A 52,981-nucleotide genomic window follows, 5' to 3' on the forward strand; every position below is an offset into this window, starting at 1 on the left:
ACTGGATGCGCTCCATGTTCATTTTCACGCGCTCTTCGCTGTCTTTCGGCAGCAGCGGGTTGTAGGTGCCCAGTTTCTCGATGAAACGGCCATCGCGGGGCATACGGCTGTCAGCCGCAACAATGCGATAGAAGGGACGTTTTTTCGAGCCGCCGCGGGCGAGACGAATTTTCATTGCCATGGTGGTATCTCCTTTGAATGGCGTATCCGGCGTGGTGCCGGTTTAGTTCTGATGTTTCTTATGGTGTCGGATGACTTCCTGAATGATGAAGTTCAGGAAAGCCTTGGCGAAATCGGGATCCAGATCGGCCTCTTTCGCCAGGTCTTCTAACCGTGCGATCTGCGCGGCCTCGCGCGAGGGATCGGACGGGGGAAGGTCGTGTGCGGCCTTGAGTTTGCCCACAGCCTGCGTGTGCTTGAATCGCTCGCCCAGCGTGTAGACAAGGATCGCATCCAGCCGGTCGATGCTTTCGCGGTGGTCCTTCAACAGCGCGGCGGCCTGGGTCACGGGGTTGGTCATTGGCCGGTCCTTTCGGTGGTCAAGTCGATCTGCGGGTGGCGCCAGATCTGGGCGTGTTTTCCCAGAAGCTCGGCATTCTCAAGCTCGAGCGTTGCGCCAATACGCTTTGCTAACGCGCGCGAGCGATCGTTTGCATGGGCGATGTACGAAATCACCCCATTCAGACCCTGATGCCGGGCTGCATAGTCACGTGCGGCGGCGGCGGCCTCGGACCCCAGACCCCTGCCTTCGGCTTCTTCCATCAGCGTCCAGCCGAGTTCGGGTTCAGCCCAGCCGGGAACGTAGATCATACCAGCCCAGCCGACAAACGCTCCGCTGGTCTTTTCGGTCAGGTGCCACAGGCCATAGCCGCGCAGCGCCCAATGACCCAACCGGTTTGACAATGAGCTCCAGCTTTCAAGGGCGTCTTTAGGTCCGCCCACCATATGGCTGCGTTCGGTGGCGAAGAACGCGGTCATCGCGGGCAGATCGTCCAGATGCGGCGCGCGCAGGATCAGGCGGTCGGTTACGACGGTGGGGATCGTGAACGAGGTCATGCGTAGGCCTCCATCCCGCCATTCACCAAATCGCTTGGCGCCGGGTGCCGCCAGACGTGCATCGTTCCGAATGCGGGGTGTTCGTAGGTGTAATCGAACCGGGCGCCCAGCCGTTCAGCAACGGCTTTGCTGCCCAGATTGTCCGGATCAATTAGCGATATTGCGGTTTCCCAGCCCAGCACGTCATAAGCGTGAGCACGCGCTGCCAGTGCAGCCTCGGTCGCATAGCCTTTGCCGGTTGCGTGGTTCATAAGGGTCCAGCCGATTTCCGGCTCGGGCCAGCTGTGCGGGAACCAGAGACCTACACGCCCGACATACGTTCCGGTGTCTTTCTCTTCGACCCCCCAGAACCCATAGCCACGCATCGCCCAATGCCCCAGCAGCATGGCAATCGCGCGCCATGTCTCATCGGGGCGCTTTGGCCCGCCCACGAAATGCGAGGCGTCGCTGGCAAAGAACTCGGCTTCGGCCTCGAAATCAGCCTCGGAAGGTGCGCGCATGATCAGGCGTTCGGTCTCAACGGTTGGGATGGACATCGCGAGATTCATGACGGCGCCTCGTTGTAGCGCCAGACATGCTGGTCCGGACCAAACGCGGCTTCGGCGGCCGTATCGCGCGACGCACCCAGCCGCTGTGCCAGAGCGTTCGAGCGCGTGTTGGATCGCGACACATAGCTTACGAACTGGCCAGACCCAAGCAATTCGAAGCCAAAGTCACGCACGGCGGCGCAGGCTTCGGTGGCGTAACCCTTCAAGCGATGCTGGGCGCTGAACAAATATCCCAGCTCGGGCTCGTGATCGTCCCATTCCAGCCCCAGAATGACGAACCCAACGGTTTCGCCACCCTCAGCCAGAGTGACCGCAAACAGGCCGTGACCGTGCAAAAGCCAGCCGGATGTATAATAGGAAAACTCGGTCCAGGCGTCCTGTTCGGTATCGCCAAAGCTGTCCTTGCAGATCGACGTCCATACCGGCAGGTCGTCCAGAGTGGGCGCACGCAAGACCAGCCGCCGGGTCTCAATGACCGGCAGGGCCGCGCGATATTGCGCTGCTGCCATCGCCGCCTTTCCGGACGGGGGCTGGGTGCAGCGTGCTGGCGTCACTTTTTCTTCCCGAACCCGCTCAGACCCGGAGGCAGCGCCATGCCGCCGCCCATTCCGGGCATGCCGGGCATCTTGCCGCCCATCGCCTTTGCGGCTTGTTCCAGCGCCTTGGGGTCCATGCCTGCGGCCATTTCCTCTGGCGAGGGGCCGCCCTTGCCAAACATGCCCTTCATGGCCTGTTTCAGCATCTTGCCTTTGCCCATCTTGCCCATCTTTTTCATCATGTCCGACATCTGCCGGTGCATTTTGAGCAGCTTGTTTAGGTCGCTGACCTCCATCCCCGAACCCGCAGCGATCCGCTTTTTACGGCTCGCCTGCAAAAGCTGGGGATTGGCGCGTTCGCGTTTGGTCATCGACTGGATCATGGCGATCTGCTGGCGCAGGATCTTGTCGTCCAGCCCGGCCTGATCCATCTGCTTGGCCATCTTGCCCATGCCCGGCATCATGCCCATCATGCCCTGCATGCCGCCCATCTGGATCATCTGCTCCAGCTGCATTTTCAGGTCGTTCATGTTGAACTGACCTTTGACCATGCGCTTCATCATGCGCTCGGTCTGTTCCATCTCCATCGTTTCCTGGGCCTTTTCGACCAGAGCAACGATGTCGCCCATGCCCAGAATACGACCGGCGATCCGGTCTGGCTCGAAGGTTTCCAGCGCGTCCATCTTCTCGCCCAGACCGACAAAGCGGATCGGCTTGCCGGTAACCGCGCGCATCGACAGCGCTGCACCACCGCGCCCGTCGCCGTCCATCCGGGTCAGGACCACGCCGGAAATGCCGACCTTGGCGTCGAACTCCTCGGCCACTTCAACGGCGACCTGACCGGTCAGACCGTCAACCACCAACAGGGTTTCGCGCGGGTCAACTGCATTGCGGACCTGCTCGACCTCGTCCATCAGGACATCGTCAATGTGCAGACGGCCCGCGGTGTCGAGCATATAGACGTCATAGCCGCCCAACGTGGCCTGCTGCTTGGCACGCTTGGCGATATCGACGGGTTTCTGGCCGGGCACTATCGGCAGCGTATCGACGCCGACCTGCGTGCCCAGAACCGCCAGCTGATCCATCGCCGCCGGGCGATAGACGTCCAGCGAGGCCATCAGGACCTTTTTGCCCTCTTTCTCTTTCAGGCGTTTCGCCAGCTTACCGGTGGTGGTTGTCTTACCCGAGCCTTGCAGACCAACCATCAGGATCGGGGCAGGCGGGTTGTCGATCTTCAACGCGCCGGGATCATCCTCGCCGCGCAAAGTATCGACCAGCGCGTCATGCACGATCTTGACGACCTGCTGACCGGGGGTGATCGACTTGGTGACCACCTGTCCGGTCGCCTGTTCCTGCACCTTCTTGACGAATTCGCGGGCAACCGGCAGCGAGACGTCAGCCTCAAGCAGAGCAACCCGAACCTCGCGCAGGGCGGTCTTGACGTCCTCTTCGGACAGCGCGCCCTGTTTGGTCAGCCGGTCAAAGACGCCAGAGAGGCGTTCGGATAGATTTTCAAACATGCCTTCGGCCTCCTTAGCCGGTTATCTGGTGGCGCTTCTCAGATAAGAAACACCGGTTAAATTCACAATTGCCCCCTCCCACTGAATTAGACGTGGGGGTAATGCCAAATAGCATTGCCCCCACGGGCGAAACTCGCTGGTGGGGGGGCGATCCCTGAATGACTCAAGGGACCGGAAGGATGGTCTCTTCCGGATGTTTGGGCGTCATCTACGCTGACGGGTCCCATGAGTCAAGGCAGGCGCTTTGAGCAAATGGCCGGGTGGTGTAGCGTCCTGAGATCGGGGTCAGGGTTGGAGATTGGTCATGAGTCAGCCATTGCCGCAGCGCACCGAAGACTATGTTGGTGAAGTCACGAACACCGACATCTGGTCCTGTTTTGATGTTCGCCCGGATGACATCATTGTCTGTACGCCGCCCAAATGCGGAACCACGTGGACGCAGACCCTGGTGCGTATGCTGATCACCAAAACTGCCGATCCTGGGGTGTACGACAATCAGGTCTCGCCCTGGCTGGATTGTGGATTCCGAGACCGGGAAAAGCAGTACAAGTTGCTGGTCGCACAGACGCACAGGCGGTGCATCAAAACCCACACACCTCTCGACGGGATCACGTATTCGCCAGACGCAACCTATCTTGTGGTCCATAGGCATCCGATTGACGTGCATTTCTCGATGCGCAGCCACGTAGCGAACATGAAGGATGACTGGCTGGATTACCTGTTCCCCGAGGACATGTCAGAAGCCTTCGCGATGTTCCTTGACCGACCATCATCATCCAAAGGCACCGACGATCTGACGCTGGCCTCATTTGTCCATCATTATCGATCGTTCTGGGAGTATCGACACCTTCCTAATATCCATTTCCTGCATTACGCCGAACTTAGCCGCGATCTGCCGGGGCAGGTGGCGCGGCTCGCCGGGATTATGGAGACCGAGATCGAGCCGGCGTTGATTGAAGATATCGCAAAGGCCGGAAGCTTTGGCTCGATGAAGGAAAACGCGCGGCGCGCGTCACAGGCCCCCGGGTTCAAAAGCGCGTTTCAGGATTATGCGAATTTCTTCGCGTCGGGCACCAGCAACAAGTGGGAGGGCAAGCTGACCACCGAAGACATGGCTCGATATGACGCTTGCTTTTCCGCGATGGTGACACCGACCGAAAGGGGCTGGCTGGAACATGGTCGGATATTGTGATCGTCAGGCTTGTATCTGGGCTTTGTCCTGTCGGGCAGGAAGCCAGTCATTGACCGCATCGACCAATTCATGTGCCCCGCGTCCGTTCGAAAATGCCTCGACAATCGGATGCCGCCCGGCGCTCATACCTTCATCCAGTATCAGGACAGGGCGATAGAGGGTCGATGAGCCTTTGTCGCTGCGCGATACTGTGCTTTCGATCTCGGCATGGGACAGATTCGACAGATCATGTTCGACCACGTCATAGCCAAAGACCGATTGCCTGCGGATTACGATGCTGCCTTTGCTGCGGTCCAGTATGACCTGTACGCGCCGGACAAATGCGCAGAAGGCTCCGACCCCCATCCCGCCACCAAAGAGAGCGAAGAAGATACCAAACCAAATACCCTCGCCACCCTCGCTGGCCAGAAACAGCCCCGCTCCGACGAAGGCCAGAATGAAGAAAACCAGCATGATGCCGATGAACCACGGCGTGTCGGACAGGATCAGTTGGTTCGGGGTGTTGCGCGTGACTTTCATGACGGCACGCTAGCACCGAATACCGCGCCTGTCGTGGCTTGAATTTGCGCGCCCGTTGCGCGATGAGCGCGTCACACAGGAGGTTCTCATGGACGCATCATCCGCCTTTCAGGATACGTTACCGCTCAGCTCGGATGCGCTGTTGGCGCAACTGGACGAATGGGGGTTGGCTTATCGCCTGCACACCCATGTGCCATTGCGCACCGTCGAGGAGTCCAAGGCGGTGGAGGATCAGTTCATGGTCCCAGGCGAAAACGCGCTGCGGCTCAAAAACCTGTATCTGCGGGACAAGAAAAAGCGGAATTATCTGGTGACGCTGGAACAAAGCCGTGAGATCGACCTCAAGGCGCTGGGCACAGAGCTGGGGATCGGGAACTTTTCCTTCGGCTCGGCAGACCGGCTGATGCAGAACCTCGGCATTCGCCCTGGCGCGGTCAGCCCGTTGGCAATGATCAACGGGGTGCAGAACGATGTGCGGTTCTTCATGGACACGGCGGCCCAGCAGGCGGATATGATCTACATGCACCCGCTGGTCAATGATCGGACCGTGGCCTTGGCGCGTTCTGATTTGATGGCGTTTATAGACCGGATCGGGTGCGAGGTCAGCTGGTTGGCATAAAGGAACGCGCCTTGCGGCGCGTGTCTCCGACGGAGGTATTTTTGAACAGAAGAAGGGGCGGGCGCTTTATGGCTCTGCGAGTGCTTGTTTCAGCGCGGCAGCCACATGAGCGGCGGAAGGGTTGATGAACAGATGGCCTTGGGACTCGAATACCGGGTCGTCCAGATGGTCAGGGAAAGCCAGCGGAAGTTCGGTACAGGCCAAGAGAATCGCGGTGCCGGGCGCGGCGTGTTTGTTGCAGAAAGACAAAAGCCGGTCGCGCGCTTTCTCGGACGCGCCGCCATAGAAATCGCTGTCGATCATCGCCTGCATCTCGGCGATCTCGCTTTCGGGAAGGCGTTCATTTGCGCGGATACCCTCGTCCGCAAGCCGGTCGGCATAATTGGTGGCTTGCATCGTTACGCTTGTACCAAGGACCAGAGCCGCTGTGGCACGGGTGCTGGCCGTTGCCTCTGCGGTTGCGTCAAAGATGCTGAGGATCGGCAAGGAAACGCCCTGGCGGATCGCATGCAGGCGCACGTGTGGCGTATTGGACGCAATGATTCCGAAATCGCATCCTGCGTTTTCTAAGGTTAATAGCGCGTCGCGGAACACAGCGTCGAAATCGGCCCAGCTGGCCTCGTCACCAGCCACGCCGCGCAGGGCGCGGGTTCTGGCCTGGGTAACGGATTCGATTGTCATCGGGGGGATGGGCAGCGGCGAGCCGTGACCGCGTTCGGCGAAATGGCGCCCCGCACCTTCGGCGATTGCCCGATAATAGTCGACGGTCGAGGCCCAACCCACACCGCCCAGAATTCCAATTTTCTTCATTGAAAACGTCCAGCCTGTCCAAACCAGTTTCGGGACAGACTGAACGTTTCAGGGGGTGCAGGTCAATCAGGCGGCAAGCTGGGACACCGCTTTTTGTGCTTTGCTCAACGCGCCTTCGGCGTCCAGCGCCATCTTGTCGGCGGCAACAACGTCGACATCGGTAATGCCGATGAATCCCAGAACGTGTTTGGCGTAGTTGGTTGCAAAGTCGATTTCCGATCCAACGGCGGTACCGCCCGAGGCGATGGCAAGAACGGCGCGTTTGCCCTCCAACAAGCCTTTGGGGCCAGCTTCTGAGTAAGCAAATGTCATTCCGACACGGGCGACAAGGTCGATCCACGCCTTGAACGCGGCAGGGACCGAGAAGTTGTAGATTGGTAGGCCAATGACAATCGTATCGGCATGCTGCAGTTCCTGAACCAGCTCGTCCGACAAGGACAGCCGATCGCGTTGAACTTCGTCCCGCTGATCTGCAGGGGTGAAATTGGCGTTGATCCAGTCTTCGGTCAGCAGCGGAAGGGGCGAAGCCAGATCGCGACGGATGATGCGTGATGCGCCAAGGTGTTTGACGATACGATCTGACAACTCGCGTGTGGCAGAGCCGGTTCGACGGGCCGAGGCGTCGATATGCAGGATGGTTTTGGTCATGAGAAGGTTTCCTTTGTTCCGTGTGAGTCTGTTCCTGCTTCCAATATGAATATTGCGAATGTGAACAAAACTCGGATATACCAACAGGCATTGTTAGAATTTGCACAGTGAAAGAGATGCAATGGACAATTGGGATGAAGTGCGTACCGCCTATCAGGTGGCCCGAATGGGAACCGTCAGCGGCGCGGCAGAGGTTCTGGGCGTGCACCACGCCACGGTTATTCGCCACATCGACGCGATCGAGGCAAGGTTGGGCGTGAAGCTGTTTCAACGCCACGCCCGTGGCTATACCGCTACCGATGCGGGTGAGGATCTTTTGCGGGTGGCGCAGGCGACCGAGGATCAGTTCAATCAGCTCGTGGGCCGCATGAAAGGGCGCGGCGACGATGTCGCGGGCGAGTTGGTCGTGACATCACTGGCTTCTCTGGCGCCGTTGGTTGTGCCCGTCTTGTCGGAATTCCAAACCATGCATCCGGGATTGATAGTGCGATACCTGACCGGGGATCGTCTTTTCAGGCTCGAATATGGCGAGGCGCATGTGGCCCTTCGGGCAGGTGCAGCACCGGATCAGCCTGACAATGTTGTTCAGCCCTTCATACAGCAAGAGATCGGGCTCTATGCCAGCACCAGTTACATCAAGCGGCGCGGCAAGCCCAAAAGCATCGACGAGTTTGCCGATCATCTGTTCGTCGGCACCGATGACGAAAACAGCCGGGCCCCGTTTTCCCGCTGGTTGCGAGCGAATGTGCCCGACACGGCCATCGCATTCCGCTGCACCAACAACTTCTGCATGCGCGAGGCCGTTCTGGCCGGGGCCGGGATCGGATTTTTGACGCGGCAGGAGGCCACACGCGATCCTGATCTGGTCGAGATCATCGATCCCTTGCCCGAGTGGTTCGGCAAGCTTTGGCTTGTGACGCATGTGGATCTGCATCGCACGACCAAGGTTCAGGCTTTCCTGTCATTTCTCAAGGAACAATCCAAAGGCTGGAACCCGTGACGCCGCACGCCCGTGGCCATCTGGCCATGATAATTTTTTCGGTGTTGGTGGCCGGCAGTTTCTCGTTGGGGTCCATCGTGGCCAATCAGATCGCGCCTATGGCCATCACCGCAGGGCGGTTCTTCATCGCCGCTGTAATCATCGGTGTTGCGGCGGTGGTCTCCACCGGCTTGCCGCGCAGCGCGGCGCAAGCCCCCTGGCGTTATTTGGTTCTGGGCGCGCTGTTCTCGGCGTATTTCGTGCTGATGTTCTACGGGTTGAAGACTGCCGACCCGGTCAGCACGTCTGCTGTGTTCACGTTGACCCCGGTCATGTCTGCGATTGCCGGCTGGCTGTTGCTGCGCCAGGTCACGACGCCGCGCATGGCTTTGGCGCTGACAGTCGGCGCCGCCGGAGCTTTGTGGGTGATCTTTCGCGCGGATTGGCTTGCCTTTCGTGCCTTTGAGGTCGGACAGGGCGAGATCATATACTTCTGGGGCTGCCTTATGCATGCGATTTATACGCCAATGGTCCGCAAGCTGAATCGTGGTGAGTCGGCTGTCGTGTTTGCGTTTGGAACACTTGTGGCCGGGTGCGTGATCCTCACGATCGTTGGCTGGTCCGACATTCGCAATACCGATTGGTCAAACCTGGCCCCAATCGTCTGGATCAGTCTGCTGTATCTGGCGGTTTTCGCCACGGCAGCCAGCTTTGTGCTGGTGCAGTTCGCGGCCCTGCGTCTGCCCTCGGCAAAAGTGATGGCATATACTTACCTGATCCCCAGCTGGGTTATCCTGTGGGAAATTGCGCTGGGGCGTCCGGCCCCGCCTGCGATGGTGCTGGTTGGCGTCGTTCTGACAGCGGTTGCGTTGATACTGCTGTTGAAATCTGAAGAGCCAGCGCCGACCGAGCCCGCTTCACTGACCGAATGACTTTCGAAATCGGCGGCGCAAAGTCGCTGTCGACACCCTCTTGCTGGGTGCCTGGATCATGAGGTAGATCAAAGTTTCCAATTCCTGAATGTATTAGCCTTGCTGTCAGGAGGAGAGAGCCATGTTCAATCACATAATGATCCCGGTCGACATCCATCTGCCGCCAGAAATCCGGAAAGCGATGGATGTCGCGGCAAAGATGGCCGCGTGGCAAAAGGCGAAAATCACAATTGTCAGCGTCACCGGAACGCAAGGCGGTGATATCACACATTCAGATTCTGCCGTCGCGGCGAAATTGCACGAGGTTGGCGATGAAATTGCTGCAAGCAGCGGCGCGGAGGTCGCCGTCCGAAACATCCATTCGGTCGATGTAGCCGCAGAGGTGGATGGCGATCTGACACGCGCCGCCGAGGAGATCGGTGCGGATCTGATCGTGGTCGGAACACATGCGCCGCGCATAACGGACCACATTTTCTCGAGCCATGCGGGCTACCTGGCCAAACACGCCAAAGTCTCGGTCTTTGTTGTCAGATAGGCTCAGGCTTCGTCCGGTGACGGCAACTCGGTTTCCAAGAACCGCTCGAACGCGTCCAGATTGACCGGCTCGAACTGTCCAAACCCCTGCATCCACACAGATGCCGCCCGCAGGGCGTCGGGTTCCAGCTTGCACCACTTTACCCGCCCACGCTTTTCCTGAGAGATCAGCCCGGCCCTTGTCAGTATAACCAGATGTTTCGAGATCGCTGCCAGAGACATCTCGAACGGTTCGGCCACATCTGTGACGGCCATGTCATCCTCCAGCAGCATCGCAAGGATGGCGCGGCGGGTGGGGTCGGCGAGGGCAGCGAACACGGTGTCGAGGTCGTTGGACATGGCTCTTTCCTAATACGCAGGAACCGGTTTGACAATTTCCGCACCCACGCCATGCTGCGCCGAAACTGGCAAGGGGCGTGACGATGCCGCTGAAATACTGGATGGTGATTTGCATCCTCGGCATCGGTTGGGGCATGTCCTTCATGTTCAACGCCATTTTGCTGCGCGAGCTTGGGCCGCTGTCTGTTTCAATGGGGCGCGTTGGCTTTGGGGCGCTTGGGTGCTGGATCTACGTGCTGGGTCGACGTCTGCCTGTCCATCTGACCCTGGGCCGGGCCGCGGGGCTGTTGGGCTTTGGCGCGCTCAGCTACGCGGGGCCATTTGCGTTTTACGCGCTGGGCCAGCAGCATATCGGCGCGGGTGTCGCCGGGATTGTGAACGCCACAACACCTGCCTTTGCCGTCATCGTCTCGCATTTCTGGCCCGGGGGCGAGCGGGCCACGCTGCTCAAATCACTCGGCGTGATCTGCGGATTTGCGGGTATCGTCGTGTTATCCCTGCCGCTTTTGCAATCGGGGGCGACGTCCGAGTTCTGGGCCGTTCTGCTCACCCTGCTCGCACCGGTCTGCTATGCGTTCTCTCTCAACTTCGCCCGTGCATTCCGGGATATGCAGCCGGTGGTTCTGGTGGCGCTGGCCATGACAGGCGCAACGCTGGCGATTGCGCCACTGGCGTTGTGGCAGGACGGGCTGCCGCATATCACCCGGGCCGAGACCTGGGCCTCACTTCTGATGATTGGATTTGTTCTGACTTCGGCGGCGTTCATCGTCTTTTACTGGCTGCTGCCCAAGGCGGGGCCGACCAATATGTCGACCCCGACCCTGATCGCCCCGGTGTCGGCGTTGGTACTGGGTGCTTGGGTTCTGGACGAGGTTCTGCTGCCCGAGCATCTGCTGGGCATGGCGGCTATTTTCTTGGGCCTGCTGTTGATCGATGGGCGCATCGTCAGACGCTGGCAAGAGGACAGGGGGAACAAAGATCAACCAAAAGGTTGAATATACGGATTCAACCCAATTCGCTTGATCTGCCATCCCCGCACATCGCCGCAACTCCGACCGTCTGAATTTTTTATTATAAAAATCATAGTCTTAACCGCACCATAAGTGCGACCTCAACCCCGTTGACTCTGCGCCCCTTGCCCCTTAGCACCCTACCCAAGACTGTGCGAGGGAAGCGCCCGTGACCGATGACGACCAAAAGCAGCGTATGGCGCAGCTTGAGGCCAAGATCGAAGCGGCGAAAAAGGCCAAAGCGCCAAAGCCCCGTGCGGACGCTGACGTCTCGGGCGGCGAGCTTGCCTGGAGGATGGTCATCGAAATGGTATCCGGTCTGGGGATCGGATTTGGCATCGGATACGGGCTGGACAGCCTGCTCGGGACGATCCCGATCTTTCTGGTGCTGTTCACATTGCTGGGCCTTGTCGCGGGCGTGAAGGTTATGCTCCGCAGCGCGAAAGAGGTTCAAGAGAAACAAGCGGCTGCAAGCGCGGCCGAGAAGGACGAGAGGGACTGAACGTGGCGACCGAGACCACCGCAGCAGAAGGCAGCAGCCTGGTATTCCACCCGATGGACCAGTTCATCGTCAAGCCGTTGTTCGGCGACGGTGCGATTGCATGGTACACGCCCACCAACGTGACCCTGTGGCTGTTTCTGGCGATTGCGGCGATCTTTGCCCTGCTGGTTCTCAGCACCTCAAAGCGCGCGATTGTTCCGACCCGGATGCAGTCGGTGGCCGAACTGGCCTATGGCTTCATCTACAAGATGCTGGAAGACATCTGCGGCAAGGAAGGCGTCAAATACTTCCCCTATGTCATGACCCTGTTCATGTTCATCGTCTGCGCCAACTTCCTGGGCATGCTGCCCATGTCCTTCACCACCACATCGCATTTCGCCGTGACCATCCCGCTGGCATTGGCCGTGTTCCTGACCGTGACCGTTCTGGGCTTCGTCAAGAACGGCGCAGGCTTTCTGGGCCTCTTCTGGGTCTCCAGCGCACCGATGGCGCTGCGCCCGGTTCTGGCGATTATTGAGCTGATCTCGTATTTCGTACGCCCGGTCAGCCACTCCATTCGTCTTGCCGGTAACGTCATGGCAGGCCACGCGGTGATCAAGGTGTTCGCAGGCTTTGCCGCGATTGCCGCGATCTCGCCCGTGTCGGTTCTGGCGATTACCGCAATGTACGGCCTTGAGGTCCTCGTGTCCTTCATCCAGGCCTACGTATTCACCATTCTGACCTGTGTTTATCTGAAAGATGCGCTGCATCCGTCGCACTAAGGTCCGAACACCCAACATCGAAACTTCCAATTCGTAAGGAGAAACATCATGGAAGGCGATCTCGCACACATCGGCGCAGGCCTGGCAGCAATCGGTTCCGGCGCAGCCGCAATCGGGGTGGGCAACGTTGCAGGCAACTTCCTGGCCGGCGCCCTGCGCAACCCTTCGGCGGCTGCTTCGCAGACCGCAACCCTCTTCATCGGTATCGCATTCGCAGAAGCGCTGGGCATCTTTGCATTCCTGGTCTCGCTGCTGCTGATGTTCGCCGTCTAATCTGCGGAACCTGATCCTTACGCGCAGGTGGGTCCAAGCCATAGTGGCCCACCTGTTGTAAAGACAAGTTTCCGACGGAGGATATCATGGCGACTGAACCCCTTACAGAAGAGGTAGCTGGCACCTGCGTTGACTCTTATGGGTCGGCCATCGGGATGCCGCAGCTCTGCTTCGATTGGTTCCCCAACCAGATTTTCTGGCTGGTCATCACGCTGGTCGTCATCTTTCTGGTCCTGTCCCGCGTGGCCTTGCCGCGCATCGCGGCAATCCTGGCTGAACGTCAAGGGACCATTACAAATGACCTGGCTGCGGCCGAAGATCTGAAGGCCAAGGCGGTCGAGGCCGAAGAGGCCTATAACAAGGCGCTGGCCGATGCCCGGTCTGAGGCACAGCGTATCGCAGCGGAAGCCCGCGCGGAAATCCAGTCCGGTCTGGATGACGCAATTGCCAAGGCGGACGCGGAAATCGCTGCAAAAGCGGCTGAATCGGAAAAGGCAATTGCCGAAATCCGTGCCGGTGCGCTGGAAAGCATTCAAGTGGTTGCCAAGGATACGGCGGCTGAACTGGTCACCGCACTGGGAGGCGAGGCGGATGCCAAAGCCATCGACAGTGCCGTCGACGCGCAGATGAAAGGATAAGTGACATGCGGAACACTCTTGCCCTTATCCTGACCGTCGGCGCAGCCAGCCCTGCGTTGGCCGCAAGCGGTCCGTTCTTCTCGCTTGGCAACACCGACTTTGTTGTCACACTTGGCTTCATCGTCTTCATCGCGGTCCTGTTCTACTTCAAGGTCCCCGGCATGATCGGTGGCGCCTTGGACAACCGTGCCGAAGGCATCAGGTCGGAACTCGACGAAGCCCGCGCGTTGCACGAAGAAGCGCGCAGCCTGCTGGCCTCGTACGAACGTAAGCAGCGCGAAGTGCAGACACAGGCTGATGCCATCGTCGCTGCAGCCAAAGACGATGCCGCGCTTGCGGCTGAGCAGGCCAAAGTCGATCTGGAAAAGTCCATCGCACGCCGTCTGGCGGCTGCACAGGATCAGATCGCGTCGGCTGAAGCTTCGGCGGTGAAAGAAGTGCGCGATCAGGCTGTGACCGTTGCGGTTTCGGCGGCAAACGCTGTGCTGGCCAAACAGATGACGGCGGCACACGCCAACAAGCTGATTGACGCGGCAATTTCCGATGTGGGCGAAAAGCTGCACTGATTGCCGGATCAGATGATCTAAGAACCCGGGGGTCGTAGGCCCTCGGGTTTTTTTGTTTCGCAGGCTCAGGTGCCTTTGCTAGATCGGCGCCATCCAGTGAACAAAATAATCAAGGCGACCACCGCAATCGCGATCTCGACCTTGAAGGTCCAGTGATTGAGGAAAGACAAAATCCAGTGTGAATGCGTGGGTTGCACCGTGACCAGCGGATAGGTGGTATCCGAGATCGGCCATAGCCAGGCGACTTGCCCGGTGATCGAATCCAGAACCAGATGAACCAGTCCGCCGATCCCGAAGAACTGTATCGCGGTTCCCCATTTGGGAGCCCAATGCCGGAGTAACAATCCGACCACCAGAAAGCCGGCCCAGATGATCGGACGATGTGTCAGGTAGGAATGATGGTGGTGTCCCCGATTGTCGATCAGGTAGAACCACAAAATATCAACATCCGGTGCCACGGAACCGATCAATGCTGCCGTGAAGGCGAGTTTGCCGAGGTTGGGGGTTGCCGCGCGAAAGATCAGGTAAGCGCCGGGCAGATGGCCGATGAACATTCAGAGTTGCCCCGTTTCATGCTTTAACCGCTGCTGCGCGATCTCTTCGTTGCGCCGGGCCTTCTGATGATCGGCCATGCAGCGCTCGACAAAGCTGAGGTGCTTATCGATCGCTTGCCGGGCCGCTTTGCGGTCGCGCGCCTGTAGGGCGGTGTTAATGGCTCGGTGCTGATCGAGAATGGCGTCGCGCGTGGTGCGCTGCTGGAACATGATCTGCCGGTTGTAGAAGACGCCCTGTCTGAGCAGATCAAACATGGATCGCATCATGTGCAGCATGACGACGTTATGGCTGGCCTCGATGATCGCCATGTGAAACTGCGCGTCCAGATGGGCTTCGTCCTCGGTGGCGTTGCGCTTGTGTGCGGCCTCCATCTTGTCGAAGATGGCCTGCACCACCTTCAGATCACTGTCCGATCCAAGTCGCGCGGCGCGTTCTGCGGCCAACCCTTCCAGGTCGCGCCGAAAGGAAAGATAGTCGGACACCGCCTCGTCATGCCTGCCGAACAACCGGATCAGCGCAGGTGAAAAGGCCGAACCCAAAACCTCGGCCACATAGATGCCCGATCCGGCTTTGGCGGTTAGCAACCCTTGATCCTGAAGGTCCGAGATTGCCTCGCGCAGGGATGGGCGGGACACGCCCAGCCGCTCGGCCAGTTCCCGCTCGGGGGGCAGACGTTCGCCAGGGCGCAGGATGCCCCGCAAGATCAGCAGTTCAATCTGGCTGACCACGGCGCTGGACAGTTTCTGGGTCTGGACTTTGTGGAAAGGCATCGCAGCTCGTCATGAAATTGGTCAGTTAATATGACCACGTATCCACCCCCCGTTCAAGAAACCGCAATCACATTCGCTGAAACATTAGGTCAGCATTGTTGACTTTAATCGGCGCGCCCTTAGCCTGCCTGCAAATCCGGGCAAGTAGAGGAGCAGCCAATGGATCAGCTATACGCCACGCGGGCATCGCGGATGAAAGCCTCGGAAATTCGTGAGTTGCTGAAGCTGTTGGGCAAGCCCGGGATCATTTCCTTTGCGGGCGGCATTCCCGATCCGGCGCTGTTTCCCGCGCAGGCATTTGCCGAGGCGTTTCAGAATGCGCTTGGCTCGGAACAGAAGTCGCAAGCGCTGCAATATTCCACCAGCGAAGGTTTTGAGCCACTGCGCGCGTGGCTGGTCGACCATATGCACAGCATTGGGGTCGAGTGCGACATCGACAACATCCTGATCACGTCCGGCTCGCAGCAGGCGCTGGACTATCTGGGCAAACTGTTTCTGTCCCCGGGCGATACGGCGATGGTCGGTTGGCCCACCTATCTGGGCGCGCTCAACGCATTCGACGCCTATGAGCCGCGCTTTGACCAGCTGACCGTCAACGGCAACCGCGGAGCTGCGGAGTACCGGGCCGCCGCCGCAGGCAGTCCGATCAAATTCGCCTATCTCTCCGCCGATTTCGCCAACCCAACGGGCGAGACCGTGGATCGGCGCGGCAGGGAGGCTCTGCTTGATCTAGCCGAAGATCTGGACTGCGCCGTGATCGAGGATGGGGCCTATCAAGCCCTGCGCTATGATGGAGAGCCGATCCCGCCAATCCTTGCGCTGGAGCAGGCCCGCAAGGGGTCCATTGAAGGTTGCCGGACGATCTATTGCGGCAGTTTCTCAAAGACACTTTCACCCGGTCTGAGGGTCGGTTGGGTCGTTGCGCGTAAACCTGTGATCTCGCAACTGGTGCTGGTCAAGCAGGCGGCGGATCTGCATTCGGCGACGATCAACCAAATGGCAGTGCATCAGGTGGCGCAAACCTGTTTCGAAACGCATATTCCAAGGTTGCGCACTGCTTACGGTGCCCGACGCGACGCGATGCTTGCGGCACTGGATCGGCATATGCCCGAAGGTGTTCATTGGACCAAGCCCGAAGGTGGCATGTTCGTCTGGGTGACCTTGCCTAAAGGCACCAACGGGGCCGATCTGCTGGCGCGTGCGCTTGAGACGGTCAAGCTGGCCTTTGTGCCCGGGCATGCCTTTTTCCCTGACGATACCGGGGCAAACACCATCCGGCTCAGCTTCTCCAACTCGGATGAAGTAACCATTGAGGAAGGCGTGCGCCGACTGGGTGCAGTTCTTCGCAACTGACAGCCGAAAGGTTCTGTTAACCATTCTGCGGCAAAGCTGCGGCATGATGCGCTTGGCTTGCCTTCTGTTGCTCGCCGCCTGTTCGGCGGGAACGCCCCATTTTCAGGGCCTGCCCGCGACGCGGGTGGCGGTCAACGGCAGCGTATTCGATGTCCGCGTGCGCGGCGAATTGGCCGAGGCTGTGCGGATCAACACACAATACACCCCGCGTCTGGGACCGATCCGTGACCGCGCGGCCCTGGCGATGGCGCAGGTTTCGGGCTGCCCGATCATCGACGTTTTGGGCGATGCTGCGGTGACTGTTGGGGTATTGGGCTGCGATCAGGAGATGGGAGAGCGTCTGTTGCTGGCCGTTATCTCTCGTCCGAATTACGAATGCATAAACTACGGCGGATCCGACTACGCGGTGTTTGAATGTTCACCGTATTGAGCGGCGAGTTTTTGCAAGATATTGTGGATAACTCGGCGCGATCTCCCATATCCTGCGCAATCACGTTGACACCCCGCCCCTCGGTTGCGCAGACTTGAGGGTATAGGAATCACGGGACCCACCGCCATTGCGCTTTAGCAAACTCAAACTGACCGGCTTCAAAAGCTTTGTTGACCCGACCGATCTGATCATCGCGGACGGGTTGACCGGTGTGGTGGGGCCAAACGGTTGCGGCAAGTCCAACCTGCTGGAAGCGTTGCGTTGGGTGATGGGTGAAAACCGGCCCAAATCCATGCGCGGCGGCGCGATGGAGGATGTGATCTTTGCGGGTGCCGCCACCCGGCCTGCGCGCAACTTTGCCGAAGTGGTCCTGACCATGGATAACTCGGAACGTCTGGCGCCTTCAGGGTTCAACGATAGCGATCAGCTTGAGATTGTGCGCCGCATTACGCGTGACGTGGGCAGTGCCTATAAGACCAACGGCAAGGACGTCCGCGCCCGCGATGTTCAGATGCTGTTCGCGGATGCCTCGACCGGGGCGCATTCGCCGGCGCTGGTGGGGCAGAACCGTATTGCCGAGCTGATCAATGCCAAACCCCGCGCCCGTCGCCGCATTCTGGAAGAGGCCGCTGGCATATCGGGCTTGTATCAGCGCCGTCATGAGGCGGAGCTGAAACTCAAAGGTACCGAGGCCAACCTGACCCGTGTTGATGACGTGCTGGAGCAGCTGGGTGGCCAACTGGCGCAACTGGCCCGGCAGGCCCGCCAGGCCGCGCGCTATCGAGAGATTGGCGAGCAACTGCGGCAGGCCGAGGGGATGTTGCTCTACCGGCGCTGGAAAGAGGCCGACATGGCCCGCCAACAGGCCGAGGAAAAGCTGCGCGAACGGCTGGCCGAAGCCTCGCGCGCCGAGGCAGAAGCGCGTGCCGCCGCCGCAAAGCGTGCCGAGATTGAGGAAACCCTGCCGCCCCTGCGCGAGGAAGAGGCTATCGCCGCCGCCGTTCTGCAACGCCAGCAGGTGCAGCGCGACCAGCTTTCCGATCAGGAAACCCGCGCGCGGCAAACCATCGAAACACTGACCAACCGCATTCAGCAGCTGGGCAACGATATCGAACGCGAATCCGGTTTGAATCGCGATGCGGGCGAGATGATCGAGCGGTTGGAATGGGAAGCCCGTGAGCTGGCCAAGGCTGCAGAGGGTCACGACGAAAAACTGACCGAGGCCGCCGAGGTTGCGCGCGAGGCCGCGTCGGTCTTGCAGGATCGCGAAGATCATCTGTCGCAGGAAACCGAGGACATGGCGCGGCTTGTCGCCCGCCATCAATCGGCGCAGCGACTGGTCGAGGACAGTCGCAAGACTCTGGCGCGCTCGGAAAACGAAGAGGAAAAAGCGCGCGCTGCGGTGGATGATGCCAAGTCGGCCCTGACGCGCGCCAGCGAGGCGTTCGAGACCGCGCAAGAGGGCGAGGAAGAAGCCCGCGAAGCCGCCGAAGCTGCCGAAGAAGCGCTTGCTGCCGCAGACGAACTGCGCAATGAAACGCAGGCGCGCGAGGCCGAAGCACGGGCACAACGCTCTGAGGCTGAAGGTGAGCTGGGGGCCATCCGGGCCGAAACCGCAGCACTCGCCAAACTGGTTGAACGCGATACCGCCGAAGGCGGCCAGGTGCTGGATTTGCTGCGGGTGGCTCCGGGCTATGAAAAGGCTCTGGGGGCGGCCCTTGCTGACGATCTGCGCGCGCCGCTGGTCGAGGGCGACGGGCCGTCGGGATGGGTTCAGGTCGCAGGCTACGACAGCGACCAGCCGCTGCCCGACGGGGCCGAGCCGTTGGCGCTGCATGTCTCGGGACCGGATCGCCTTAGCCGTCGGATTGCGCAAATCGGGTTGATCGACGCGGATCAGGGCGCACGGTTGCAGGCTGCCTTGAAGCCCGGGCAGCGGTTGGTGTCGCGATCAGGCGACCTGTGGCGCTGGGACGGGTTCCGGGCTTGGGCCGAAGATGCGCCAAGCGCTGCGGCGCTGCGTCTGGAGCAGCTCAACAAGCTGGAAGCGCTCAAGCAGGAACTGACCCGGATCGAGGCGCAGGCCGATGGCGCGCGCGCTGCGCATGAGGCGCTGTCGCAGCAATTGGCCGATGTCACCGAAGCCGACCGCCGCGCACGTGAAGCCCGGCGCGCTGCCGATCAGCGGATGGCAGAAACCGCGCGGATGCTCAGCCGGGCTGAAGCAGATCGCAACTTGGCCGAAGGCAAGCTGGAGACGCTGTCCCTTGCAGTCGATCGCCACAAGGAAGACGCGATGTCTGCTCGTGCGCAACTGCGCGAAGCCGAAAGCGCGCTGACCGGGCTGGGCGACCTAGACAGTGCACGCGCGCAGGTCGAAGACATCAAACAGACGGTCGAGGCGGCGCGGATCACGATGCTGACCCATCGATCGACGCATGATGAATTGCGCCGTGAGGGCGAGGCGCGCACCCGCCGCTCGCAGGAAGTGACGAAGGACCTCAGCGGCTGGAAACACCGTCTTGAAACGGCGGAAAAGCGGATTGCGGAACTGGCCGAGCGCAAGGAAAGCTCGGAAGAGGAGCTGGGCGAGGCAATGGCCGCCCCCGGCGAGATCGCCGAGGCCCGCGAGGAACTGAACGAACTGATCGAAACAGCCGAAGCCCGCCGCGCCGAAGCCGCCGACAAGCTGGCCGAAGCCGAAACCCAGCAGCGTGAGGTCGTTCTGGCCGAGCGCGAGGCTGAACGCCTGGCCTCGGAAGCGCGCGAAAGCCGCGCGGCGGCTGAGGCGCGCTGTGACGCGGCCAAGGAAAGCGTCGTCGCTGCGGCAGAGCGTATCGCTGAGGATCAGCAACTGACCCCGAACCAGCTGCTGAACCAATTGGACACGAACCCCGATCAGATGCCCGCTGCTGATGCGCTTGAGGCCGAAGTGAACCGCCACAAGCGCCAGCGCGACGCGATGGGTGCGGTAAACCTGCGGGCCGAGGAAGACAGCAAGGAAGTTCAGGAAGAATTCGACACTCTGAACGGTGAAAAGGGTGACCTGGAAGAGGCGATCAAGGCGCTGCGCAGCGGTATTGCGAGCCTCAACCGAGAAGGGCGCGAGCGTCTGCTGACCGCGTTCGAACAAGTGAACTCGAACTTCGCGATGCTGTTCAAGCACCTGTTTGGTGGCGGTGAGGCCAATCTGGTGATGGTCGAAAGCGACGATCCGTTGGATGCTGGCCTCGAGATCATGTGCCAGCCGCCGGGCAAGAAACTCTCGACCCTCAGCCTGTTGTCGGGCGGCGAGCAGACCCTGACGGCAACCGCGCTGATCTTTGGCGTTTTCCTCGCCAATCCCGCGCCGATCTGTGTGCTGGACGAGGTCGATGCACCGCTGGACGACGCCAATGTCACCCGGTTCTGTGACCTTCTGGACGAGATGTGCCGCCAGACCGACACGCGGTTCCTGATCATCACCCACCATGCGGTGACGATGGCGCGGATGGATCGGCTGTTCGGTGTGACCATGCAGGAACAAGGTGTCAGCCAACTGGTTTCGGTCGACTTGAAAAAGGCCGAGCAGATGGTCGCCTGACCCTTCACTGCAACGTTATGACACTGTGACGGCCCGTCGCGCTAAGGTAGCGGCATGACCCGGTATCTGATCATCGCGCTGTTGTCCGTCAGTCCGGCGTGGGCTGCCGACTGGCCCACCAAACCCGGCGACGTCCCGCTTAGCCCGGAAGAGCTAGCCGAGCTGGCTGGTCGCACATTGACCTTCTACGATGACGGCCAATCCAAATACTCGGCCGGAGGAGCCTATTCCTATACCTACGCCAGCGGGGAATCCGCCTTTGGCACCTATTCCATTGCCGAGGATGGCAGTGTCTGCATCGCCTATCGCAACGGGTTCAGCCGCTGTGATCTCTATGTGCGCAGTGGCGAGCGGTTGATTCTGATCGACCAAAAGGGTCATCGGTATCCGGTGCGACCGGAGTAGGTGAGCGAGAAAGAACTGAAATTCGGGTCATTTGATCGAATAATGCTCGAAACGCAGGGAAGATCAGGGCAAAATTACCCACCGATCGCTGATATACACACATCCGTAGAGCAATATTGGGCGGGCAGATGTGTCGGTTTTTGGCCTGGGTAGGCAGTCAGCGGTATCTTGACGAATTGGTGCTGGAACAAGAGCAATCTTTGGTCATCCAAAGCCGTAACGCGCTGATCGGAAAGACACCGATCAATGCTGACGGCTTTGGGCTGGCTTGGTATTCTGATCGCGAGACACCTTGTTTTTACAAAGACACGCACCCGGCCTGGTCGGATGCAAACCTGAAGCAACTGGCGCATCACACCAGATCGCGGCTTTTCCTTGCCCATGTTCGGGCTTCAACCGGGACCGCCACCTCGCGCAACAATTGTCACCCTTTTGGGGCCGGCAAGTGGAGTTTCATGCACAACGGACAAGCCGGCGGACATGACCTGATCCGACAAGAACTGGACGGGATGATCCCAGCAGGTTTGTACGGGCAGCGGTTTGGCGCAACCGAGAGCGAGGCGATATTTCTGATTGCTCACGGCGAAGGGCTGGATGCCGAGCCGATCGGTGCCATGGCCCGGGCGGTCGCGCGCGTGGAGTCGGTTTCAAGACGGCGTGGCGCACTTCCGTATCTTCGGTTTGCGGCCTGTTGGTCGGATGGAGCGCGCATATATGCGGCGCGGTATGCGTCGGACCGATACGCACCCAGCTTGCATTACCGACGTTGCAAAGACGGTATCATCATCTCGTCCGAACCGCTGGATGGCGATAGCGAGGACTGGGTTGAAATTCAACCGAACACCGCGATCGCGACCGAGGGAACAGGCATCAGAACCCACGCCTTCGAGCCCGAACTGCCGGTTGCTCGGACCGAGGTTGCCTAGGTCAGCTATCTGGTTTTGCGACGCCCAATCGCTCAAACGATTGGGATACGCAGCTCCTGCCCCGGGAAGATCACATTCGGATCGCTAATAAAATGCGCATTTGCGCGTTGAATAACCGAGACTTGCCCCGGATTTCCGTATTGCGACACCGAGATGGAAGTCAGCGTATCGCCAGGTGCTACCGTATAGTTCCGATACCCGACATATCCCGGCAAGATCCGCGGTCCGAAAAAGACCGGAACATGCACGGTCGGAATTGTCCCTTCACCACCGGCGCTGTCGTCCGTAACCGTTATAAACAGACGGTCGAGTTGAAAATTCGGGTTCGCCGGAATCTCGAGCGTCGCCTGAAACTGGCGCAGCGCGATGGCCCCGGCACTTGCGGCGCCACTGAATTCCACATGGCCTTCGGTGACCGAGAGCGAAAGATGACCCTCGAAGCCAACCGCATTACCGGCAATCATGATTGTTTGGCCAACAAGATCGAAGGGTTTGGGCTGAAGTATCTCGATATTCATGGATGAACTCCTTCGGATTGAATGAGGAATTCATAACCTGTTTAGGCCAACGGACCAAATCGCGCTGGTGGATTTCAGCCGGTCACCGCTGCTCGGACCCACCGGTCAGTGGAGCGAGACGGTGTTTGCCTAGAGTTGATTCAACAGTTCTGCCGTTGGCCAGGCATCGGCGGGCAGGCCCAGCCGCACTTGCTCTGCCTGAACCGCTGCCCGCGTTCCGGCCCCCAGAATGCCGTCGATCTTGCCGACGTCATGCCCGCGCGCTTGTAGCTTGCTTTGCAGCTGTTTCATCTGGGCGCCGGACAGGCCTGGTGCGGGGTTGCCCGCGTTGTAGATTTGGCCCCCTTCAAGCCGGGTGCCGAAATAGGCAGCGGTCAGGACATAGACAAAGCTCTGGTTCCATTCGAAATAGACGTCGAAATTCGGGTAGGCCAGAAATGCGGGGCCCTTGTGCCCCTGCGGCAGGATCAGCGATGCGGGAAGATCGGCAAGCGATCCGCTGCGTGCCTGAACGCCCATTGCCTGCCAATCCGAGATCGGGCGTGGTTTGCCCGGGCCAGACAGGGACCAGTCCATCTGCGCAGGCACGTTAACCTCTTGCAACCAGGGCTGACCCGGTTGCCAGCCCAGATGCGACAGCATCTTGCCCCCGGATACCAGCGCGTCCGGGGCCGAGGTCTTCAGCGACACCGTACCATCGCCATCGCCATCGACGCCGTTGTCCAGAATATCCTGCGGCAGCATTTGCACCATGCCGATTTCCCCGGCCCAGGCCCCGGTCGTGCGGGCAGGGTCGAAGTTGCCTTGACTGTAGAGCTCGATGGCTGCGAAGACCTGCGGTCGGAACAGGTCCGGACGGCGGCAATCATGAGCCAGCGTCACCAGCGCGTTGCGGGTGTTGAAGTCGCCCTGTACTGCGCCATAGTCGGTTTCGAAAGCCCAGAAAGCCAGAAGAACTCCGCGCGATACGCCGTATTCCCGCTCGATCCGGTCGAACACGGCATCGTATTTTTGCGACATGGCCTTGCCACGGTCGATACGGTTTTGCGAGATCAGACGGCGCGAAAACTCGATGAACGGTTTTTGAAACACGCCCTGCGCGCGGTCGGCTTTCAGCACAGCGCCGTCCTGCTGGACACCTTTGAAAAACGCGTTGACGGTGGATTCTTCCATCCCCTTCTGCACGGCCTCGGCTTTCAGACCTTTGACGAAGGAATTGAAACCGCCCCCACATTCAGAGAAGGCGGGTGAGGCAAGCAAGGCGGCAGCCACGAGGCCGGAAAGAATACGCATGGTCGGGTCCGTCAAAGAATAAAGTTGAGCCCAACCCACACCGAGACGAGCCCAAGCGCAAGCCCCCAGACGCGCCAAAGCATGTCGCATGCGCGGAAAACCTCTGGTGCGCCGATTTCACGGGGGGCGTCGCCATTGACCCAGGCCAGTTCACGGACCTGCCCGTCGTAGCTGCGCGGACCTGCCAGTGCGACGTACAGAGCGCGCGACATTGCGGCCTCGGGCCACCCCGCGTTCGGGGAAATATGGCGCCGGGCATCGGCCACCATCTCGGACCAGCGGGCCCATTGGCCCGACAGCGCCACGATCATCAGACAGGTCAACCGGGCAGGGATCAGGTTCAGCAGATCGTCGAACCGGGCCGAGGCCCAGCCGAACTCTCGATAGGTCTCGTTGCGGTAACCGATCATGCTGTCGGCAGTGTTAACGGCCTTGTAGACGAGCAATCCCGGCAAGCCCGCAACCAGAAACCAGAAGGCGGGTGCGATGACCCCGTCGCTGAGATTCTCGGCGGCGCTTTCGATGGCGGACCGGGCGACTTGCGCCTGCGTCATGTCGCGTGTGTCGCGTGAGACGATCATGGCAACCTTGGCGCGGCCTTCGGACAGGGACGCTCGCAAACCGTCTGCAACCTCACGGACATGCGAGACCAGAGACTTCTGAGCCAACAGAATGGCGCAAACGATGACTTCAACAACGGGCCCAAGCAGCGACAGGAGCCAACCCAGCAAAACTGCGGCAACAACAAGCACGACCAGCACCAGTACGCCTTTGGCGCGCCGGTTCGGGCCTTGATTTAGGCGCGTATCCAGCCAGCCAATCGCCTTTCCGATCATAACCGCCGGGTGGCGGACGCGAGACCACAGCCAGTCCGGTTCCCCCAGGGCCGCGTCCAGGCACATGGCGCAGATCAGCAGGAAGGGTACGCTCACAAGGCGACCTCTAGCCGGTCCCATCCGGCCATTGGGGGCAGGCCCAGACGCAGGTATGTGGTGGAATAGGGGAAGATGCGGCTCCAGATATGGGCACGGGCCAGACGATCCCGCCACGCGAGGGCATCATCGACACGGTACAGGCGGAACAGGCTTGTTCCGCCAACCAGTTGCGCCCCTTTGGCCGTAACCAGTCGATCCAGCCGGTCAGCGTCACTGGCAAGCCTCGACCGTGTGGCTTGTGCCCATTCGTTGTCTTGCAAGGCGCGTTCCCCGACCCGAAGGGCGGGACCGGACACGGCCCAGGGTCCGGTCAGATCATTCAGGCGTCCGATCAGATCAGGCTGTCCAATGGCAAAGCCCAGCCGCAAACCGGCCTGACCCCAGAATTTGCCAAAGCTCTTTAGCACGATCACGCCGGGGCGCTCAGCCAGATGAATCAGAGAGGCGTCTGGTGTGACATCGCAAAAGCTTTCGTCGATCACGGTCAACGGCGCGTCGGCGTCCCGCGCCTGCCAAATACGACCATCGGGGTTGTTGGGGTTTACGATGACGCGGGCCTCAACCGGGCCTCTATCGGTGACCGTCCAACCTTGTGCCGAAAAGGCGGCAGCGTGTTCGTTATAGGTGGGCGTTGTGATCTGAACCCGGCCCGGCGCGGCGAGAGAGGGCATGCGGGCAATAACCGCCGAGGCCCCGGGCGCGGGCAGGATCGAGGCACTGGCAGGTACGGACCAGAAGGATCTGGCCGCATCGGTCAACCGCTCGAACGCGCCGTGGTCGGGCAGTTCGGTCCAATCCGAGGGCTGCAAACCGGTAATGCCAAAAGGATGCGGATTGATGCCGGTCGACAAATCAATCCAGTCCGCGCGAGCCCCGCCATACCTGCGAATGGCCGCATCCAGCCCGCCACCATGGTCGCGGGTGGCGCGCGGATTCAGGTTTTCTGTCGGATCAGCCATTGGCCCCTCTGCCGGATTCGCCGTGATTTGCCCGGTTCAAGCGGATTTATGCCGGTTACACAAGCAAATCCGCGTGATCAGGGCACCTGCCAGTCGGCGTTAACACTTTGTTAAGGAAATCGGGGGATCACGGAATACGGGGGTCGGCACCACTCACTCTATCAAGTGCCGAGGTTGTTGCAAATGAAAGTTCTGATAGTTGAGAGTAACCCCGACCTTGGTCGGGTCTGGCAAAGGCATCTGGAACGGCAAGGCGCCGAGGTCACCTTGGTTGCTGGCCAGGAAGCAGCGATTCTTGCGCTGTACGGAACGGCTTTTGATATCATTGTGCTGGATCTGGTTCTGGAAACCGGCAGCGCCTTGGCTGTGGCGGATTTTGCCAGCTATCGCCGACCCGAGGCGCGGGTGATCTTTGTCACCAACACAACGTTCTTCTCGGACGGGTCGATCTTTGCGCACAGCCCCAATGCCTGTGCCTATGTGCAAAGCGGTACGCCGCCAGAAGACCTGGCGGCGATGGTAGAACATTACGCGGCGGGTCGCTGATCGCGCTGGTGCGGCTCGACGTAATCAAGCGCCGGGTTTGTCGGGATAATCCGGTGCGGATTGATGCTTTCGTGGCTGTAGTGGTAATGCCGCACGATGTGATCCATGTTGACCGTCTGGGCAACGCACGGCCATTGATACAGCTCTCGCGTGTAGGCCCATAGGTTCGGATAGTCGATCAGCCGCCGCCGGTTGCACTTGAAATGTAGGTGATAGACCGGATCGAAACGTATCAGCGTAGTGAACAACCGCCAATCGGCCTCGGTCACGCGATCACCCATAAGGTAACGGTTTGTTGCCAGCCGATCCTCAAGCCAGTCCAACGTGTCGAAGAGCGGGCCGACCGCGCTGTCATATGCCTCTTGCGTGGTGGCAAAGCCGGATTTGTAGACCCCATTGTTGACGTCGGAATAGATGCGGGCGTTGACCTCTTCGATTTCGTCGCGCATCGGCGCGGGCCAGTAGTCATCTGTATTGCCCGTGATCCCGTCGAAGGCCGAATTGAACATGCGGATGATTTCCGAACTTTCGTTCGAAACAATCGTCTGCTGCTGCTTGTCCCACAGAATGGGCACCGTCACGCGGCCCGAATAGGTTGGATCGGCCTTGGTATAGACCTGATGCGCAAATTGTAGACCGTAGAGGGTATCGCCAGTGGCACCCTTGTCATCGGTTTCGAAGGTCCACCCCTTGTCCAGCATGTCGGGATGCACGACCGAGACCGAGATGTGGTCTGTCAGCCCCTTGAGTTCCCGAAAGATCAACGTGCGATGGGCCCAGGGGCAGGCGTGGCTGACATAAAGGTGATAGCGTCCGCTTTCCGCCGTGAATCCGCCCTTGCCCGAAGGGTCGGGGCCGCCGTCAGCCGTCAGCCAGTTGCGAAATTGCGCGGCCGAGCGTTTGAAGGCCCCGCCAGTGGATTTGGTGTCATACCAGGTGTCGTGCCATTTGCCGTCTACCAGCAGCCCCATTTCGGTTCCTCCGTCTTTGCTTGAGGTAAAGATAGGACGGGACGGTTCTGCTGCCTACGGGCCAGTGCGCGCATGGTCCCTGCGTCGATGCACAGGCCTGTCTGGCCGGCAGATCGCCTTGAATCTGGGGCCATGTGACGCGGTTCACTGGAATTTTACGATTATAGGTTCAAAATAGAGGGGAACCGGTGGGAGGTTTGTTTGATGAGTACTTATGTTTCAAGGGAAATACGCGCTGAATTGGATGCAGCGCGAATCGCTACGCTCAAGAAAGCGAGTCGTCTGCGTGTCGAAATGGGCGACAATAGCTTTAGAATTCTCAGATTGTGGCGTGACGGCTTTGCGGTTGAGGCTGCGGAAACACCGCGACTGCGTGGCCTTGTCGATATTTTCGATGGCGCAAACCATCTGTACCAATGCCTGATCGTCGCAGCCGAGGAAGACGCCAGCGAAATGAAATACGATTTCAAGCGCAGCACCGCTGCTGCCGACAAGGCTCCGCTGGACTTCTACCGCCCGCCAGATGCTCCGATCGCATTGCTGGGATACGAGGACTAGGGCCTGATTTCGACCGTCGTACCATTGTCTGCAAGGCTCCACAGGCGAACCATTTCAGCGTTCGAAATCGCGATACAACCAAGCGTCCAATCGCCGGGCAAAGTAACCCCCGCTACGCCATTTGGCTGACCGTGGATGAAGATATCCCCACCGGGGTCATAGCCGCCAGTCTGCGCCCGCGCCAGATCATCGGATTGCGGATAGTCGATCCCCAGCGATAGGTGAAACGCACTTTGCGGATTGCGTCGGTTGATGGTGAAAAGACCCTCGGGCGTTTTGCCATCGCCTTCGCGCATCTTGTCACCCTCTGGCTCGAATCCAAGTGCAATGTCGGCCTGCATGACCACCGCGCCGTTGCGGGTCGCTGTCAGACGGCGGGCGGCTTTTTCGATCAGGATGTGATCAATGCGATCGGCCTCGGTTGCCATCGGCGGCGCAGGCGGCCGCGGGCCAAACCGGTGCCAGCCGAACCAGCCCGCCAGACTCATCGCCAAGATCAGACCGATCAGCGCAATCCGCCGCAGGATCATTGCAGGTCGCTGAAGGCGCGCTTTAGCCTGTCGCAGGCGTCTTCGACCTTGTCGCGTTGCGTGGCCAGGTTAAAGCGCTCAAACATCTCACCGCCCGCTCCAAACCCGGGGCCTGGAGAGGTTGCAATGCGGGCATCCTCGCGCAGGCGACGCACGAATTCGGCGTGGTTCATTCCGGTTCCGGAAAAGTCGACCCAAGCCAGATAGGTGGCCTGCAAGGGCATCGACCACAGGCCGGGAATTTCTGCGATCGTGGCGTCGAACATTTTGCGATTGCCGTCCAGATGCGCAATTTGCGCATCGACCCAATCGGCACCTTCCGGACTGTAGGCGGCGGTGATCATCGCCACACCCAGTGCGCTGGGGTCATAGTCCAGTGTTTGTATCCGGTGCCGCATGGCTCCGCGTAGCTTGGGATCGGGAATGATCATGTTCCCGGTGCGCTGACCAGCGATATTGAACGTCTTGGAGGCCGCCGTAAGCGTAACGGTCCAAGGTCGCGCATCAGGGGCAGCGATATCCATCGGTACGAAGGTATTGCCCGGATAAACGAGATCATGGTGTATCTCATCCGACACCAGGATCAGCCCGTTACGGCCGGCGAAGGACGCGACCGCGCGCAGTTCCTCGGTCGTCCAGACCCGGCCCGAGGGGTTCTGGGGCGAGCACCAAAGCAACATCTTCTCGGATCCGTCCAGCCGTGATTGCGCATCCTCCAAATCAAGCGCATACGAGTCGCCGTCGCGCATCAACGGGCATTCGACCACGCGGCGGCCCGATTTGTTCACCTTGTGGGCGAACTCGTGGTAGACAGGTGTAAAGATCACCACGCCGTCGCCCGGTTCGCTCCAGACATCCAGACACAGGGCAATCGCGTTGCCCAACCCTTGCGAGGTCAGAATCCAATCGGTGTCGATCTCCCAGTTGTGGCGCGTCTTCATCCACCACTGGATCGCGTTCAGATAGTTCGGGTGCATCCAGGAATAGCCGAACACGCCATGATCTGCCGCCTGCCGCACCGCGTCGATTACGCAAGGGGCCGTCGGGTAATCCGAGTCTGCCGTCCACATGGCCAGCCCGTCCGTGGGCGAGACACCATACAGCTTTTCCATCTTGTCCCATTTTGAACTTTGGGTGCCTCGGCGGTCGATCTGGTCGTTGAACGTCATGTCGTCTCCATCTGTCCCGCTGAAAGCTAGCCACAATTGCGGCGGGCGCAAGGGGGCCGTTGCGGTGCGCTGCGCGATGTCATACATCAGCCTCATGAAACGCAATATTCTGATCCATCCCGACCCTCGGCTGAAAAAGGTTTGTGCCCCGGTGGCTGACCTGTCGGACGCGCTGCGTGAGCTGGCCGACGACATGCTTGAGACCATGTATGACGCGCCGGGTATCGGCCTTGCCGCCCCGCAGGTCGGGGTGCTTGATCGGCTGATCGTTGTGGATTGCATCAAGGAAGAAGGGCAAGCGCCACGCCCTCTGATCATGTTCAACCCCGAAATCATCGCCTCGTCGGACGAATCCAACGTCTATGAGGAAGGCTGCCTGTCGATCCCCGAGCAATATGCCGAGGTGACCCGCCCCAAAGTGGTGGACGTCGCTTGGATCGACCGCGACGGGAACGCGCAACAAGAGACGTTTGACGGGCTGTGGGCCACCTGTGTTCAGCATGAGATCGATCACCTGAACGGCAAGCTTTTCATCGATTACCTCAAGCCGCTGAAACGCCAGATGATCACGCGCAAGATGCAGAAGCTCAAGCGCGAGAAGGCCCGCACATGACCGTGCGCACCTGCCTGTCCTGGCCAGACAAGCGCCTGCGGACAATGGCTGAAGACGTCACCGAAATCACCGACGATATCCGCGCCATCTGGGACGATATGATCGACACGATGGAGGCGATGCCGGGCGTTGGCCTTGCCGCGACGCAGATCGGCGTCATGCTGCGGCTGGCGGTCGTTGATGGCTCGACCCAACGGGGCAAGGCGGTGCGTCTGGCCAATCCGGAAATCCTGCACGCCTCGGTCGAGCTGCGCGAGCATGACGAGGCCAGCCCGAACCTGCCGGGTGTCTCGGCCAAGGTGAAACGCCCGCGCGCGGTGACGGTAAAGTTCCTGAACGCGCACGGCATGATCGATCGCCGCGACTTTGTCGGGATCGAGGCGACCAGCGTGCAGCACCAGATCGATCACCTGAACGGGCGGATGTATTTCGACCGGCTCAGCAAGGTCAAACGCGACATGCTGCTGCGCAAAGCCAGAAAGCAACCCTGATCCGTAAGCCGGGCTTCAGCCCGGCACCCCCAGCCGGAGCCGCAAATGCGCATCATCTTCATGGGAACCCCCGATTTTTCGGTGCCGGTGCTGGACGCGCTGGTCGATGCCGGGCACGAGATTGCCGCAGTCTACTGCCAGCCACCGCGCCCGGCCGGTCGCGGCAAGAAAGAGCGGCCAACGCCGGTTCATGCACGGGCCGAGGCGCTGGGTCTTCCGGTTCGTTATCCGGTCTCGCTGAAATCTGCGGACGAACAGCAAAGCTTTGCTGCCCTGCACGCAGATGTTGCAGTGGTCGTGGCCTATGGCCTGATCCTGCCACAAGCCATTCTGGATGCGCCCGCGCAAGGTTGTCTGAACATTCACGCCAGCCTGCTGCCGCGTTGGCGTGGGGCCGCGCCCATCCATCGGGCAATCATGTCAGGTGACGCAGAGACCGGAGTTTGCATCATGCAGATGGAGGCCGGACTGGACACCGGGCCGGTTCTGATGCGTCAGGCGACTGAAATCGGGATCGAAGAGACCACAGCGCAGCTGCATGACCGTCTGTCCGGAATGGGAGCAGACCTGATCGTTCGGGCGTTGGACCGCTTGCCGGAACTGGTGCCAACCCCTCAACCCGCGCTTGGCGTCACTTATGCCAACAAGATCGACAAGGCCGAGGCGCGGATCGATTGGTCGCGCCCCGCCGCCGAGGTTGACCGGCAAATCCGTGGTCTTTCGCCCTTTCCCGGCGCCTGGACCGAGATAAATGGCGAGCGCATCAAACTGCTGGCCTCGCGCCTGGCGGAAGGACAGGGCGCGCCGGGCGAAGTTCTGGACGACGCCTTGACTGTGGCCTGCGGCGAAGGGGCGGTTGACCTGTTACGCTTGCAACGGGCAGGCAAAGGCGCGCAGGATAAGGCAACCTTTCTGCGGGGCTGGCCCATTCCGGCCGGCAGTCGCTTGTCTGTGGAGTAACGCCTTATGTTCATGATCCTGATGGGCACCGTCGTCATCGCCGGGATCGTCGGTTACCTGTCCGAAAAGACGGGATTTACCCATAACGGGTATCTGCAATCCATCATCATCTGCGTTGGTGGCGCGTTTCTGTTCTATTTCGTCCGCATCATGTTTGGCATCAGCTTTGGCGCACCGGGTCTGAATGCGGTGATCTCATCTATCGGCGCGCTGATCATCGTTCCGACACATTGGAGGAAATAGGATGTCCGTGATCGCCCTGATTATCATTGGTGCCGCTGCCGGGTTTCTGGCCACCCGCTTGATGCGGATCGAGGCAGATATCCCGACCACCATGCTGATCGGCATCGTTGGTGCCCTTGTCGGCGGATTGGTTCTGCGCACGTTGCTGGCGGTGATGGGCTGGCTGTCAGGCTTTGTCGGCGCGGTGCTTGGCGCGCTTTTGGTGATCTGGGTCTGGCAGACCTACATACGCCGGTAACGCGCCGAATTATCGCTCATCGCAAACAGCCGCAGTCCCCAGTTGTGGCGATCCACGCGTTGTCATGTCGAACTGATCCGCTTCGGTTGCGGTCATCCAATGCATGTCATCCGCTGGGGCGGCGGCGAGGGTGAACCAATAGAACTCGTCCTCGACACCGATATCGCGGAAATACTCCAGATACCTGCCATGCTCGGGGTCGGTCGCATCCAGTTCGGTTGCAACAATACCTGATCCACTCCAACTGTGGACGCCGACACAGGCACCGGGGTTCAGAACCCGCTGGTTGCCTGCCAGAAACAGGTCGGTCCCGCCCGAGGCGACCAGCCCGTCCGAGGGAACCACGGTATCAAACCCTTTGACATGTACAACGCGACTGAACACGACATTGGCATCGTCGTCGACCGAGCCCTCGATATTCTGCAACACCAGTGTCTTGGCATCGGGGTTGTCGGAAGTGACCTCGAGGAATGATTGCAAGGTGGTGTGGTCGATCGTTCCGTTTGCGATGATCTGATCGCCCTCGGCCACAAAGCTGACAGGCGTGTATTGCTCGGCGCAGGCAGTCAGCAGGGACAGGCCAATTACAAGGAAAGGAATGCGGTGTTTCATCGGACGCCTCGCAAAACGCTGATCGCAAAGTGATACCAATGATTGCGGTTTCCGTCTACCGGCGCGGCGGACGCGCCTTGTAGACCGGCAATTTCCAACCAAACAGCAGTGACCCGGCCCTGAGCGCCCAGCACACAATGGCACATAGCGCCAGAGCGGGCAGAACCTCGAACCCCAGTTGATAGGTCACGACCGCGCTTAACGATCCGGCAAAGGCGCAGGAAACATATAGCTCACCCTGCTTCAGAACCAGAGGCACCTCGTTACAGACCACATCCCGCATCAAACCGCCCAGACAGCCGGTCGTGACCCCCATCAGAACGATGATCACACCCGTTTGCCCGACAGACAGCGCCGCGCCGCTCCCGGCGGCGGCGGCGATGGACAGGGCGAAGCTGTCGAGCCAGATCAGCCAGTTGTACCGGCTTTCCACTAGATGCGCGGTAAAGAACACCAGAACAGCGGCGGCGCAGGCGATCAGGATATAGGCTGGCTGATCGACCCAGAAGACCGGGTGTCGGTCCAGCAACAGGTCGCGGGCGGTTCCGCCTCCGACTGCGGTCAGGCAGGCCATGAACGCGAACCCGACCAGATCAAGCTGCGCCCGGCTGGCGACCAGCGCGCCGGTCAGGGCAAAAACCAGAACCGAGGCATAGTCCAGAACATCAAGCCAGATCACGCCTGGGCCTTCTTGGGTTTGAAGGGTGCCATGCCCGCCCGCGCCAGTTCGTCCGCGCGTTCGTTTTCCGGGTGGCCCGCATGGCCCTTGACCCATTCCCAGGTCACATCATGACGGGTCTGTACCTCATCCAGCCGTTGCCAGAGATCGACATTCTTGACGGGCTTTTTGTTCGAGGTTTTCCAGCCGTTCCGTTTCCACCCGAAGATCCAGCCAGTGACCCCGTTTTTGACATAGGCGCTGTCGGTGACGATGGTGATTTTCGACGACCGCTCCAGTGTTTCCAATGCGCTGATAGCGGCCAGCAATTCCATGCGGTTATTGGTTGTTTCGGCCTCGCCGCCCTGCAACGTGCGCTCTTTCAGGACGGTGTCCCCGTCCATCGCGCGCAGCAGCACGCCCCAGCCTCCTGGGCCGGGATTGCCGGAACAGGCACCGTCGGTATAGGCGTAGAGGTCAGGCATTGGCGAAGACCAGAATGAACCCGTCATAGGACCCGGCCAGCCCCGCGCCCACACCCTTGACGTGACGGTCGATCGTGAAACCGGCTGCGGTCAGTGCATCCTCAATCTCGGATTGGGAATAATAGGTGTAGTAGCGATCCAGCGCGTCGCGATGTTCGCCGGTTCCCAGTTTCATACCCAGAAAAAGCAGACCACCCGGCTTCAGGGCCCGGTAAATCGCGGCCAGATGGCGCGGAAAATCGGCACGCGGTGCGTGCAGTAGCGAGAAGCTGGCATAGACCCCATCGTATTCACCCGCTTCGGTCAGATCGTCGAAAGTGCCCAGATGCGCGTCAACGCCGTTGTCTCGTGCATGTTCGACAAAGGCCGGGGTGGCGTCCAACGCCCGGACTTTCAACCCCTGACGCATCAGGAAACTGCTGTCGGATCCGGGGCCAGAGCCCAGATCCAGCACGTAACCATCCGCGCCGACGGCGTCGGCAAAGTCTTGTCGTGCCTTTGACTGTTCCGGGGGCATGGGTACTTCCAGATATTGCGCCACGCGCGCGGTGTAGGCGTCGATCGTACGTTGATCTTGTGTCATGCGGGTTGCCTCAATACGCGGGGTACCTTGAATTCGACGTTCTCAACCGCGGTTTCGACCATTTCGACAGTGACGTCGAAGTGGTCGCGAAACGCATCGATCACCTCGTTGACCAGCACTTCGGGGGCCGACGCCCCGGCGGTGATGGCGATGCTGGATATCCCTTGCAGCGAACGCCAATCGATATCGGTCGCGCGCTGCACCAGTTGCGCATAGCTGCACCCTGCGCGCGAGGCGACCTCGACCAAGCGGCGCGAGTTCGAGGAGTTGGGCGCACCAACCACCAGCAGGGCATCCGACATCGGGGCGACGGCCTTCACTGCCTCTTGCCGGTTGGTCGTCGCATAACAGATGTCTTCCTTGTGCGGGCCGACGATGGCGGGAAACCGTGCCTCGAGCGCGGCGATTATGTCCTTGGTGTCGTCAACCGAGAGCGTGGTCTGAGTAACAAAGGCCAGCTTATCCTGGTTACGCACCTGAACGCTGGCCACATCGTCGACCGTTTCCACAAGCAGCACCTCGCCATCGGGCAATTGACCCATCGTGCCGATGGTCTCGGGGTGACCCTTATGCCCGATCATGATCATCTGCAGCCCGGCATCCGCGTGACGCTGGGCCTCGACATGGACCTTGGACACCAGCGGGCAGGTGGCATCGACATAGATCATCTCGCGCTGTGCGGCGGTGGCCGGGACGGATTTGGGAACACCATGGGCCGAGAAAATCACCGGGCGGTCATCGGGGCATTCGTCCAATTCTTCGACAAAGACCGCACCTTTGGCGCGCAACCCGTCCACCACGAATTTGTTGTGCACGATCTCGTGACGCACATAAACTGGCGCCCCCCATTTCTGCAGCGCCATCTCGACGATCTTGATGGCGCGGTCGACACCAGCGCAGAACCCGCGCGGGGCGGCGAGATACAGGGTGAGTGGAGGTTTGGTCATGGCTGTCTCCTTAACAGGGACAGGTAAGGCTTTTGCGGACGCGGGTCCAGTGATCAGACAGTGTCATTTAACTGACATAGACGGTTGGTACAAAACCGGTATTTGAGAACGCAGTCATCGTTAAAACAAGGCGGCCAGATTCTCCCCGGAATCTGGCCGCTATTTGCCCATCAAACCTGTTGCAATCGATGCAGGTTTACTTGCCGCCCGCTGCCATGACACTGCGGGTTTCGGCCGGCATCTCACGCGGAGGGCGGCCGATAACGTCGCGCAGATCTTCCAACTCGATGAAATTGTCTGCCTGGCGGCGCAGTTCGTCCGAGATCATCGGTGGCTGGCTGCGGATCGTCGATACCACCGACACGCGCACGCCCTGACGTTGCAGGCTGGCAATCAGCGGGCGGAAATCCCCATCGCCCGAGAACAGCACGATATGGTCGACGCGCGGTGCCAGTTCCATGGCATCTACCGTCAGTTCGATGTCCATATTTCCTTTGACTTTCCGACGCCCCATGCTGTCGGTGTATTCCTTGGCCGGTTTCGTGACCATGGTGAAGCCGTTGTAATGCAGCCAGTCAACCAATGGGCGGATCGGAGAATACTCGTCATTTTCCAGTAGCGCTGTGTAATAGAAAGCCCTAAGCAACTTCCCCCGGCGCATGAATTCCTGACGCAGCAGCTTGTAGTCTATATCAAACCCAAGTGCTTTTGCGGCTGCATAAAGATTCGAGCCGTCGATGAACAGCGCTAGCCGTTCGTCCTTATAAAACATAAATAGTCCCTTCCGGTATAAACCACTGCACCTGTGCATTCGTGAGTGTGAAAAATAAGTCGGAGCAATGGTGACTACAAAATAAGTGTTCTGGCCTTTATGGCAAGTATGCTGTGTATGGAATGTGGGGTCAAATTTGGAAAAAACATGCGCAAAAGCAGTTATCGCGCTGGGAGCAAATCTCAGTCTGAGAGGAAACAGTCCCAAGGTGACGCTTGAGCAGTCGCTTATTGCGCTGCGCGACGCTGGTTTGGTGATTCGCACGCAAAGCCGGTTTTTTGCCACGCCATGCTTTCCCGCCGGAGCTGGTCCGGATTACGTCAACGCAGCGGTGTTGATTGAAACACCCCTGTCTCCGGAAGAAATTCTGGCAATTCTTCACAGGATCGAGCGGGGTTTCGGGCGCGAGCGTGTGCAGCGCTGGGGCATGCGTACGCTGGATCTGGATTTGGTGTGCTGGGACGATGTCGTGCTGCCGGATCGGGCCGAATATGACCGTTGGCGCACCTTGCCTGCGCAGGCGCAGGCGCAGCAGGCCCCGGATCAGCTGATTCTGCCACATCCTCGCATGCAGGACCGCGCCTTTGTCCTGGTTCCGATGGCCGACGTGGCAGCCGACTGGCATCATCCGGTGCTGCGCAAAACCGTGCGCGAGATGCTGACCGATTTGCCGGACGCGGATATTGCCGCAGTTACACCTGTTTGATACGCGCATTTGCTGCATTTCCTGCTTGTCAAGGCAGCGAAACGGGCTTAGATAATCGTTTTCCTGTCACGGATTCAAATACGGAGAGCGCCCCATGGCCCGCGTTACGGTCGAAGACTGTGTAGACAAGGTTCCGAACCGGTTCGAACTGGTGATGCTTGCCGCCCACCGGGCGCGCGAGATTTCTGCTGGTGCGTCGATCACCGTGGACCGCGACAACGACAAGAACCCCGTTGTTTCACTGCGCGAAATCGCCGACGAGACGCAGGGCGCGGACGATTTGCGCGAACGTCTGATCGAGGCGAACCAAACTCAGATCGAGGTTGATGAGCCTGAAGAAGATCAGATGGCGCTGTTGATGGGTGCCGAATCGGACAAGCCCGCAGATGACGACATGTCCGAAGAAAAGCTCCTGCGCGCGCTGATGGAGGCTCAGGGCCAGGGGTAAGCCCCAACGACGAAGGTGCGGACCGGATGATTTCTGCAGACGACCTGATTGCGCTGGTCCGCAACTACAACCCCAAGACAAATGCCGAGCGCATCGCCCGCGCCTACGAGTTCGGGCAGCAGATGCATGAAGGGCAGTTCCGCCACTCGGGCGAGCCTTATTTTACCCATCCTGTTGCCGTTGCCGCCATCCTGACCGAACAGCGTCTGGATGATGCGACGATCATTACCGCTTTGCTGCACGACACGATCGAAGACACCAAAGCCAATTACGGCAAGGTGTCCGAGCTGTTCGGGGAAGAGGTCGCAAAGCTGGTCGATGGCGTCACCAAGCTGACCAACCTGCAGCTGTCCAGCCGCGAGACGAAACAGGCCGAGAACTTCCGCAAGCTGTTCATGGCGATGTCCAAGGATCTGCGGGTCATTTTGGTCAAGCTGGCCGACCGTCTGCACAATATGCGCACCATCAAGGCGATGCGGCCCGAGAAACAGGCGGTCAAAGCGCGCGAGACAATGGACATCTATGCGCCGCTTGCGGGCCGGATGGGTATGCAATGGATGCGCGAGGAGTTGGAAGACCTCGCTTTCCGCGTGCTGAACCCCGAAGGCCGCCAATCGATCATCCGCCGCTTTATCACCCTGCAACGCGAAACCGGTGATGTGATCCACCGGATCACCGGCGACATGCGGCATGAACTTGAGAAAGCGGGCATTGAGGCCGAGGTTTTTGGCCGTGCCAAGAAACCTTACTCGATCTGGCGCAAGATGCAGGAAAAGGATCAGGGCTTTTCGCGCCTGTCCGACATCTACGGTTTCCGCATCATCACCCGAACCGAAGAAGACTGCTATCGCACCCTCGGTGCAATTCACCAGCGCTGGCGCGCGGTGCCGGGGCGGTTCAAGGATTATATCAGCCAGCCGAAATCGAACGGCTATCGCTCGATCCACACCACGGTCTCGGGCCGTGACGGTAAACGGGTCGAGGTTCAGATCCGCACCCGCCAGATGCATGATGTGGCCGAAACCGGCGTTGCGGCGCATTGGTCCTATCGGGACGGTGTGCGCTCGGAAAACCCCTTTGCGGTCGACCCCGCCAAGTGGATCGCCAACCTGACCGAGCAGTTCGACAGCGAGGATGATCACGAAGATTTCCTCGAAGCCGTCAAGTTGGAGATGTATTCCGACCAGGTGTTCTGTTTCACCCCCAAAGGCGATGTTGTGAAATTGCCGCGCGGGGCGACGCCGATCGATTTCGCCTATGCCATCCATACCCGCATCGGCCATGCCTGCGTGGGGGCCAAGGTGGATGGGATTCGCGTCCCTCTGTGGACGCGGCTGAAAAACGGGCAGTCGGTCGATGTGATCACCGCGGATGGCCAGACACCGCAGGTGACATGGCTTGAGATTGCAGTTACCGGCAAGGCCCGTACTGCGATCCGCCGCGCTCTGCGCGAAGTTGACCGCAAACGGTTCATCAAGCTGGGCAAAGAGCTGGCCCGCGCCGGGTTCGAAAACGTTGGCCGCAAGGCCACCGATAAGGCCCTGGATACGGCGGCCAAACACCTGCGCCTGAAGGATCAGCAAGAGTTGCTTGCCCGTCTGGGCAGCGCCGAACTGACGGCGCATGATGTGGTGAACGCCGTTTACCCCGAACTCGCGAAAGACGAAGGCGATGCCATCCCGATGCGTCGCGCGGTCATTGGTCTGGAACCGGGCCAAAGCTTTGATCGCGCGCCGTGCTGCCAACCGCTGCCGGGTGAGCGCATCGTTGGCATCACCTATCGCGGCAAGGGCGTGGTGGTGCATGCCATCGACTGTGACCGCCTGTCGGAATTCGAAGAAGAGCCCGAACGCTGGGTCGATCTGCATTGGCACTCTGGCACGCACCCTGCGGTTTATGGCGCGACGCTGGACCTGACCATCGGCAACGATGCCGGTGTGCTGGGGCGTATTTGCACGTTGATCGGCGAGAAAAAGGCCAATATCTCGAACCTTGAATTCGTTGACCGTAAACCGGACTTTTACCGTTTGCAGATCAGCGTCGAACTGCGCGACCTCGAACAATTGCACTCGCTGATGCTGATGCTTGAGGCGGAAAGCGATGTCGCTGCGGTTGAAAGGTATCGGGACCGGGCGAGGCCCACGGTTGCGGCAAGCTGAGAAGGGGTGATCAGGAGTGGTTTTCAAGCGCCGAGATCGACGCTCGCCTGTCCAGATCGCTTCAGAATTGGTTTATCCTCGCGGGGGATGGACCCGGGCCTTTCATTACGTCAAGCACCGCGTACGTCGGCTGCCGGACACTCCGGAACGTATCGCTCGTGGCATTGGTGCCGGGGTCTTTGCCGCCTTCACGCCCTTTTACGGCCTGCATTTCGTCGTGGCCGCCGTCCTTGCCCGACTTTTCAACGGCAACATCCTGGCTTCGCTTTCGGGGACGTTCTTCGGTAACCCGCTGACCTATGTGCCCATTGGCGTGATCAGTTTGCAAACCGGGCATTTCCTGTTGGGTACCACGTTCAAAGAGGGCGACACCCACGGGCTTATGGGCAAGTTCGCAGACGCGATCGGGGATCTGAAAAACAACTTTCTGGCGATGTTCACCGACCGCGTGGCCGACTGGCACGGGCTTGAGGTGTTTTATGACGAAGTGTTCTTTCCCTATATGATCGGCGGGGTGCTGCCAGGGATCGTGGCGGGGATCATTTGTGCCTATCTCAGCCTGCCCGTGATCCGAACCTATCAAAAACGTCGCCGGGCCAGGATCAAAGCGAAATTCGAAGAAATCAAGCGATTGGCACAGTCAGAGACTGCCGTTTCGGTGGTAAACGAATTAGGCTCGGCCCAAGACCATATGAAGGATTCGAAGGATGTCTGACACTTATCTGCGTCTGGGTGTGAATATCGACCACGTGGCGACGGTGCGCAATGCGCGGGGTGGGGCCTATCCCGATCCTTTGCGCGCCGCCAAACTGGCGGAAGAGGCGGGGGCGGATGGCATTACCGCGCATCTTCGCGAAGACCGCCGCCATATCTCCGATGCCGATATCGACGGGCTGATGGAAGTCCTGTCAGTTCCGCTGAACTTTGAGATGGCCGCAACCGATGAGATGCAGAAAATAGCCCTGCGCCACAAGCCGCACGCGGTCTGCATCGTCCCCGAAAAACGCGAGGAGCGCACGACCGAAGGCGGGCTGGAAGTTGCGCGCGAGGAAAACAAACTGGCGCATTTCATCGCGCCACTGCGGGAGGTCGGATGCCGCGTGTCGATCTTCATCGCCGCAGACCAGCGCCAGATCGAAGCCGCCCATCGGATAGGGGCCGAGGTGATCGAATTACACACCGGCGCTTATTGCGACGCCCATGCCGAAGGCCGCATGGAAGATGCCGCACAGGAACTGGAGGCTCTGCGTGCCATGTCCAGCTATGCCCACTCGCTTGGCCTCGAAGTGCACGCGGGCCACGGGCTGACCTATGACACGGTGCAACCTGTTGCAGCGTTCCCCGAGGTGAAAGAGCTGAACATTGGTCATTTCCTGATTGGCGAGTCGATCTTTCTGGGCCTCACCCCGGCAATTCAGGAAATGCGTCGCTTGATGGATGCGGCACGGGCATGATCGACCTGACATCTCTTGCAGTCACCGCGCTTGCCTTCTTTGTGGTTGCAGTTTCGCCCGGGCCTGCAAATATCTCCAACGCAGCAGTTGCGATGAGCTTTGGGCGCAAGACCAGCCTTATCTACGGAGCAGGCTTGTCCTGCGGTTTGGTATCCTGGGGTTTGGTTGCCGCCAGCGGAATGGGGGCGGTGCTGCAAAGTTCCCTTTACGTGCTCATGGTGCTCAAGATGCTGGGTGGCCTCTATCTGCTTTGGCTGGCGTGGCAATCCGGACGTTCCGCGATGCGATCCGACGCCGACAAAGTCTCAGTACCCGCCAGGGGCAGGTGGTTTTTACGTGGGCTGATCCTCAACCTGTCCAACCCGAAATCGGTGATCGCATGGATGGCAGCCCTGTCGGTTGGCCTTGGCCCGGATGACGGCTTGTTTGCCGTTGCCGCCGCCACCGCCGTCTGCATCCTCACGGGTTTCATCAACAACTTTCTCTATTCGATGCTGTTTTCAGTCAGCGGCATGATGGCCGGATACCGCCGGTTTCGCCGCTGGATTGATGGCGTTGTCGCCGGTTTGTTCGCGGTCGCCGGTCTCGGCCTGATCAGATCGGCCTTTGCGCGATGATCACCTCGGGTTTCGTTGCCATCTGGATCGCATGGCTGATGGCCGGGGGCTCTCCGGGTCCTGCCACAATGGGCATCGCGGGGACTGCCATGAACGAGGGCCGCACGGCCGGGCTGGCCTTTGCGTTGGGCATTTGCGCGGGGTCTGCCGCCTGGGGGATCGCGGCAGCGCTGGGCCTGTCGGCGATCATGCTGGCCAATGTCTGGGTGTTCGAAGTGATCCGATATGTCGGCGTCGCTTATCTGGGCTGGCTGGCGCTGAAAGCCCTGCGTCGCGCCATGACCTCGGATGAGGTTGCGCTGGGCAACCCGGTCAAAGGCTCGCTGCCGTCGATCTTTGCCAAAGGCGCGGCCATTCACCTGACCAACCCCAAGGCGATCCTGAGCTGGGGCTCCATCTACGCCATCGTCGCACCAAATGACGCCAGCCTGACCATGCTGTTGGGGTATTTCGGACTGCTTTATGCCGGATCGCTGATAATCTTCATCGGTTACGCGTTTCTGTTCTCGTCAGAGAAAATGGTTGCCGCCTACCGCCGCGCCCGGCGCTGGTTCGACTTTGCATTTGCTGGGTTCTTCGGCGTGGCGAGCTACAAGATTCTTACCGTACGTCTTGGCTAAGAGCGAAACAGAAAAGACTCTGAACAAGAAATCTCATCACCGAATTATTTAAAAGGAAACAATTAGATGGGCGCAAGCATCCTTAGATTTTCACTGGTGTTTCTGGCGACAAGTATCGCGGTTCCGTTGGCCCTGTTCGCGATTGAGGCCGTATTCAAGATCAACCTCTTCAGCAGTTTCATCCCCTTCGTGCCATTTCTCGCCGGTGCACTAAATGAGGGCAAGAAATACGTAGAGAGCTTCGGCGCAATGCCTAGCGGTGGTGAAATGTGGTTTGCCGCGCTGATCATGGGAGTCGTCGGCATGCTTATCGGTTGCGGACTGTCGGTCGTTGCGTTTCTGGTGATACCCGGCGCGGCAGATGTCGTCGCTGGGGTCCCTATGACTTTCTTGGCTGTTGGTTTCGGAATGATGCTGGCCCTTGCAATCCTGATGTGCCGCGTGTTCGTTTGGTCTGGCGCCCGAGGGGCCATGAAAAGACTACGACGCGTGAGCCGGTAAAAGCGAAGAGGGGCTGGCGGCCGCCCAGATATTCGCGACATGGTAGCCTGTTATTTGCCCGCGGTCAGAGAGGCATAGAGAGGGAACAATGAAAGCCATAGCATATCGCAGTTTTGGTCACGCGCCGGATGTGCTGGAACTCATCGAACTGCCCACGCCCGACCCCGGCCCGGGCGAAGTACTGGTGCGTGTCCATGCAAGTGGTATCAATCCGTCGGACGTCAAGCTGAGGGCTGGCGCGCGGCCAGGTGCAGTCATGCCTTACCCGGTCGTGACGCCGCATTCCGACGGGGCCGGTGTCATCGAAGCTGTTGGGTCGGGAGTCGATCCGGCACGTGTCGGCCAGCGGGTCTGGATCTGGAATGGCCAATGGCAGCGTGCCTTCGGAACCGGGGCCGAATACATCTCGCTGCCCTCGGAACAGGCCGTGCCGTTGCCGGAAACGACGAGTTTTGCCGAAGGGGCCTGTTTCGGCATACCGGCCATGACCGCGTGGTATGCGCTGTATCGCGACGGTCCGATCACGGACCAGACGGTTCTGGTCACCGGCGGCGCGGGTACGGTCGGGCGCTACGCCTGTCAAATGGCGGCGCTGGGTGGCGCGCGAGTGATTACGACGGTCAGTTCCGAGGACAAAGCCGCCCATTCGGGCGCGTCCGAGTGGATCAACTATCGCACACAAGACGTGACCGAGGCGGTGATGGACCTGACCCAAGGCGCAGGTGTTGACCGGATCGTCGAGGTTGATTTCGCCGCCAATCAAAGCGCCTCGTTGTCGCTGATCCGACCCGGCGGCACCATCGCGAGCTATGCCTCAGCCTCGCAAATGCGGCCAGAACTGGATTTCTATGGCTTCATGTTCAAGAATATCCGGCTGCATATGCTGATCGTCTACATGTTGGACGCTGCCGCACGCCGAGCGGGCGAGGCGCAACTGGGCGCATGGCTGGAACAGGGCGCGCTCAGCCACGCGGTCGTCCCGGCCGGTGGCCTTGAGGACGCGGTCGCCGCGCATCAGATGGTCGAGGCCGGGAAAAAGCTGGGTACGGTGGTGCTGGCAGTTTGATTTGCTCCGACTAGCCGGGCACTATCGTTCAGGCTTGGAGAGCTTGGCCCTGCCACGGAAGTTTGAAAGGAAGCCTCTGTGATTGGAACGATGCTTTGGCGCTATACAATATGGCTGGTTGTGATCCGAATGCTGCTTCCAGTTGTTTTGGTCGTACTCAGAGATTTTGCGGGCGTTGATCTCACGAATGCCGGGATTCCCGTTGTGTCGGCACTATTGGCGGCGGCCGTTGCCGGACGCATCGCTGCGCGTGCCTTTGGACGCATGCCGAACTGGCGCGAATTGGTGGCCTTCGCATTTCTGTCGACACTCATATTCTTTGTCATAAATTATGTTGCCTACTTGCTTTTGGCGCTGACCGGCATCGGGCCTATTTACATGCATCATCTCGTAGGATGGCATGTGCATGGTCATATAGTTGGATTGATGACCTTCCTGACCGCTGTGGCGTTGGTTTCAAATGCAGTACTATTCCCGACCAGCACGAAGATAGAACTCAAGGCCTTGGCAAGACGCGCCAAAACAGAGAACACCGCATGATCCTCGGCATCGGAACCGACCTCGCGAATATCGACCGTATCCAAGGTACGCTGGACCGGTTTGGCGACCGGTTTCGCAATCGCGTCTTTACCGATATCGAACAGCGCAAAGCCGAACGGCGGCACGACACCGCGGGTACATATGCCAAACGTTGGGCCGCGAAAGAGGCATGTTCCAAGGCGCTGGGCACCGGCCTGCGGATGGGCATCGCGTGGAAGGACATGTCGGTTACCAATCTGCGTACCGGCCAGCCGGTGATGCATGTGACAGGTTGGGCGGCAGAGCGACTTGCCCAGATGACCCCTCCGGGGCATGAGGCGATCATCCACGTCACGCTGACCGACGATCACCCCTGGGCACAGGCCATTGTGCTGATCGAGGCGCGCCCGCTTCAAGAAGCGCCCGCGCAGCCTTGACTTGCCCCCACCGGCCCCGCATGTAGCACCCCAAAGACGAGAGTGAGCTGGAGAGAGCAGTATGGCCGAAGAAGCCAAATCAGGAAGTGGTGTCTGGGAGACGATCAAAACCATCGTCTATGCGCTGCTGATCGCAGGCGTGTTTCGAACATTGTTCTTTCAGCCGTTCTGGATTCCGTCTGGCTCAATGAAGCCCACGCTTCTGATCGGTGATTTCCTATTCGTCAACAAGATGGCCTATGGCTACTCCTATGCCTCGTGCCCCAGCCTGATCATCCCGAGCGTCGGCCTGAACATTGATGCCGAAGACATCTGTGGCTGGATGCAGGGTGACGGGGATACCCGCATTTGGGGCGGCGACCCCGAACGCGGCGACGTCATCGTCTTCCGCCACCCGGTGACGGGTCGGGACTACATCAAGCGCCTGATCGGGCTGCCCGGCGACCGTGTCCAGGTGCGCGACGGTACCGTGATCCTGAACGGCACCGCGCTTCCACAGGAACCCGATGGCGTCTTTACCGAAGTTGCAGAGGCACAAGGGCCTCAGGGTCTCAAACCGCGTTGCGAAAACGGCCCGGTTGGATTTGGCGGCACCTGTGAGAAGTCGCGCTATATCGAATCGATGCCCAATGGCGTATCCTATGAAGTCCTCAATATCGGCAATCAGGGCTCGGACAATACTGGCGTCTATGTCGTCCCCGAAGGGCACTATTTCTTCATGGGCGACAACCGCGATAACTCGGCTGACAGCCGTCTGCCGCAATCAGTCGGGGGTGTGGGTTACGTGCCATACGAAAACCTGATCGGTCGCGCGGATCGCATCATGTTCTCGTCGGCGGGCCGATCCATGCTGTATTTCTGGACATGGCGCGGCGACCGGTTCTTCAAGGCGGTCAATTGAAGTTGTCAGCCGAAATAAGGGCGTTCCAGCAGCGGTTGGGGTATGAATTCAACAGCCCTGATTTGCTGCTGCGCGCTCTGACCCACGGTTCTGTTTCTTCTCCGACCCGGCCCGACAACCAACGGCTTGAGTTTCTGGGTGACCGCGTGCTGGGACTGGTGATGGCCACCGCTCTGCTAGAGGCCGACAAGACGGCCTCGGAAGGACAGCTGGCCCCGCGCTTCAACGCGTTGGTGCGGAAAGAGGCCTGTGCCGATGTGGCTCGTCAGATCGACCTGGGTGCCGTTCTGAAGCTGGGCCGGTCGGAAATGCTGTCAGGCGGCCGCCGCAAACAAGCCCTGTTGGGCGACGCGATGGAGGCGGTGATCGCCGCGATCTATCGCGATGCGGGGTTTGAGGCGGCGCGCGACGTCATTCTTCATCTGTGGGGCAACCGCATCCACAATGTCGAGGCCGACGCGCGGGACGCCAAAACCTCGCTTCAGGAATGGGCGCAGGCACGGGGGCAAAAACCGCCCGCCTATGTCGAAATCAAGCGCAGCGGTCCGGATCACGCGCCGGTTTTCACCATCGCAGCGCGCCTACAGGACGGAACCGAGGCACAAGCGACCGCCGGGTCCAAGCGGCAGGCGGAACAAGCCGCCGCCAAAGCGTTGTTGGACAGGCTGCCGTCTTAATCGCCCGGTTTCGCGCTTCCTCTGGCCCAAAAAATAGGGGGCGAGGGGGCTGACGTTCCTCGGTCGGATTAGCGCGGCCAATTCGTCACCTAAACGACCCGGATAAATCCGGTCAGTCCGGTTTTCTGATGCTCGATCACATGGCAGTGGAACGCCCAGTCGCCCGGATTGTCGGCGACCAGGGCAATCTCGGCCACCTCGTCTTTCAGCAACAACATCGTATCGGTCATCAGCGGAGGAAGTTTTCGAAGGTTCGACCGCAGCGGCACAAAGGCCAACCCGTGCAAGTGGATCGGGTGCAAGTTGGGGGACTCGTTGCGCAGGCGCAGGACATAGCTTTTTCCCTGCTTCAAGGTCGCGAGCGGACCGACACCTTTAGCGGCGTCCCCAGGCCACGGCTTTCGATTGATCGACCAGAAGTTATAACCGAGCGAGCCGCAGAACCCGTTGTTTGGTTGACCACCTTCCGGGGTCCAGCCAAAGACGAACTCGTGAAGCTCCGCATTTGTCAGATCTGGATTGGTGACAGGATTCAGCGACAATGGTCGAAGGTCGCGCAAGTCGCGGGACAGATTTGACCCGGTGGCGCGTAGTGTTGCCATGGGTCGGACCGGTTGACCGGGCAGTTTGGCCATCAACTCAACGCGCTGACCTTCGATAACAGGCAAGGCCACAGCGAAATCCACGCGTTGGCCCGGCCCAATCAGTAGCGGCGCATCGGCGCTGGGCATGGGCATATCGATCTCGACCGGATGACCGTCCCAGGCCAGAATTTTCGCTTTGGCGCCCTCAAGATGCAGTTTGTAGATGCGCGTTGTGTCGGTGTTGACCACGCGCAGCCTTACCAGACTGCCAGCGTCGTGATCGTAGACCGGAGCACTCAGCCAGTTTGCTGTGTGCACATTGCCGAATGTCCCGGCGCGCGCGGCACCACGCGGGGTGTAAGCGGGCAGAAATGCGTCATCTTCATCCAGCCGAAAATCGCGCAAGTTGATGATCTGTTCGCTGTCAAAGCCGGGGTCTTCCGCTTCGGCAATCACCATGACGCCAGTCAAGCCATGAGCCATCTGGTCCATCGTCATGCAATGCGGATGGTACCAGTATGTACCAGCATCAGGTGGGGTGAATGCGTAGGAAAACACCTCGCCTTCTCCGATCGGCATCTGCGTCAGATAGGGAACCCCGTCCATCGCATTGTCGATACGCAACCCGTGCCAATGCATGGCCGTATAGTCAGGCAAAGTGTTTCGCACCGCCAGACGCATCTCTTCGCCCTGCCGCCCGTAAAGAACCGGCGGAGGTGCGTTTGGCGACAGGCTGACCATGCCGGTTGTGGCCTGATCGCGCAGCACGAATTCAGCCGATTGTATCGTCAGCGCCTGCGCCCCATCGGCCAAGCCGAACCCGCCCAATCCCAACGCTCCGGCGGTGGCAGCGCTGCCCATAAGAAACTCGCGGCGTTTCATGTCAAACCTCATCTGGATGGGAATGCAGCCGGGCTGGAATTGGCTTGGCTCCGGTCACAATTTTCTCACGGCCGGCGCATGGCGGCAATGCGACAAATCCCTCTGGTCCGGCTGGGCATTCTGCTATAGGGATGCGCACTTGCAAACAGGATCGCAGGATACATGACTACACGCGCCGGATTTATCGCCCTGATCGGAGAGCCCAACGCGGGCAAATCCACCCTTCTGAACCGCATGGTCGGGGCCAAGGTCTCGATCGTGACCCATAAGGTGCAGACCACCCGTGCGCGCATTCGCGGCGTCGCCGTGGACGGCGATGCGCAGCTGGTCTTTGTCGATACACCGGGCCTGTTCAAACCGCGCCGCCGTCTCGACCGTGCGATGGTAGCCGCCGCCTGGGGCGGGGCTGCGGATGCGGATGTGGTCGTGCTGATGGTCGAAGCGCATCGCGGCATCACCGAGGGCGTGGAACGTATTCTCGAGGGGTTGGCAGAGATCGGGCAAAGTCGCACCGTCGCGCTGGCGATCAACAAGATCGACAAGGTGCCGTCCGAGAAACTGCTGGCGCTTACTAGCGATCTGAATGCGCGTTATCCTTTTGCCGAAACCTTCATGATCTCGGCCGAAAAAGGCCACGGTGTCGACGATCTGCGCAAATGGCTCGCTACGGAACTGCCGGAAGGCCCTTGGCTTTACCCCGAGGACCAAATCGCCGACCTGCCACTGCGCATGATCGCGGCAGAGATGACGCGAGAAAAGCTGACCCTGCGCCTGCATCAGGAATTGCCTTATCAGCTGACGGTCGAGACGGAAAACTGGGAAGAGCGCAAGGATGGCTCGGCCAAGATTGATCAGGTCATCTATGTCATGCGTGATGGCCACAAAGGCATCGTTCTGGGAAAGCGCGGTGAGACGATCAAGGCGGTCAGCCAGGCCGCCCGCGCTGAGCTGGAGGAGTTTCTGGACCGCAAGGTCCACCTGTTCCTGCAGGTCAAGGTGCGGCCCAACTGGCTTGAGGAATCCGAACGTTATTCGGAAATGGGTCTGGATTTCAAAGACGGAAACACATGACCCGTCTGACGGCCGAATTCTGGGTCCAAGCCTATCTGGCGCGGCTGCGATTTCAGGAAATCCCGGCTTTTGTTGTGGCGCACGGAGATGATACGGCAGGCGCGGTACTGGTCAAATTGAACACATTGGACGGGCAGGCGGTTGCCTTTCAGCGCAGCTTTGACTTGATGAGTGGTGAGCGCAAGTGGATCGAGTTGTCCAGCGGATCAGAGGCAGACGTGGATGTAGCTATCCAGCGTCAGCGCGGCTTTGACCCCGACCTCTGGGTGATTGAGGTCGAGGACAGGCAAGGGCGACATTTGCTGGGCGAAGAAGGGTTGGACTAGCCCTACCAGCCACCGGTTTTCCCGTTGACGTAATGCCCCGTTGCGCTGGGGTTGCCACCTGCAAATTCGCGCACCTTGGCGGCAAATGTTTTGAAATAGGGCTGGGACTGTACATGCGTCAGAGTTTCTGCGCTGTCCCAGCAACCCCAATGGAACCGGGACTTGCCGTCATCGGCGGTCGCAACCTGATAAGCGAATTTTCCTTTTGCCTCGGGGTCGGCATCGATGGCTGCAATGAAGGCACTGGTGGTCGCCTGCCAGTCGGCCTCGTCGCCTTCGTAACTGTAGGTGATGGTAATTCCGCGCATGAGATCCTCCTATTTAACTATTGTGTTAATTAAGGTAGTCTGACCGTCCTTTGTCAAGGCAAGGGTTGACTGTGAACGGGCCGCCGGGCCGCCGTTCCAGCCACTTATGAAAAGGAGTTTCTTGTGCTTAGCCTTAGCGCAAACGATACAGAGAATTGCGTCCGAACTTAGCGTCCAGAACATAGCCTACGTCGGCCAACAACCCCTCGAGGTCGGAAGCCCAGACGTTGCTGTGCTCGACTTCGAAAAACAGAGATTTGGGCAGTTGCGTAGTTGCGATCTCGGTCAACAAGGGTGTTAGAACCCGATCCTCCAACCCCTCGACATCAACCTTCACGAAGTCCACCGCAGTGTCTGGGTCTGATGGCAGAAAATCGGTTAGCTTGCGCACTTGGACCCGGGTCGGCGTCGCCCCTTTGACCGGCTCGTTCAGGCTGGCCTCGCCCAGATTTCGACCGACCGGCACATAGAGATCCAACTCTCCCTCGCTGTCGGAAATCGCATAGGGATGGACTTGGATGTTCTCGTACGCATTCAGGCCGATGTTCTTTTCGAACCTGTCGCGCATGACCGGGTTCGGCTCGAACGCATGAATGACCGAGCCGGGACCAGCAATCGCGGCAATCCGCAGACTGTAAACGCCCGCATTTGCCCCGATGTCATAGGCGACGATTGGGCGGTCTTTCAGGTCACTCAGGATGTGAGACAGGGCGCGCTCTTCCTGCGTGCGTCCCTTTCGCCAGATCATGAATTCGGTATGGTTGTCCGAGGGATGCACCAGCATCCGGCACCCTTTATAGTCGACCTCGGTTGGCTTCAGGTTTTGCCGTATGAACCGCCTGATCTTCCTGGGTGTGTCCCTGTCATTGCAAATCTGCCTGAGCAGGTCATGGGGCCATTCCATACGGTCTTGTCTCGTTCTGTCACACGTCGATGAATAGGGAACTCTTAGCAGGTCCGCAGGCTTGGGAAACCAATTTCTTGAACACGTCGCTTTGGGGTCAAGCAACGCGCGGCATGTCGGTATCTGTTCTTGCGTCACCGTCGCCATTCAGATCAAGGTGTGCGGAGAAATCTGGTAAAGCTGAGAATGGACTGGCGCGATCACGGCATATTGCTGAGCACCCGACGGCATGGCGAGGCTGCGGCGATCATTGAGGTGTTCACCGAAGGCCACGGACGGCATTCCGGGATTGTGCGTGGCGGCGCCAGTCGCAAGGTTGCCCCCCTGTTGCAACCGGGCGCGCAACTGGATGTGTCATGGCATGCGCGGCTGGAAGAACATCTTGGAACCTTTCAGGTCGAGCCACTACGGTCACGCGCGGCGGCTGCGTTTTCCGGGCGGCTGGCGCTGGCCGGGTTGAACGCTGTGGTGGCGCTGCTGTCATTCTGCCTACCCGAACGCGAGCCACATCCCGCGATCTACAAGCAGACCGAACAGTTGATGGACCTGCTGGGGCAGGATGAGGTCTGGCCGCTGGCCTATATGCGGTGGGAATTGGCGCTGCTAGAGGAGCTGGGCTTCGGCCTCGATCTGGCCACTTGCGCTGTGACCGGCGCGCAGACCGGGCTGATTTATGTCTCGCCCAGAACCGGACGTGCGGTCAGCGCCGAAGGGGCCGGGGAATGGGCGGATAAGCTGCTACCATTACCGCCCTGTATGCGGGGCGAAGGGCAGGCGCCGGATACAGAAATTGCGCAGGCGTTGCACACCACCGGTTATTTTCTACATCACCGGGTCGCACCATCGCTGGGCCACACGCCTCTGCCCGAGGCGAGGGCGCGGTTTGTCGAGCGGTTTACTCGTGGGCTTTGAACACCATCTCATGCCCATCATCATTGCGCAGGATCAGGACATCTCCCGAAACTTCGGATTGGGTCATGGTCATGAGGGCGGCAAAGAAAAACCCTTCTGCCTCAAGCCCTGCGCAGGCGGCGCGGGTTGCGGTCAGGTTCTGGATCTCGAACCACGGATAGGGCGCGTTCAGCGTACCGCTATAGGTGTTGCAGGGGGAGTTTCCAGCGATTTTGCCTTCTTCGGGGAACTGCAACAGGGCACGGGCCTCATAGGGCTGTCCGTCGATTTCCTGCAACGCCCAGATCTGGTCCGCAGCGCCATAGGCCGCGACGGTTTCATCCTTGTTGCATTGCAACAGGGTCAGTAGGGGCAGCGTCAGGATCAGGCGTAGCATGGTTGGGTCTTAGCGCAACAACGTGTCGGACAAAATCGGTATCAATAGGGGTTCTCACCGCTCAGCAGCTCTGCCCGCACATCCAGTCGCGGGCGCCAGTTGTACTTTGTGTCCTCGCGTACCGGCGCCCAGAACAGCGCACCGCTGTTGCGCCAGGGGTCAAGGATGATGCCGTCATACATCGAATCCCCTTTGGCGCTGATCAGAGCCGAATGGTGGATGATCCGCAGTGCTGTTGGAGGAGAGGTGGCCCAATGCAAATCCAGAGTGCGGAAGTTTTCCTGCCGCAAACGTGTGGTCATGGCCTGGGCCCAGTCATTGCATAGGCCAAACTCCCGAAAGCCGTTGATGACTTTGGCATTGTGGATAATGGCCGCGTCGGTGACGTTCCAGTTCCGCGCCAGCTGTTCGGAATGCCGATAGGCGATGGTGGCGGCCCGGCGCGCCTCAGCCGGGTCGACATCCGGCCCAAGGGCCTGGATCGCCCGGGCCAGATCGTCGATCTCGGTCTGGCTGGCGGTGGGCACCGAGGTGGCGCAGCCGCCGAGGGCAAGGGCGGTCAGGATCGCCCACAATACGAATAGTCGTCTGGTCATTCCGGCTGCCCTTGGTTTCGACGCGCAGGGTGCCTTAACCGGGTTCCCGCCCGAGATCAAAGGGGAAGTTTGCGCCGGGGCGGATCATATCCGCCAGCGACAAGAAAAGAGACCCGGCGCTGGACCGGGTCAGTTGGGGAAACAGGAATGCCGAAACGGTCACCCGAGCAGACGTCGCGCGATGACCTGTGCCTGAATTTCGGCAGCCCCTTCGAAAATGTTCAGAATGCGCGCATCGCACAGAACGCGGCTGATTTTATATTCCAGCGCAAAGCCATTGCCGCCATGGATTTGCAAGCCATTATCGGCCGCAGCCCAGGCCACGCGGGCACCCAGCAGTTTGGCCATACCTGCCTCAAGGTCGCAGCGTTGCCCATGATCCTTTTCCCAGGCCGAGAAATAAGTCAGCTGCCGTGCGATCATGATCTCGACCGCCATCATCGCCAGCTTGCCCGAAACGCGCGGGAAGTTGATCAGAGATTTGCCGAATTGCTTGCGGTCCTGCGCATATTGCATGGCGATATCCAACGCGCATTGCGCCACACCAATGGCGCGGGCGGCGGTCTGGATGCGGGCGGATTCGAAGGTCTCCATCAGCTGCTTGAATCCTTTGCCTTCTTCTCCGCCCAGCAGGTTCTCACCCTTGACCTGGAAGCCGTCAAAGCCCAGCTCGTATTCCTTCATGCCGCGATAGCCCAGAACCTCGATCTCGCCGCCAGTCATGCCGGGCGTGGGGAACGGGTTTTCGTCGGTGCCGGGCGTTTTTTCCGCCAGGAACATCGACAGGCCCCGGTGATCGGTTGTGTCGGGATTGGTGCGGGCCAGCAGGGTC

Annotated in this window: 70 protein-coding genes (2 of these 70 running past the window's edge); 39 read left to right on the plus strand and 31 right to left on the minus strand. The window is 59.8% G+C overall.

Annotated elements, in window-relative coordinates; translation table 11 throughout:
* The 6 genes in view from rpsP to ffh are tightly spaced (at most 42 nt apart) and all read right to left on the minus strand, a layout consistent with a single transcriptional unit that may run on beyond the window.
* Positions 1-181, minus strand: the 5' portion of a protein-coding gene (gene rpsP, locus ACR0LX_RS13745) for a 30S ribosomal protein S16 (RefSeq protein ID WP_480784202.1). Its footprint begins 209 nt before the window's first position; the window shows 181 of its 390 coding nt (coding positions 1-181); it begins with the start codon at positions 179-181; its stop codon lies beyond the left edge, outside the window.
* Between the two features lie 42 nt (positions 182-223).
* The gene (locus ACR0LX_RS13750; protein WP_039541590.1) at positions 224-520 is read right to left on the minus strand and encodes a chorismate mutase; all 297 of its coding nucleotides are present in this window, start codon (positions 518-520) and stop codon (positions 224-226) included.
* Complete coding sequence (locus ACR0LX_RS13755; RefSeq protein ID WP_480784203.1) at positions 517-1,056, minus strand: GNAT family N-acetyltransferase; 540 nt, start codon at positions 1,054-1,056, stop codon at positions 517-519. Before ACR0LX_RS13755 ends, ACR0LX_RS13750 begins: the two co-directional genes overlap by 4 nt.
* Positions 1,053-1,604, minus strand: coding sequence for a GNAT family N-acetyltransferase (locus ACR0LX_RS13760; RefSeq protein WP_480784204.1), 552 nt, complete (start codon positions 1,602-1,604; stop codon positions 1,053-1,055). Before ACR0LX_RS13760 ends, ACR0LX_RS13755 begins: the two co-directional genes overlap by 4 nt.
* Entirely contained in the window at positions 1,601-2,158 is a 558-nt protein-coding gene (locus ACR0LX_RS13765) for a GNAT family N-acetyltransferase (protein WP_480784205.1), read from the minus strand. Before ACR0LX_RS13765 ends, ACR0LX_RS13760 begins: the two co-directional genes overlap by 4 nt.
* On the minus strand, positions 2,155-3,660 hold the full coding sequence (gene ffh / locus ACR0LX_RS13770; RefSeq protein WP_480784206.1) for a signal recognition particle protein: 1,506 nt from the start codon (positions 3,658-3,660) through the stop codon (positions 2,155-2,157). Before ffh ends, ACR0LX_RS13765 begins: the two co-directional genes overlap by 4 nt.
* A 304-nt stretch (positions 3,661-3,964) precedes the next feature.
* On the opposite strand from ffh, the gene ACR0LX_RS13775 reads away from it, so the two are divergent.
* On the plus strand, positions 3,965-4,852 hold the full coding sequence (locus tag ACR0LX_RS13775) for a sulfotransferase domain-containing protein (protein WP_480784207.1): 888 nt from the start codon (positions 3,965-3,967) through the stop codon (positions 4,850-4,852).
* 3 nt (positions 4,853-4,855) lie between these two features.
* Here the strand turns inward: ACR0LX_RS13775 and ACR0LX_RS13780 are convergent, their stop codons facing one another.
* Positions 4,856-5,371, minus strand: a complete 516-nt coding sequence (locus tag ACR0LX_RS13780) for a hypothetical protein (protein ID WP_480784208.1) — start codon at positions 5,369-5,371, stop codon at positions 4,856-4,858.
* 88 nt (positions 5,372-5,459) lie between these two features.
* Here ACR0LX_RS13780 and ACR0LX_RS13785 point away from each other — a divergent pair, with 88 nt between their 5' ends.
* A complete protein-coding gene (locus ACR0LX_RS13785; protein ID WP_480784209.1) occupies positions 5,460-5,990 on the plus strand; it encodes a prolyl-tRNA synthetase associated domain-containing protein in 531 nt (176 codons plus the stop codon).
* A gap of 66 nt (positions 5,991-6,056) precedes the next feature.
* Here ACR0LX_RS13785 and ACR0LX_RS13790 read toward each other — a convergent pair whose 3' ends face one another.
* The gene (locus ACR0LX_RS13790) at positions 6,057-6,800 is read right to left on the minus strand and encodes an aspartate/glutamate racemase family protein (protein ID WP_480784210.1); all 744 of its coding nucleotides are present in this window, start codon (positions 6,798-6,800) and stop codon (positions 6,057-6,059) included.
* 66 nt (positions 6,801-6,866) lie between these two features.
* Positions 6,867-7,448: an FMN-dependent NADH-azoreductase gene (locus tag ACR0LX_RS13795; protein WP_480784211.1), complete on the minus strand. Its 582-nt coding sequence runs from the start codon at positions 7,446-7,448 to the stop codon at positions 6,867-6,869.
* 121 nt (positions 7,449-7,569) lie between these two features.
* On the opposite strand from ACR0LX_RS13795, the gene ACR0LX_RS13800 reads away from it, so the two are divergent.
* The 3 genes from ACR0LX_RS13800 (at position 7,570) to ACR0LX_RS13810 (ending at position 9,894) form a co-directional block, all read left to right on the plus strand.
* Positions 7,570-8,448, plus strand: coding sequence for a LysR family transcriptional regulator (locus ACR0LX_RS13800; RefSeq protein WP_480784212.1), 879 nt, complete (start codon positions 7,570-7,572; stop codon positions 8,446-8,448).
* Positions 8,445-9,359: a DMT family transporter gene (locus tag ACR0LX_RS13805; RefSeq protein WP_480784213.1), complete on the plus strand. Its 915-nt coding sequence runs from the start codon at positions 8,445-8,447 to the stop codon at positions 9,357-9,359. The genes ACR0LX_RS13800 and ACR0LX_RS13805 overlap by 4 nt, the downstream gene beginning before the upstream one ends.
* Positions 9,360-9,480: 121 nt before the next feature.
* Entirely contained in the window at positions 9,481-9,894 is a 414-nt protein-coding gene (locus ACR0LX_RS13810) for a universal stress protein (protein WP_480784214.1), read from the plus strand.
* 2 nt (positions 9,895-9,896) lie between these two features.
* On the opposite strand, the gene ACR0LX_RS13815 is transcribed toward ACR0LX_RS13810, so the two are convergent.
* On the minus strand, positions 9,897-10,232 hold the full coding sequence (locus tag ACR0LX_RS13815) for an ArsR/SmtB family transcription factor (RefSeq protein ID WP_480575498.1): 336 nt from the start codon (positions 10,230-10,232) through the stop codon (positions 9,897-9,899).
* Positions 10,233-10,315: 83 nt separating this feature from the next.
* Here ACR0LX_RS13815 and ACR0LX_RS13820 point away from each other — a divergent pair, with 83 nt between their 5' ends.
* The 6 genes from ACR0LX_RS13820 (at position 10,316) to ACR0LX_RS13845 (ending at position 13,982) form a co-directional block, all read left to right on the plus strand.
* Positions 10,316-11,227, plus strand: coding sequence for a DMT family transporter (locus ACR0LX_RS13820; RefSeq protein ID WP_480784215.1), 912 nt, complete (start codon positions 10,316-10,318; stop codon positions 11,225-11,227).
* Between the two features lie 184 nt (positions 11,228-11,411).
* Positions 11,412-11,744: an AtpZ/AtpI family protein gene (locus tag ACR0LX_RS13825; protein WP_170673619.1), complete on the plus strand. Its 333-nt coding sequence runs from the start codon at positions 11,412-11,414 to the stop codon at positions 11,742-11,744.
* Positions 11,745-11,746: 2 nt separating this feature from the next.
* Entirely contained in the window at positions 11,747-12,505 is a 759-nt protein-coding gene (locus tag ACR0LX_RS13830; RefSeq protein WP_170673622.1) for a F0F1 ATP synthase subunit A, read from the plus strand.
* A gap of 48 nt (positions 12,506-12,553) precedes the next feature.
* Positions 12,554-12,778 (plus strand): F0F1 ATP synthase subunit C, encoded by a 225-nt coding sequence (locus tag ACR0LX_RS13835; protein WP_005981269.1) that lies wholly within the window; start codon positions 12,554-12,556, stop codon positions 12,776-12,778.
* Between the two features lie 86 nt (positions 12,779-12,864).
* Positions 12,865-13,416 (plus strand): F0F1 ATP synthase subunit B', encoded by a 552-nt coding sequence (locus ACR0LX_RS13840; RefSeq protein WP_480575491.1) that lies wholly within the window; start codon positions 12,865-12,867, stop codon positions 13,414-13,416.
* 5 nt (positions 13,417-13,421) lie between these two features.
* The gene (locus ACR0LX_RS13845; protein WP_480784216.1) at positions 13,422-13,982 is read left to right on the plus strand and encodes a F0F1 ATP synthase subunit B; all 561 of its coding nucleotides are present in this window, start codon (positions 13,422-13,424) and stop codon (positions 13,980-13,982) included.
* 65 nt (positions 13,983-14,047) lie between these two features.
* Here ACR0LX_RS13845 and ACR0LX_RS13850 read toward each other — a convergent pair whose 3' ends face one another.
* Entirely contained in the window at positions 14,048-14,536 is a 489-nt protein-coding gene (locus ACR0LX_RS13850; RefSeq protein ID WP_480784217.1) for a metal-dependent hydrolase, read from the minus strand.
* Positions 14,537-15,307 carry a FadR/GntR family transcriptional regulator gene (locus tag ACR0LX_RS13855; protein WP_480784218.1) on the minus strand — a complete coding sequence of 257 codons (771 nt, stop codon included), beginning with the start codon at positions 15,305-15,307 and terminating at the stop codon, positions 14,537-14,539.
* A 159-nt stretch (positions 15,308-15,466) separates the two neighbouring features.
* Between ACR0LX_RS13855 and ACR0LX_RS13860 the strand changes: the two genes are divergently transcribed.
* The 5 genes from ACR0LX_RS13860 (at position 15,467) to ACR0LX_RS13880 (ending at position 22,004) form a co-directional block, all read left to right on the plus strand.
* The gene (locus tag ACR0LX_RS13860) at positions 15,467-16,660 is read left to right on the plus strand and encodes an aminotransferase-like domain-containing protein (RefSeq protein ID WP_480784219.1); all 1,194 of its coding nucleotides are present in this window, start codon (positions 15,467-15,469) and stop codon (positions 16,658-16,660) included.
* Positions 16,661-16,703: 43 nt separating this feature from the next.
* Positions 16,704-17,090: a hypothetical protein gene (locus ACR0LX_RS13865; protein ID WP_480784220.1), complete on the plus strand. Its 387-nt coding sequence runs from the start codon at positions 16,704-16,706 to the stop codon at positions 17,088-17,090.
* A 127-nt stretch (positions 17,091-17,217) separates the two neighbouring features.
* Positions 17,218-20,673 (plus strand): chromosome segregation SMC family protein, encoded by a 3,456-nt coding sequence (locus ACR0LX_RS13870; protein ID WP_480784221.1) that lies wholly within the window; start codon positions 17,218-17,220, stop codon positions 20,671-20,673.
* A gap of 54 nt (positions 20,674-20,727) precedes the next feature.
* On the plus strand, positions 20,728-21,078 hold the full coding sequence (locus tag ACR0LX_RS13875; protein ID WP_480575471.1) for a hypothetical protein: 351 nt from the start codon (positions 20,728-20,730) through the stop codon (positions 21,076-21,078).
* 128 nt (positions 21,079-21,206) lie between these two features.
* The gene (locus tag ACR0LX_RS13880) at positions 21,207-22,004 is read left to right on the plus strand and encodes a class II glutamine amidotransferase (RefSeq protein ID WP_480784222.1); all 798 of its coding nucleotides are present in this window, start codon (positions 21,207-21,209) and stop codon (positions 22,002-22,004) included.
* A gap of 32 nt (positions 22,005-22,036) precedes the next feature.
* Here ACR0LX_RS13880 and ACR0LX_RS13885 read toward each other — a convergent pair whose 3' ends face one another.
* From ACR0LX_RS13885 to ACR0LX_RS13900, 4 genes are all read right to left on the minus strand, one after another.
* A complete protein-coding gene (locus ACR0LX_RS13885; protein ID WP_480784223.1) occupies positions 22,037-22,522 on the minus strand; it encodes a LysM peptidoglycan-binding domain-containing protein in 486 nt (161 codons plus the stop codon).
* 129 nt (positions 22,523-22,651) lie between these two features.
* Complete coding sequence (locus ACR0LX_RS13890) at positions 22,652-23,815, minus strand: lytic murein transglycosylase (protein WP_480784224.1); 1,164 nt, start codon at positions 23,813-23,815, stop codon at positions 22,652-22,654.
* A gap of 11 nt (positions 23,816-23,826) precedes the next feature.
* Complete coding sequence (gene cbiB / locus ACR0LX_RS13895; protein WP_480784225.1) at positions 23,827-24,747, minus strand: adenosylcobinamide-phosphate synthase CbiB; 921 nt, start codon at positions 24,745-24,747, stop codon at positions 23,827-23,829.
* Positions 24,744-25,709, minus strand: a complete 966-nt coding sequence (locus tag ACR0LX_RS13900) for a threonine-phosphate decarboxylase (RefSeq protein ID WP_480784226.1) — start codon at positions 25,707-25,709, stop codon at positions 24,744-24,746. The genes cbiB and ACR0LX_RS13900 overlap by 4 nt, the downstream gene beginning before the upstream one ends.
* A gap of 183 nt (positions 25,710-25,892) precedes the next feature.
* Here ACR0LX_RS13900 and ACR0LX_RS13905 point away from each other — a divergent pair, with 183 nt between their 5' ends.
* Positions 25,893-26,255, plus strand: coding sequence for a response regulator transcription factor (locus ACR0LX_RS13905; protein ID WP_480575452.1), 363 nt, complete (start codon positions 25,893-25,895; stop codon positions 26,253-26,255).
* On the opposite strand, the gene ACR0LX_RS13910 is transcribed toward ACR0LX_RS13905, so the two are convergent.
* On the minus strand, positions 26,237-27,226 hold the full coding sequence (locus tag ACR0LX_RS13910) for a glutathione S-transferase family protein (RefSeq protein WP_480784227.1): 990 nt from the start codon (positions 27,224-27,226) through the stop codon (positions 26,237-26,239). The two genes, ACR0LX_RS13905 and ACR0LX_RS13910, sit on opposite strands and share 19 nt — an antisense overlap.
* A 204-nt stretch (positions 27,227-27,430) precedes the next feature.
* Here ACR0LX_RS13910 and ACR0LX_RS13915 point away from each other — a divergent pair, with 204 nt between their 5' ends.
* Positions 27,431-27,784 (plus strand): hypothetical protein, encoded by a 354-nt coding sequence (locus tag ACR0LX_RS13915; RefSeq protein WP_480784228.1) that lies wholly within the window; start codon positions 27,431-27,433, stop codon positions 27,782-27,784.
* Here the strand turns inward: ACR0LX_RS13915 and ACR0LX_RS13920 are convergent.
* Positions 27,781-28,314: a L,D-transpeptidase family protein gene (locus ACR0LX_RS13920; protein WP_480784229.1), complete on the minus strand. Its 534-nt coding sequence runs from the start codon at positions 28,312-28,314 to the stop codon at positions 27,781-27,783. The two genes, ACR0LX_RS13915 and ACR0LX_RS13920, sit on opposite strands and share 4 nt — an antisense overlap.
* Positions 28,311-29,483, minus strand: a complete 1,173-nt coding sequence (locus ACR0LX_RS13925; RefSeq protein ID WP_480784230.1) for a MalY/PatB family protein — start codon at positions 29,481-29,483, stop codon at positions 28,311-28,313. The genes ACR0LX_RS13920 and ACR0LX_RS13925 overlap by 4 nt, the downstream gene beginning before the upstream one ends.
* A gap of 94 nt (positions 29,484-29,577) precedes the next feature.
* On the opposite strand from ACR0LX_RS13925, the gene def (ACR0LX_RS13930) reads away from it, so the two are divergent.
* The 5 genes from def (ACR0LX_RS13930) to ACR0LX_RS13950 are packed head-to-tail and all read left to right on the plus strand — an operon-like array spanning position 29,578 to position 32,028.
* Positions 29,578-30,096, plus strand: coding sequence for a peptide deformylase (def, locus tag ACR0LX_RS13930; protein WP_480784309.1), 519 nt, complete (start codon positions 29,578-29,580; stop codon positions 30,094-30,096).
* Positions 30,093-30,587: a peptide deformylase gene (def, locus tag ACR0LX_RS13935; protein WP_480784231.1), complete on the plus strand. Its 495-nt coding sequence runs from the start codon at positions 30,093-30,095 to the stop codon at positions 30,585-30,587. The genes def (ACR0LX_RS13930) and def (ACR0LX_RS13935) overlap by 4 nt, the downstream gene beginning before the upstream one ends.
* Before the next feature lie 45 nt (positions 30,588-30,632).
* Positions 30,633-31,547 carry a methionyl-tRNA formyltransferase gene (fmt, locus tag ACR0LX_RS13940; protein ID WP_480784232.1) on the plus strand — a complete coding sequence of 305 codons (915 nt, stop codon included), beginning with the start codon at positions 30,633-30,635 and terminating at the stop codon, positions 31,545-31,547.
* Between the two features lie 6 nt (positions 31,548-31,553).
* On the plus strand, positions 31,554-31,790 hold the full coding sequence (locus ACR0LX_RS13945) for a hypothetical protein (protein WP_480575432.1): 237 nt from the start codon (positions 31,554-31,556) through the stop codon (positions 31,788-31,790).
* A gap of 1 nt (position 31,791) precedes the next feature.
* Complete coding sequence (locus ACR0LX_RS13950; RefSeq protein ID WP_480784233.1) at positions 31,792-32,028, plus strand: GlsB/YeaQ/YmgE family stress response membrane protein; 237 nt, start codon at positions 31,792-31,794, stop codon at positions 32,026-32,028.
* A 9-nt stretch (positions 32,029-32,037) separates the two neighbouring features.
* Here ACR0LX_RS13950 and ACR0LX_RS13955 read toward each other — a convergent pair whose 3' ends face one another.
* From ACR0LX_RS13955 to ACR0LX_RS13980, 6 genes are all read right to left on the minus strand, one after another.
* Positions 32,038-32,640, minus strand: a complete 603-nt coding sequence (locus ACR0LX_RS13955; RefSeq protein ID WP_480575426.1) for a COG3904 family protein — start codon at positions 32,638-32,640, stop codon at positions 32,038-32,040.
* Positions 32,641-32,695: 55 nt separating this feature from the next.
* Entirely contained in the window at positions 32,696-33,319 is a 624-nt protein-coding gene (locus ACR0LX_RS13960; RefSeq protein ID WP_480784234.1) for a trimeric intracellular cation channel family protein, read from the minus strand.
* Positions 33,316-33,783, minus strand: coding sequence for a ribonuclease HI (rnhA, locus tag ACR0LX_RS13965; RefSeq protein WP_480784235.1), 468 nt, complete (start codon positions 33,781-33,783; stop codon positions 33,316-33,318). The genes ACR0LX_RS13960 and rnhA overlap by 4 nt, the downstream gene beginning before the upstream one ends.
* The gene (locus tag ACR0LX_RS13970) at positions 33,776-34,366 is read right to left on the minus strand and encodes a class I SAM-dependent DNA methyltransferase (RefSeq protein WP_480784236.1); all 591 of its coding nucleotides are present in this window, start codon (positions 34,364-34,366) and stop codon (positions 33,776-33,778) included. The genes rnhA and ACR0LX_RS13970 overlap by 8 nt, the downstream gene beginning before the upstream one ends.
* A complete protein-coding gene (gene ispH / locus ACR0LX_RS13975) occupies positions 34,363-35,313 on the minus strand; it encodes a 4-hydroxy-3-methylbut-2-enyl diphosphate reductase (protein ID WP_480784237.1) in 951 nt (316 codons plus the stop codon). Before ispH ends, ACR0LX_RS13970 begins: the two co-directional genes overlap by 4 nt.
* Positions 35,314-35,509: 196 nt before the next feature.
* Entirely contained in the window at positions 35,510-36,085 is a 576-nt protein-coding gene (locus ACR0LX_RS13980; protein WP_039532761.1) for a LabA-like NYN domain-containing protein, read from the minus strand.
* Positions 36,086-36,209: 124 nt separating this feature from the next.
* Between ACR0LX_RS13980 and folK the strand changes: the two genes are divergently transcribed.
* From folK to rnc, 13 genes are all read left to right on the plus strand, one after another.
* On the plus strand, positions 36,210-36,791 hold the full coding sequence (gene folK, locus ACR0LX_RS13985) for a 2-amino-4-hydroxy-6-hydroxymethyldihydropteridine diphosphokinase (RefSeq protein ID WP_480784238.1): 582 nt from the start codon (positions 36,210-36,212) through the stop codon (positions 36,789-36,791).
* A gap of 94 nt (positions 36,792-36,885) precedes the next feature.
* Complete coding sequence (gene rpoZ / locus ACR0LX_RS13990) at positions 36,886-37,239, plus strand: DNA-directed RNA polymerase subunit omega (RefSeq protein ID WP_008758344.1); 354 nt, start codon at positions 36,886-36,888, stop codon at positions 37,237-37,239.
* Between the two features lie 26 nt (positions 37,240-37,265).
* Positions 37,266-39,398, plus strand: coding sequence for a RelA/SpoT family protein (locus ACR0LX_RS13995; RefSeq protein WP_480575408.1), 2,133 nt, complete (start codon positions 37,266-37,268; stop codon positions 39,396-39,398).
* 16 nt (positions 39,399-39,414) lie between these two features.
* On the plus strand, positions 39,415-40,113 hold the full coding sequence (locus tag ACR0LX_RS14000; protein ID WP_480575405.1) for a DUF2062 domain-containing protein: 699 nt from the start codon (positions 39,415-39,417) through the stop codon (positions 40,111-40,113).
* Positions 40,106-40,852 (plus strand): pyridoxine 5'-phosphate synthase, encoded by a 747-nt coding sequence (locus ACR0LX_RS14005; protein ID WP_480784239.1) that lies wholly within the window; start codon positions 40,106-40,108, stop codon positions 40,850-40,852. Before ACR0LX_RS14000 ends, ACR0LX_RS14005 begins: the two co-directional genes overlap by 8 nt.
* Positions 40,849-41,469 carry a LysE family translocator gene (locus ACR0LX_RS14010; RefSeq protein ID WP_480784240.1) on the plus strand — a complete coding sequence of 207 codons (621 nt, stop codon included), beginning with the start codon at positions 40,849-40,851 and terminating at the stop codon, positions 41,467-41,469. Before ACR0LX_RS14005 ends, ACR0LX_RS14010 begins: the two co-directional genes overlap by 4 nt.
* Positions 41,466-42,089: a LysE family translocator gene (locus ACR0LX_RS14015; protein ID WP_480784241.1), complete on the plus strand. Its 624-nt coding sequence runs from the start codon at positions 41,466-41,468 to the stop codon at positions 42,087-42,089. Before ACR0LX_RS14010 ends, ACR0LX_RS14015 begins: the two co-directional genes overlap by 4 nt.
* Before the next feature lie 66 nt (positions 42,090-42,155).
* Positions 42,156-42,590 carry an ABZJ_00895 family protein gene (locus ACR0LX_RS14020; RefSeq protein ID WP_480784242.1) on the plus strand — a complete coding sequence of 145 codons (435 nt, stop codon included), beginning with the start codon at positions 42,156-42,158 and terminating at the stop codon, positions 42,588-42,590.
* An 88-nt stretch (positions 42,591-42,678) separates the two neighbouring features.
* On the plus strand, positions 42,679-43,656 hold the full coding sequence (locus ACR0LX_RS14025; protein ID WP_480784243.1) for an NADPH:quinone reductase: 978 nt from the start codon (positions 42,679-42,681) through the stop codon (positions 43,654-43,656).
* A 78-nt stretch (positions 43,657-43,734) separates the two neighbouring features.
* Complete coding sequence (locus ACR0LX_RS14030) at positions 43,735-44,196, plus strand: ABZJ_00895 family protein (protein WP_480784244.1); 462 nt, start codon at positions 43,735-43,737, stop codon at positions 44,194-44,196.
* Positions 44,193-44,612 (plus strand): holo-ACP synthase, encoded by a 420-nt coding sequence (gene acpS / locus ACR0LX_RS14035; protein ID WP_480575388.1) that lies wholly within the window; start codon positions 44,193-44,195, stop codon positions 44,610-44,612. Before ACR0LX_RS14030 ends, acpS begins: the two co-directional genes overlap by 4 nt.
* Before the next feature lie 61 nt (positions 44,613-44,673).
* Positions 44,674-45,513, plus strand: a complete 840-nt coding sequence (lepB, locus tag ACR0LX_RS14040; RefSeq protein ID WP_480784245.1) for a signal peptidase I — start codon at positions 44,674-44,676, stop codon at positions 45,511-45,513.
* Positions 45,510-46,190 (plus strand): ribonuclease III, encoded by a 681-nt coding sequence (gene rnc, locus ACR0LX_RS14045; RefSeq protein WP_480784246.1) that lies wholly within the window; start codon positions 45,510-45,512, stop codon positions 46,188-46,190. Before lepB ends, rnc begins: the two co-directional genes overlap by 4 nt.
* 89 nt (positions 46,191-46,279) lie before the next feature.
* On the opposite strand, the gene ACR0LX_RS14050 is transcribed toward rnc, so the two are convergent.
* Positions 46,280-47,656: a multicopper oxidase family protein gene (locus tag ACR0LX_RS14050; RefSeq protein ID WP_480784247.1), complete on the minus strand. Its 1,377-nt coding sequence runs from the start codon at positions 47,654-47,656 to the stop codon at positions 46,280-46,282.
* Between the two features lie 162 nt (positions 47,657-47,818).
* Between ACR0LX_RS14050 and era the strand changes: the two genes are divergently transcribed.
* Together era and ACR0LX_RS14060 are read left to right on the plus strand one after the other, a co-directional pair.
* Entirely contained in the window at positions 47,819-48,727 is a 909-nt protein-coding gene (gene era, locus ACR0LX_RS14055) for a GTPase Era (protein ID WP_480784248.1), read from the plus strand.
* Entirely contained in the window at positions 48,724-49,053 is a 330-nt protein-coding gene (locus tag ACR0LX_RS14060; protein WP_480784249.1) for a DUF1491 family protein, read from the plus strand. Before era ends, ACR0LX_RS14060 begins: the two co-directional genes overlap by 4 nt.
* 2 nt (positions 49,054-49,055) lie before the next feature.
* Here the strand turns inward: ACR0LX_RS14060 and ACR0LX_RS14065 are convergent, their stop codons facing one another.
* A complete protein-coding gene (locus ACR0LX_RS14065; RefSeq protein ID WP_480784250.1) occupies positions 49,056-49,361 on the minus strand; it encodes a hypothetical protein in 306 nt (101 codons plus the stop codon).
* 133 nt (positions 49,362-49,494) lie between these two features.
* On the minus strand, positions 49,495-50,265 hold the full coding sequence (locus ACR0LX_RS14070; RefSeq protein WP_480784251.1) for an FkbM family methyltransferase: 771 nt from the start codon (positions 50,263-50,265) through the stop codon (positions 49,495-49,497).
* A 186-nt stretch (positions 50,266-50,451) separates the two neighbouring features.
* On the opposite strand from ACR0LX_RS14070, the gene recO reads away from it, so the two are divergent.
* A complete protein-coding gene (gene recO / locus ACR0LX_RS14075; protein ID WP_480784252.1) occupies positions 50,452-51,177 on the plus strand; it encodes a DNA repair protein RecO in 726 nt (241 codons plus the stop codon).
* On the opposite strand, the gene ACR0LX_RS14080 is transcribed toward recO, so the two are convergent.
* The 3 genes from ACR0LX_RS14080 to ACR0LX_RS14090 all read right to left on the minus strand — a co-directional run.
* Entirely contained in the window at positions 51,161-51,553 is a 393-nt protein-coding gene (locus tag ACR0LX_RS14080) for an META domain-containing protein (RefSeq protein WP_480784253.1), read from the minus strand. The two genes, recO and ACR0LX_RS14080, sit on opposite strands and share 17 nt — an antisense overlap.
* Positions 51,554-51,594: 41 nt before the next feature.
* A complete protein-coding gene (locus ACR0LX_RS14085) occupies positions 51,595-52,149 on the minus strand; it encodes a hypothetical protein (protein WP_480784254.1) in 555 nt (184 codons plus the stop codon).
* Positions 52,150-52,308: 159 nt separating this feature from the next.
* A protein-coding gene (locus ACR0LX_RS14090; protein ID WP_480784255.1) for an acyl-CoA dehydrogenase family protein crosses the window boundary here: on the minus strand, positions 52,309-52,981 show its final stretch. It continues 1,019 nt past the right edge of the window; 673 of the gene's 1,692 nt are visible here — the last part of the coding sequence; its start codon lies off the right edge, out of view; the stop codon is at positions 52,309-52,311.

The sequence above is a fragment of the Ruegeria sp. CH11 genome, from assembly GCF_056537105.1.

Coding starts and splice junctions, on each gene's coding strand:
- ACR0LX_RS13750 (WP_039541590.1), bottom strand. CDS start 520: ATGACCAACCCCGTGACCCAGGCCGCCGCGCTGTTGAAGGACCACCGC.
- ACR0LX_RS13755 (WP_480784203.1), bottom strand. CDS start 1,056: ATGACCTCGTTCACGATCCCCACCGTCGTAACCGACCGCCTGATCCTG.
- ACR0LX_RS13760 (WP_480784204.1), bottom strand. CDS start 1,604: ATGAATCTCGCGATGTCCATCCCAACCGTTGAGACCGAACGCCTGATC.
- ffh (WP_480784206.1), bottom strand. CDS start 3,660: ATGTTTGAAAATCTATCCGAACGCCTCTCTGGCGTCTTTGACCGGCTG.
- ACR0LX_RS13775 (WP_480784207.1), top strand. CDS start 3,965: ATGAGTCAGCCATTGCCGCAGCGCACCGAAGACTATGTTGGTGAAGTC.
- ACR0LX_RS13780 (WP_480784208.1), bottom strand. CDS start 5,371: ATGAAAGTCACGCGCAACACCCCGAACCAACTGATCCTGTCCGACACG.
- ACR0LX_RS13785 (WP_480784209.1), top strand. CDS start 5,460: ATGGACGCATCATCCGCCTTTCAGGATACGTTACCGCTCAGCTCGGAT.
- ACR0LX_RS13790 (WP_480784210.1), bottom strand. CDS start 6,800: ATGAAGAAAATTGGAATTCTGGGCGGTGTGGGTTGGGCCTCGACCGTC.
- ACR0LX_RS13795 (WP_480784211.1), bottom strand. CDS start 7,448: ATGACCAAAACCATCCTGCATATCGACGCCTCGGCCCGTCGAACCGGC.
- ACR0LX_RS13800 (WP_480784212.1), top strand. CDS start 7,570: ATGGACAATTGGGATGAAGTGCGTACCGCCTATCAGGTGGCCCGAATG.
- ACR0LX_RS13810 (WP_480784214.1), top strand. CDS start 9,481: ATGTTCAATCACATAATGATCCCGGTCGACATCCATCTGCCGCCAGAA.
- ACR0LX_RS13815 (WP_480575498.1), bottom strand. CDS start 10,232: ATGTCCAACGACCTCGACACCGTGTTCGCTGCCCTCGCCGACCCCACC.
- ACR0LX_RS13820 (WP_480784215.1), top strand. CDS start 10,316: ATGCCGCTGAAATACTGGATGGTGATTTGCATCCTCGGCATCGGTTGG.
- ACR0LX_RS13835 (WP_005981269.1), top strand. CDS start 12,554: ATGGAAGGCGATCTCGCACACATCGGCGCAGGCCTGGCAGCAATCGGT.
- ACR0LX_RS13840 (WP_480575491.1), top strand. CDS start 12,865: ATGGCGACTGAACCCCTTACAGAAGAGGTAGCTGGCACCTGCGTTGAC.
- ACR0LX_RS13845 (WP_480784216.1), top strand. CDS start 13,422: ATGCGGAACACTCTTGCCCTTATCCTGACCGTCGGCGCAGCCAGCCCT.
- ACR0LX_RS13850 (WP_480784217.1), bottom strand. CDS start 14,536: ATGTTCATCGGCCATCTGCCCGGCGCTTACCTGATCTTTCGCGCGGCA.
- ACR0LX_RS13855 (WP_480784218.1), bottom strand. CDS start 15,307: ATGCCTTTCCACAAAGTCCAGACCCAGAAACTGTCCAGCGCCGTGGTC.
- ACR0LX_RS13860 (WP_480784219.1), top strand. CDS start 15,467: ATGGATCAGCTATACGCCACGCGGGCATCGCGGATGAAAGCCTCGGAA.
- ACR0LX_RS13865 (WP_480784220.1), top strand. CDS start 16,704: ATGATGCGCTTGGCTTGCCTTCTGTTGCTCGCCGCCTGTTCGGCGGGA.
- ACR0LX_RS13875 (WP_480575471.1), top strand. CDS start 20,728: ATGACCCGGTATCTGATCATCGCGCTGTTGTCCGTCAGTCCGGCGTGG.
- ACR0LX_RS13880 (WP_480784222.1), top strand. CDS start 21,207: ATGTGTCGGTTTTTGGCCTGGGTAGGCAGTCAGCGGTATCTTGACGAA.
- ACR0LX_RS13885 (WP_480784223.1), bottom strand. CDS start 22,522: ATGAATATCGAGATACTTCAGCCCAAACCCTTCGATCTTGTTGGCCAA.
- ACR0LX_RS13890 (WP_480784224.1), bottom strand. CDS start 23,815: ATGCGTATTCTTTCCGGCCTCGTGGCTGCCGCCTTGCTTGCCTCACCC.
- ACR0LX_RS13900 (WP_480784226.1), bottom strand. CDS start 25,709: ATGGCTGATCCGACAGAAAACCTGAATCCGCGCGCCACCCGCGACCAT.
- ACR0LX_RS13905 (WP_480575452.1), top strand. CDS start 25,893: ATGAAAGTTCTGATAGTTGAGAGTAACCCCGACCTTGGTCGGGTCTGG.
- ACR0LX_RS13910 (WP_480784227.1), bottom strand. CDS start 27,226: ATGGGGCTGCTGGTAGACGGCAAATGGCACGACACCTGGTATGACACC.
- ACR0LX_RS13915 (WP_480784228.1), top strand. CDS start 27,431: ATGAGTACTTATGTTTCAAGGGAAATACGCGCTGAATTGGATGCAGCG.
- ACR0LX_RS13920 (WP_480784229.1), bottom strand. CDS start 28,314: ATGATCCTGCGGCGGATTGCGCTGATCGGTCTGATCTTGGCGATGAGT.
- ACR0LX_RS13925 (WP_480784230.1), bottom strand. CDS start 29,483: ATGACGTTCAACGACCAGATCGACCGCCGAGGCACCCAAAGTTCAAAA.
- def (WP_480784309.1), top strand. CDS start 29,578: ATGAAACGCAATATTCTGATCCATCCCGACCCTCGGCTGAAAAAGGTT.
- def (WP_480784231.1), top strand. CDS start 30,093: ATGACCGTGCGCACCTGCCTGTCCTGGCCAGACAAGCGCCTGCGGACA.
- fmt (WP_480784232.1), top strand. CDS start 30,633: ATGCGCATCATCTTCATGGGAACCCCCGATTTTTCGGTGCCGGTGCTG.
- ACR0LX_RS13945 (WP_480575432.1), top strand. CDS start 31,554: ATGTTCATGATCCTGATGGGCACCGTCGTCATCGCCGGGATCGTCGGT.
- ACR0LX_RS13950 (WP_480784233.1), top strand. CDS start 31,792: ATGTCCGTGATCGCCCTGATTATCATTGGTGCCGCTGCCGGGTTTCTG.
- ACR0LX_RS13955 (WP_480575426.1), bottom strand. CDS start 32,640: ATGAAACACCGCATTCCTTTCCTTGTAATTGGCCTGTCCCTGCTGACT.
- rnhA (WP_480784235.1), bottom strand. CDS start 33,783: ATGCCTGACCTCTACGCCTATACCGACGGTGCCTGTTCCGGCAATCCC.
- ACR0LX_RS13970 (WP_480784236.1), bottom strand. CDS start 34,366: ATGACACAAGATCAACGTACGATCGACGCCTACACCGCGCGCGTGGCG.
- ispH (WP_480784237.1), bottom strand. CDS start 35,313: ATGACCAAACCTCCACTCACCCTGTATCTCGCCGCCCCGCGCGGGTTC.
- ACR0LX_RS13980 (WP_039532761.1), bottom strand. CDS start 36,085: ATGTTTTATAAGGACGAACGGCTAGCGCTGTTCATCGACGGCTCGAAT.
- rpoZ (WP_008758344.1), top strand. CDS start 36,886: ATGGCCCGCGTTACGGTCGAAGACTGTGTAGACAAGGTTCCGAACCGG.
- ACR0LX_RS13995 (WP_480575408.1), top strand. CDS start 37,266: ATGATTTCTGCAGACGACCTGATTGCGCTGGTCCGCAACTACAACCCC.
- ACR0LX_RS14005 (WP_480784239.1), top strand. CDS start 40,106: ATGTCTGACACTTATCTGCGTCTGGGTGTGAATATCGACCACGTGGCG.
- ACR0LX_RS14010 (WP_480784240.1), top strand. CDS start 40,849: ATGATCGACCTGACATCTCTTGCAGTCACCGCGCTTGCCTTCTTTGTG.
- ACR0LX_RS14015 (WP_480784241.1), top strand. CDS start 41,466: ATGATCACCTCGGGTTTCGTTGCCATCTGGATCGCATGGCTGATGGCC.
- ACR0LX_RS14020 (WP_480784242.1), top strand. CDS start 42,156: ATGGGCGCAAGCATCCTTAGATTTTCACTGGTGTTTCTGGCGACAAGT.
- ACR0LX_RS14025 (WP_480784243.1), top strand. CDS start 42,679: ATGAAAGCCATAGCATATCGCAGTTTTGGTCACGCGCCGGATGTGCTG.
- acpS (WP_480575388.1), top strand. CDS start 44,193: ATGATCCTCGGCATCGGAACCGACCTCGCGAATATCGACCGTATCCAA.
- lepB (WP_480784245.1), top strand. CDS start 44,674: ATGGCCGAAGAAGCCAAATCAGGAAGTGGTGTCTGGGAGACGATCAAA.
- ACR0LX_RS14050 (WP_480784247.1), bottom strand. CDS start 47,656: ATGAAACGCCGCGAGTTTCTTATGGGCAGCGCTGCCACCGCCGGAGCG.
- era (WP_480784248.1), top strand. CDS start 47,819: ATGACTACACGCGCCGGATTTATCGCCCTGATCGGAGAGCCCAACGCG.
- ACR0LX_RS14060 (WP_480784249.1), top strand. CDS start 48,724: ATGACCCGTCTGACGGCCGAATTCTGGGTCCAAGCCTATCTGGCGCGG.
- ACR0LX_RS14065 (WP_480784250.1), bottom strand. CDS start 49,361: ATGCGCGGAATTACCATCACCTACAGTTACGAAGGCGACGAGGCCGAC.
- ACR0LX_RS14070 (WP_480784251.1), bottom strand. CDS start 50,265: ATGGAATGGCCCCATGACCTGCTCAGGCAGATTTGCAATGACAGGGAC.
- recO (WP_480784252.1), top strand. CDS start 50,452: ATGGACTGGCGCGATCACGGCATATTGCTGAGCACCCGACGGCATGGC.
- ACR0LX_RS14080 (WP_480784253.1), bottom strand. CDS start 51,553: ATGCTACGCCTGATCCTGACGCTGCCCCTACTGACCCTGTTGCAATGC.
- ACR0LX_RS14085 (WP_480784254.1), bottom strand. CDS start 52,149: ATGACCAGACGACTATTCGTATTGTGGGCGATCCTGACCGCCCTTGCC.